Here is a 54623-nt window from a genome sequence, read left to right as displayed (position 1 = left end):
TCTTGTGCAGACTGATCTTCTTGGTGTGATGATGGCTCGCCTTGGCACTCGTGTGCAGCTTCTTGCCCTTGGCCGAGGTCACCTTGGCGGCCTTCGGCGCGGGGGTGCTCGTATCGGCGGTCGGCTTCGACTGGTTGGTCGTATTCGCCGTGCCCGTGGTGGTGCCGGAATTGGCGGCGAGCGCCGGCGCCGCGATCAATGAGGTCGCAATCAGGGCTGCGGAAATCGTCTTCAGCATGGTTGTCTCCTTGTGCTCGACGATCGAGGTACCGGACGCGCCGGACTCGTCGATCATGGCACTGAGCCTAAGCGTTCCACGCTGAACCCGTTCTGAAACGAACAGACGGACTTCGTTCATCTCGATGACAATTCGTTCATTCGATGACAATTCGTTTATTCTGGCCATTTCAGCTGCAACGTTTGAGCACTGGAACGGCAAGGCTCCGACAAATAAAAGCCGGTGTCGGGAATTTTTCTGAGCAAGGGAGGTTCCTGTCCGCAGGCCTTGGGGTAACATCCAAAGGTCCTGATTTCGGGCAGGTTCACCGAACTCACGATCTCAACAGGAGAAGATGCATGCGAAAATCTGCGGCCAGGCTTCTGACACTTGCAACATTGTCGATGGCACTGGCGACGGCGCCGATCATCACAAAGGTCTATGCCGCCAGCGACGAGAATCCGTCTCCGCCTGCTTCGAGCAAGAAGGACAAGAAGAGAGGCAGCTCGCTGCCCGATACAAGGCAATACGCCCAGTTCAAGGACGGTTATCGCGCGGCCTACACCACGATCTACGACCGTCACGATTATGCGAGCGCAATCGATCAGCTCAAGGCGCTCGGCCATGACGACAACGCCGCCGTCGCCAACCTGATCGGCTACTCCTACCGCAAGCTCGGCGACTACAAGCTGTCGCAGGTCTGGTACGAGCGCGCGCTGCAGGCGGATCCGAACCACGTCAAGACCTGGCAGTATTACGGCTTGTGGCAGGTCGAACAGGGTAACCGCGACCAGGCCGAATACCACCTGAGCAAGATCGCCCAATTGGCCGGCAAGGACAGCGAGGAGTATCGCTCGCTTGCAGCTGCGCTCGAGCAGCCGCCGGGCACGGGCCTGGTGTACTGATTTCCGGGGCGGCTCGTGAGAGCCGAACCCGGAATCTCCAGCTTATCTTTCCAGCTTATCTGAGGTCTGGTGCTTGCGCACCATTCTGGAATGACGGAACGGCAACGCCGTTTCGTCACTTCATCAATGCCTCGACCTCGCCGCGAAAGGCCTGGCGCGAGGCGTCGCGGGAATAGAACATGTGCCCGCCCGGATAGACCACGAGCTTGACGCGCGCGGCAAAGGGCGGCAGCTGGTCGAGTTCCACCTGTGAGCCGAAATAGGGCGTCGCCAGATCGAACAGCCCGTGCGCCACCAGGACCTTCAGCTTCGGATCGAGCGCCAGGATCTGCCTGAGTTCCGTCACCGACTGCAGCGGCTGCAGGCCGCGGCCGAAATCCCAGGCCCGCTCGACGGCAGGATTCAACACCTCATACGAACCGTCGGGCCGCCAATTCAGCTTACGGGTGATCAAATCGACGGCCGCGCTGGTCAGTGGCGCCTGCAGCGAGTCGCCGGAAGGATCGCCAAAGTGGAAGAAGCTCGAATCCGGATAGGGATCGGTGCCGAGCACGGAGGCGTCATAGCGCCCCGTCACCTTGCCGTTGCGACGGTCGAATTCGCGCCGGAACTCGGCAACGTCGAAACGGCCGCCGAGCCTGCGGCTCACCGCCTGGTCGATACCGGTGAGCGCAGCGACCTTGTCGGCGAGCCGGTTGGTCGCATCCACGTCCACCTGGCCCTTCACGAGGTCGACGAGGAAATCCGTGCGCGCATAAGCTTCGACATCCTTCATGTCGGCGCGGGTGACGCCCGGCTTTTCCTTTTCGCGCGCGACCGCCGCATAGCTCGGCAGGCTCCACACATATTGCAGAATGCTGGAGCCTGAGAATTCGCGGAAGTCGAGCACCGGCGAGAGCAGGATGAGCCCGCTGACGCCGACCCCCTGCTGCATCTGCAGGTTGCGCACGACCTTCGGACCGCGGATGCCGCCATAGCTTTCGCCCACGACATATTTGGGTGACAATAGACGATCGTTCTTCTCCAGCCAGCGGCGGATCGTCAGCGCGATCGAGGCGACATCGCCATCGACCGAATAGAATTTCTTCCGCACCTCGTCGCCGGGTGCGACGAAACGGCTGTAGCCGGTCCCGACCGGATCGACGAAGACGAGGTCGGTGAAGTCCAGCCACGTCTCGGCGTTGGGCTTGAGGTCCGGCGAGGTCGAGGGCGTCACCGCATCCCCATTGAGCGCGAGCCGCCAGGGCCCGTTATTGCCGAGCTGCAGCCAGGCCGAGGACGCGCCCGGGCCGCCATTGAAGACAAAGGTCACGGGGCGGCTCGCGCGATCGGTGCCGTCGAGTTGATAGGCGATGTAGGCGATATCGGCCTGAGCCTCGCCCTTGTCGTCGAACAGACGGATCGAGCCGGCCGTGGCGGTGAATGCAAGCTTGCGGCCGGGAAGATCGAGCGTCTGCTTGGTCACGGAATCCGGCGGCAGCTTGTGCTGCTCGGCCGTCGTCGCCGATGATGGTGCATTGGCGGCGCGTGCGCCGCCGCCCTTCTGCCCGGTCGGCGCGGCGGCGGCGGGGGTTTCGGGCGCAGCATCATCGGCGCGAACGCTGGCGACCGCCGCACTGAGCAGGATCAGGAGGCTGAGGACGATGGGTCGTACGATGCGCATGATTTGTTTTCTCCCAACGCCCGCCGATAGGCCAAAGGCCCACGTCCTTCGCGGGCGACAGCATTATTTGCGGAGTTTCTAGCCCGAAATTGCGACATGTCCACGGTATCGGCAAGCCAGGCGGGCGGCAGCCCCCCATCAAAATCGCGCAAGCTGCCGCTGGCGAACGGGGCCGTTTACTCTGTTTGACGCGAAAGCAAGGCCGGCGACCTCGACAAGGGCGGCACGGGTGTATAGACGACGCGGGCCCAGTCCCCTTGTCGCGCCTGCAACGAGCCTCGAGTTCATGAGTAAGCCCAAGCGATATGACAGGATCGCCTTTGTCGCGAGCACCGTGCCCGAAGCGCAGGCTGCGCTCGTGCAGCTGACCGAGATCTACGGCAATTGCGCGCCCGAGGAAGCCGACGTGGTGGTCGCGCTCGGCGGCGACGGATTGATGCTGCAGACGCTGCACAAGCACATGCGCTCCGGCAGGCCGATCTATGGCATGCATCGCGGCACCGTCGGCTTTCTGATGAACGAGTTCTCGAGCCACGACCTGCGCACGCGGCTTGCAGCCGCGCGGGAGTCGGTGATCCATCCGCTTCTGATGCGCGCCACCGACAACAAGGGCGAGATCCACGTCCACCACGCCTTCAACGAAGTCTATCTGTACCGCCAGACCTACCAGGCGGCGCGGCTGCGTATCCTGATCGACGAGCAGGAGCGCATGCCGGAATTGATTGCCGACGGCGTGCTGGTGGCGACGCCAGCCGGATCGACCGCCTACAACCTCTCGGTCCAGGGCCCGATCCTGCCGATCAACGCGGCGCTGCTTGCGCTCACCCCGATCAGCGCCTTCCGCCCCCGGCGCTGGCGCGGCGCGCTGTTGCCGAACACGGCCTATGTCACCATCGAGGTGCTCGAAGGCGAAAAGCGTCCGGTCGCCGCGGTCGCCGACCACGACGAGGTGCGCGATGTCCGCCGCGTCGAGGTGCTCTCCGACAAGACGATCTCGATGCGGATGCTGTTCGACCCCGGCCACAGCCTTGAGGAGCGCATTCTGCGGGAGCAGTTCGGCAACTGAAATTGCTGCGCAGTTAGTTCCGCGCCGCAACCGTTCGTTAACCACCGGCCCATATGGTTAACGGCAATATACCGACACACGACGTCGCGCGTTCAGCGTTTCAGGGCCGGGCCATGTTCCGCATCGATTTCAACAAGCTGCGCTTCCTCGTCTGCGACGACAATCCGCATATGAGAAGAATCCTGCGCACGCTGTTGCACTCCTTCGGTGCGCGCGAAGTCTATGAGGCCGAGGACGGCGCGACCGCGCTTGAAATGTACACGCACTATGTGCCCGACATTGTCATCACCGACTGGGCGATGCCGATCTTCGACGGGCTCGAGCTTGCGCAGATGATCCGGCAGCCGGAATCCAAGGGCAATCCCTACGCCCCCATCATCATGCTGACCGGACATTCCGACAAGCGGCGCGTGACCGTGGCGCGCGACGCCGGCGTCACCGAATTCCTGGCCAAGCCGATTTCGGCCAAGGGGCTCTATCAGCGCATCCTCAACGTGGTCGCCAATCCCCGCCCCTTCATCAAGACCAAGACCTATTTCGGCCCCGACCGGAGGCGCAATACGAGCACGGCCTATATCGGTCCCGAGCGCCGTGTCGGCGGCGAAGTGGAAGTGCTGCAGCAGCCCTCGCTGCTCGACAAGGCCAAATCCTCTATCTAGCGGCGAGAGAGTCCGAGAGCCATGGGCAAGAACAAGCCGTCCGATATCGAAGTCAAAGCCTTCGCGACGCATCACGTCATCACTCAACCGAACCCGCTGCGCACGGTCTTGCGGCGCGTGGAGGATGAAAAGGACTCCGACGATCCGGTGGCGCGTGCCGAGCAGGCGCTCGCGGGGCTCTCTGGCGAGTTCAAGGGCTGGATGCTCGCCGAAGCCGACCGGCTTTCGGCCGCATATGCGCATATTCGCCAGGACGGCTTCAACCAGAAAGCGAGCGAAGAGCTGTTCCGCGCCGCCCACGACATCAAAGGCGATGCCGCCACCTTCGGCTTCTTCCATGCCGGCACCGTCGCCGACAGCCTGTGCCGGGTCATCGAACACGCGCCCGACCTGAAAAAGGTGCCATCGGAGCTCATCGAGCACCACATCAACGCGATCCAGGCGATCGTGAACGATCACACCAAGTTCGACGCGACGATGGTGGCCACCGAACTCAGCCGGCGGCTGCGCCGCGTCGCCGACGAATATCTCGCCCACGCCAACCGCGACCGGCCCGAGCACCTCGAAGCCATCCTCGCCCCGAGCATCGTGCCGGGCGAGTGAGCTGGGGCGCGTACCCATAAATCACGGCGCACCTGATGTCTGCCATGCTCCCGATAGCGGCGGGGACGCGGACATTGCCGGACTTCGCATGTGGGTCCACTTTCGGACACATGCACCGCAACAAAGGAGCGTTTTCGTCGGCGCTCTTTGAAGCAGCGCCGACGCACGATCATCCGCTGATTTGTCTCAGCTGCGGCGGCCTTCTCCAAAACCATCAGACGCAATTCCATCCGACCGGTTAGGTCCGTCACGCGTCGACGGGGAACGTTCCGAACCGCCCCAATTGGGCTCCCACACTCACGGGCCGGTGAACCGATTGCGCGGCGCCGGCTCCGACGAAATAAGCACGAACCATTTTCCTAATTGGGCGAAGACGGGCTGAAACGATTCGGGATCAGGGTTCAGTGCGCCGGGGGTTGTTCTAATGGGGATTACGAATGCTCACGGTCAAAGTCATTGCTCTTTTTCTCGGCGCGGGGATGCCGGTCTCAGTGTTTGCAGGAGAGTTCGGCCCCCAATCTGCTTCTCGCCATCACCGCGTGTCTCTCATAGAAACGACGCTGTTAGCAAACTCATTGTCACTCGTAGGGAGAATCGAAATGTTTCGATGCGCTTTTCTCGCCTTTGCAATTTTCGCGTTCAGCAGCATTGCACTTACCCCAGCCTCAGCGGCTGTCGCCAAACCTACAATTCGGGCGGACGCGCGGAATCACGGAATTCGTTGGACGCCTGAACTGCGCACGCCGGCGCAATCCAATCGCCCGGTCAATGATCCCTTCGCATGCATGCTGTTGGGATGACGAAGAGGGCAGAGTTGGATCACGAGCCTCGATATCGGTCCGTTCGCCGGATGTCCGCTTACTCTTGACAGCGGCGGAATAGCAGACATCCCCCAACCGCCGCCTAGGGACCAAAAGGCGACATTACGCCCTCCTTTGATCAAAAAGGGGCCACGCGTCGCGTATCGACCAATCGGCACGTTGGTCGGCTTAAGGCTCATACACCTCGCGCGTCGCGCACCGCTTGAGCAACTCTTGTCGACTGCGACACTCGTCCGATTTTTGCGCCTGTAATGATCTTTCTTCGGCGTAGGCTCGCCTTCGGCACCATGCCTTCGTTCGCGGTAGCGCCGGCAGGTGGATAAGTCATGAAGTTCGCGGCTCGATGCAGCGCGAGAGTCTTTCGGGCCGCTTCGACATGTGCGGTCCGAGCTGCCAGATTGTGAAGTCGCCTGTGCTCCTTGTTCACTCGCTTCAGCGCCGCGGCGAAGAGTTGTTTGCGTTGTGATGCATGCTCGGCGGTCCCTGGAAAGCTTGCTCCGCGAGCCTCGGCTTTTCCGCGCTCCTCGCGCCGCCTTTGTCGGCCGAGCGTTCGCTCCTTATCGCGCATCTTGCGCAAGCGGGATCGCATGGCCTCAAGCTCAGCCGCCTCGACGTCATAGATGGCGGGATGGTGCGTGAGCCGGATCGTCTCATATTCTTCGTGGCTGAGAAGGCTCCGTTCGAACCTGCAAGGGACCGACATTGCCATTCCTCCATTTGACTTCTTGAAGTTCAGAAGAACCCGTCCAGGTCCAGTGTGACCATGTTACTCGCGCAGCCGTTGCTCCGCCATTGGCGAAATCGGAGGATGGGTAGAGAGGGCTATTCGTCCCTCGGCGCTTTGATTGCGGATCGGAAGGATGTCGAGTCCGCTGCCGAAATCCGTGCAACTCGCTCGCCGGGCAGACCGAAGCGGGTCAGAGGAGGCAGAATTGATGTCAGCTTTTCCCCCCATTAGCGGGGCAAAAGCGGACATCCCCGTGGGTCCGGGTTGGGCCAGGAGCCGACTCATGCATCGCACAAGAAATGCTGGGCCACCAGGTGCGGCCAAGCACCGAATCCGTTCAGTCCTGTGCTACGTATCTAGCCGCCTCCAGCTCCAATAGTCTTTGATACCTTCATGGGATCATGGGGCAGCGGATTTTCCGGATTCTGTGGGTTCGGGATCATGTCGTTTGAGGCTCCGCCCGGAAAACGTTTGATGTTCGGGTACTTGATGATCGACTGGTTGAACTCCGTGAGCGGGATGTCAATTAGCGAAAGGACCCAACGAGGTTGGAAGCATCTCCATTTCGCAGTTCGCGAATTGCTGGCGTCCCTCACGACAAAATCTGCGTGACATCGCACGCACTGGTTGACCGCGCGCTGAATTTGACGGATACGTAGTGAACGTGAGGCGCGCGTGTTACGTCAGTAATGGCTTGTCGCGGTTCATCGCGGTTGTGAAAGACAGCTGTTTTGGGAAGCCGCATGGAATTCGATCGCCTGCTGTTATGGATTGAATCGCAACCGGCGACCGTTATCGGTCTCATTGCCTTCGGAGCGTGTTATCTCTGCGCGGCTATAGTCTTCGTAATCGCCCAAGTATTGGTTTCAAAACGCATCGCGAACGAGTTGAAGGCGACAACACCTGTTATGTTGACGCCCTTGTCAGTTCTTACCGGGCTTGTGTTCGCGTTCGTCGCGTCCCGGATATGGATCAATTTGGATCACGCCAATGCCGTCGTCAGGGATGAGGCCCGCAACATCGAGGAAATTGTGACACTGGCCAAAAGGTTCCCGCATAATCCGCAGACCGAGATACGCAACGCCATCGGCCAGTACCTGCAATTCACCAAAGAAGACGCATGGCCCGCCATGCTGAGCGGCAGCGCTAAAATGCAAACCTCCGTACCGGGACTCACCGACGCGATGTCGGCGCTATTGTCCTTTGTGCCGGAAAATCCCGGCCAGCAGATCGCGCAGCAACGCACAATGGTTGCAATCGAGCAAGCTCTCGACGCAAGGCGGAATCGCATTTTGCTCAGCGAGGCTTCTGTGCTGCCCATGCAGTGGATTGTCATTCTCGTTCTTGCGACGCTCATGCTTGTGACCGTCGGCATCGTGCACATCGAGCGGCCGCACGCGATGGCCGTGAATTTGTTCATCCTATCGACGGCTCTCGGCGTTTGCCTTATGCTGTTGCTGGTTAGCGACCGGCCGTTTTCCGCTGGCGGGCTTGAGCTCCGGCCGGAGTCGCTGTTTGGGCAAATTGTGATTGATTGAGCTGGCGGCGCTCGCCATTTTCGGCGCCTCATTTCGCATTGCGCATTTACTGCGTCGCTTTGGGTCACAACCCGAAGAACTCTGTTTGAGCATATCGAGTCCGCTTCACGCCGCCCGCATGAGCGGACATGGAGCAGACATGCCGGGTCGGCAGCTTCGGGCCATTACCTGCCGTGGCGTCGAATGGCGTCGGTGGTTTTGCTGCGTATCACGTTTCACGGCGACACGTGGATGGCCGGCACAAGCCTGGCCATCACGTGCCCGGGGCTGCGACCCCTTACAACAATAAGGTCCTGTGATGATGGTCCCGGCTTTTCGCCGGGATGACGCGGAGTGCGGATGTCCGACTACGCCGCGATCAGGTCGTGGTGCAGCGGCGCGATCGCCTCCTCCGACAGCAATTCCTCGCAGAACAAGCGCGCCTCTTCGCGGGCGGATTCGGTGGCGAAGCGGCGCAAGAGGATGAGGAGCTGTTCGGTGGCGCTGCCGTCGGTCTCGCATTGGGTCAGTACGCGCTCCACCATTCGCCGCCGCAGCCGCGCCGCGGTGCCGGCGGAGTCCGCAAAACCGATCTCGTGACAGACATCGAGCGCGACGCGGAAGGCGGCAAAGGTCGATTCCGGCAGGCCGGCGCGGCGCAGCAGCGCCTCCAGGCTCGCGCCGCCGCGATCGTGCAACAGCGAGGCCACGCGCGCCTGTGGCAGCTCCGACAATTCAGCCAGCGCGGCCTCGAACAATTCGAGATTGCCCGAGAGCAGCGCGCGCAGCACGAGTCCCGCGGTCAGCTGGCCGGTTTGGCGCAGATGGCTGACGAGGCCGCGCATGTCCTCGCCGCCCGAGCACGCCGCGATGTTCAGCGTCGAGCGGTCGCGCGCTTCGCTGGTGAGGCGACCTGCCCGGTCGGCGCTCAGCCAATTCCTGGCGACCACGAACTGCGCCAGCGTCTCCGACAATTTTGCGACGAGGGCTGCACGCGTCGCCGCCGGCAACCCCTCCAGAACCAGCATGGATTCCCTGATGGCGGCGAGATGACCGTGCCGCTCGACGATGCGGTCCCAGGAGAACGGCGCAAGCGCCGCGTAGGGGTTTTCGATCAATTCAAGCGCAGCCGCCGCACTGCCGACCTCGGCGATCGCGGCACAGACCGATACCGGCAGCCTGACGCGTCGGGCCACGGCGCACTGGGTTTCGCAATCGCCGGTCGCGACGATATCGACAAGATCGGCGTCGATCAGAAGCGGCGAATGTTCGAGCACGGCAAGCGCGACCGAGGACTGGTCCTGCGACAGTGCCTGAACGATCGCCGCCGGCGCCTCCGCGCTGCGCGCAAACACGTCTGCCATGGCCTGGCGCACCAGGGGCGACGGATCGTCCAGCATCATGAGCAGCGCGCCTTCGGCCGCCGCGCGGTCGTCCTCGGAGAGATCGGAAATCAACCAGGCCCGCGCCAGGGAACGCGTCGCCTCCGCCCGCTCGCCCGCGGAAGCCGTCCTGATCCAATTGATGAACTGCCGAACGATCATTGTCTTTCCGGCCTACGCAACCAAACCCATACAGCCTCTCGACGCCACCTGTTCCGCGTGGGGCGCGGAGCAGGCGCGTTGGCCATGACAAGAGAAAGTAAACCACGACGCTTAACAAAGCGTTCACCATAACCGACTGGTTTTATTGACGTTTTGTTAAGGGCGCGGATCGGCCATTGGCCGAGCGGCTAAAGCATGATCCGGAAAAGTGCGTAGCGGTTTTCCGAAAAGATCATGCTCAATCAAAGACCTAAAGCGCGATGACGATTCAACCAAATCTCATCGCGCTTTAGCCGCTGAACGTACCGTTGCGGTCGCTGAAGAGGTCGAGCGGCGCCGCGCTGGTATTGCCGCTGGACGCCGCGCTGGCGGGCCCGCTCGCGGCGGCATTCGAAGTGAGCGAGGACGACTTGCCCCACAGTGCCTGAACCGTTGGAGATACGGTTTGCGCGCCGTCCTCGGCCTGGAACAGCGAGCGAAACATCGGGTCGTTCGGCTGCGGGTTGCCGGCGCTGCTGGCATTCGCCGACGATGCGGCCGCCGACGCATGGACGTCGGGGAATGTCGAGAGATAGACGGCGCTCGCGACCGCGGGCGTCACAGCCGAGCCCGATACCGACGCGCTCGCCGAGGCTCCGCTGCCAAACACTGCGAGGGCTGCTTGCGTGGCCGACGAATTGGCCGCGCCGGCATAGCGCGCGTTCAGGACCGAATAGACGTCCGAAACGCTGCGCGCATTGCCTGAGCGATCGTAGAAGATGGAGTGGTTGGCGGCGGCCGCGCTCGGGAACATCCGCGCCGCATTGGCCTGCGGATTGTCCTCGGCGCTGGTGATCAACTTGGCAGCGCCACCGACCCCCATGAAGTGCGCCATATAGAGCTCGCCGTCGGTCGGCCGGCGGCCGATCATGCCGGTCAGCTGAAAGCTGTTGGACTGGGTCAGCGCGCCCGCCATGGCGGAAGCCACGGCCGGATCGTCGCGCAGCTTCATGATCGCCTGTCGCGTCGACGAATCGCCGACCACATACTCGCCGGACGAGGTCTTGGTGATGGCGTCGGCATATTGGCCGTAGCCGAGTTCGCCGGCGGCTTCCTTGACGGTTGCAAGCCAGGTCTGGTCAATGAACTGGTAGAGGCCGCGTGCCGAGGATGTCGAGGCGCCCGCGCTCGGATTGAAATCCGACTCCATCTTGGCAGTCGCCAGCAGATATTCGAAGCTCGCGCCAGTCGAATTGGAAGCCTGCTTGATCGCGCCGCTTACCCGCGGGAGACCTGTCGCGGCCGTGGCGTTTGACGTGTCGACCGACATTCCCTGGTGCCCCGTTCTGGCGCCTCAATTGGCCCGCACACTGGGATGGTTATGGTTAATGCCGGGTTAAAGTCGGCCATTGGCTGCGTCACTCCAGGGCGCGCATCGGTGCGGGCCCGGACCCGACCCGTCACCCACTAGCATTTTCGGTTCTGATTGAATCAGAACCGAAGCTCTGGATTCTTGTTTTGACGCGTTTTCTTCACGCGAACCGGTGTCCACTTCGCTCGAAAACGCTCTACGCAAATCGCTTGGCGGCGTCCAGCGCAAGGCCCGTCGCGACGCTCCCGAAGGCATCGCCTGCAATGAGCCGCGCAGTCGGCACTGCAGCGGCGATGCAGTTCCGCACCGCAGGCATCCTGGTGGCACCGCCGGTGAGAAACACGGCCGATACCGAGTCCCGCGTGAGGCCGGCCATCCGCAGCACATCATCGATGCGGGATCGTATCCGCCGCAGGCTGTCGGCGACGGCCGCATCGAGCTCTCTTCGGGTGATCTGGAGCGAGATGTCGGCGACGCTATCGTCCAGATCGAGCTCGGCGAGATCCGCGCGCGACAGCTCGATCTTGGCAGATTCGACGTCCGCCAACAGCTCGTGCCCCTTCCGCTGCTCGAGCACGCGCAGCAGGCGTTCGATTTTCTCCGGCTCCGCGGAATCGCGCAAAACGCCGCGCACCTCGGTCAGCACCTTCTGATCGTACAGGAAATTGATTCTGTGCCAGGTCGCGAGGTCGGAAAAGTACCACGACGGCGCATCCAGCCCCTTGCGGCGAAGCGGACTGTGCAGGCCAAGTGCTGGCATCACGCTCTTTAGTCCCAACTGCCGGTCGAAATCCGTGCCGCCGATGTGGACGCCGGTGAATCCGAGAATGTCCTCGCGCCGGTCGCGCAATCGCGAACGCTCGGGAGAGACCCGCACGACTGAGAAATCCGACGTGCCGCCGCCGATGTCGGCCACCAGCGCGATCTCCTCGGCATCGACGCTCTGTTCATAATCGAGGGCCGCCGCGATCGGCTCGAACTGGAAGGCGATCCTCTCGAAGCCGGCCGCCCGCGCAGCCGCCTCGAGCTGGCGTTCCGCCGCAGCATCGGCTTCGGGGTCGTCGTCGACAAAGAACGCCGGACGGCCGAGCACGACGCTGGTCGGCGGCGCGCCGAGGCTTCGCGCAGCCGCCGTGCGCAGGAAACGCAGAAATGTCGCGATGATCTCGCCGAAGGCGTAGCGCTTCAGCTTGACCGGCGTTGTCTCCTCGAAAAGCTTGGCGCCGAGCACGCTCTTGATTGCACGCAGGTAGCGGCCCGGCTCGCGCGCGAAATAGCGCTCGAGCGCTTCATGACCGAAGGTTGTCGAATCGTCGTCGAAGCTGAAGAACAAGGCCGTTGGCACCGACGTTGCGGCACGCTGGATGGATAGCAGACGAGCCCCCTGCGCGTCGCAGACGCCGACTGAGGAGTTCGAGGTGCCAAAATCGATGCCGCACGCAGATGTCATGCGCCAGGTTGCTCCGGTCTGGAATGTGGTGGAATTTCGTCGCGTGCGGGGAGCGGGTGCTAGGTCTTGTACACTGCGCCCGGATCGAACAGCCGCTCGGCATCCGCGAAAGCAAGTCGCGGGCCGCCCTCGGCCGTCTCGATCTTTCGGTAGAAGCAGGAGCGGCGGCCCGTGTGGCAGGCCGCGCCCACCTGCTCGACCTTGATCCAGACCGCATCCTGGTCGCAATCGGTGCGAATCTCACGCACGCGCTGGACGTGACCTGAGGTCTCACCCTTTCGCCACAGCGCCTTGCGGGAGCGGCTGAAATACCAGGCCTCGCCGGTCTCGATGGTCTTGCGCAGCGCTTCCTCGTTCATGTGCGCGACCATCAGCAATTCGCCCGTGGCCACGTCCGTCGCGACGCAGGTCAGAAGTCCCGTTGCGTCGAATTTGGGCTGAAAGCTCAACCCCTCCTCGCGCTCATCGACGGCAGCGGATGTGGACGACACGACAAACCCTCACTCATTCAAAAGCGAGGGCCGGCGGATCAGCGGTGCGGCCCTCGCACCATGGACAGGAAACGCTGCTGCTCTGCCGGATTGTCGCGGAACATCCCGGTGAAGCGGCTGGTGAACGTCGTCGCGCCGTGCTTGGCGACGCCGCGCACCGACATGCACGTATGCTCCGCTTCGATCAAGACCGCAACGCCGCGAGGCTTGAGAACCTCGTCGATGGCAGCAGCGATCTGGGCGGTGAGATGCTCCTGGGTCTGCAGGCGACGTGCGAAAATATCGGTCAGCCGGGCCAGCTTGGACAGGCCCACCACCCGTTCGACCGGCGTATAGGCGATGTGCGCCTTACCGTAGAACGGCATCATGTGGTGCTCGCATTGCGAGGTGAACTCGATGTCACGGACCAGCACGAAATCGTCATAGCCGGCGGTTTCGCCGAAGGTGCGGTCCAGCACCTCGGCCGGGCACTGGTGGTAGCCCTGGTAAAGCTCGTCGAACGCCTCGACCACCCGGCGCGGCGTGTCCAGAAGGCCTTCGCGGCCGGTATTCTCGCCGATATAGGCCAGCAGGGTATGTACCGCTGTTTCGGCCTCCGCCCGCGATGGGCGCGGCTGGTCTGGCCGGACTGCGGCCGCCATGAAGTCGGCAGGATCGAGCTCGCCGGGCCGCGCTTCGGGCAGCTTACCGTCAGAGGGCTTGTTGGGGCGGATTGGCTTGATCAATGCGTCCATGTCAACTCCGTTCGACCGGTCGATTTATCCAAAGACCGGAGTGTCACCGGCAGACGGGGCGGGTTTCCGCCGGACGCCTGAGATACAGCTGAGGCTGTATTTGCACCGTACCCGCCCATATATAGGACCATGAACCCCGGCCGCCAAGGCCGTATCCCTGCGTTCGCGGAAGACCTACCCGCCATGCTAAACGATATCTACAACAAGAAAATCATCGAGTTGGCGGGAAATATTCCGCGGCTCGGACGCCTGCCCGCCCCCGACGCCAGTGCCACCGCCCATTCCAAGCTGTGCGGATCGACGGTCAAGGTCGACCTCAAGATGGATGGTCCTGTCGTCACCGACTTCGCCCATGACGTGAAGGCCTGCGCGCTCGGGCAAGCCTCCTCCTCCATCATGGCGCGCCATGTCGTGGGCTCGACCGCAAGCGAACTCCGCGAGTTGCGGGAAACCGTTCGCAAAATGCTCAAGGAGAACGGTGCCCCGCCGCAGGGCAAATGGGCCGACATTGGGCTGTTGGAGCCGGTGCGCGACTTCAAGGCGCGCCACGCCTCGACCATGCTGACCTTCGATGCCGTGGTGGACGCGATCGGTCAGATCGAGGCCAAGGGGCGCGCGCCAGCCACGGCCCAAGGTTAGCTTGGAAGGCTAAAACGCGGTGAGATTTGGTTGGATCCTCATCGCGCTTTAGGTCTTTGATTTGAGCATGACCTTTTCGGAAGACCGCTGCACACTCTTCCGGATCATGCTTTTAGGTCATTTGCCGGTCGGCGCCGGCGCGACGGCGGCGGTCGCCTCCGCGGTCTTGGTCGGTGCCGTGGCCTCGGTTTCCGCACTGGCGAAACGATCCTGCACCGGCTTGGATTTGAGGCTCACGACCTTGTCCGACAGATCGGACCGCGGCAGCACATCGGCGATCTGGTCTGTGGTGATCAGGTTGGTGACCCGCAGTTCCGCGGCCGTCAATTCATGCAGATCTTCCCACGGCGGAACGTTGAGCGAGAGCGCGAGCAGGTCGCCCGCACCGCCCATGTCGAAAGTGTATTTGGCGAGACGTCCAATGTCGCGCTCGACGATGGTAAGGTCCTGCGCCGTATAGCTGGCCGCCTTGGCGTCGTCGGCGCGGTCGCCCATCCAGATCTGATGCACGCGCACGTGGGCACTCGGGGGCACGTAGCGCGTCGTACCGGCGAGCAGGAGGTAGACGCACATGGATTCGCAGTAAGCGCCGGGCGTCACGCTGGTGCGGTCGCCCTGCTGCGAATGCGCGATCACGCTGACGCCGACCGTCGTGAGCAGCCCGAGGGTGCGGAACCGCCGTCCAAGCGTGATGGCGTCGTTGACCGAGCCGCCGCTGGAATCCAGCACCACGGTGGCACCACCCAGCTGCCGCCCGCGCGCGAAATCGTCAAAGTCCTTCGGTGTGTCTGCGGTGACGATGCCGACCGCGCTGACCCAGCCGTGGCAATTTGGTTGGCAATCGACCCAGCCGAACTTCATGGGCTGCTTGCGTTCCTCCATCGCGGTGCCCGCATAGGCGGTGCCGAGCTGATGGAACGAGGTGAACAGGGCAAGCGTGAAGAGCGCCGCGCCCAGGAGGGTCGAGGTGCGAAGTGTTGAGGATTTCAAGCGTGTCAAACCGGTTCCTTCCCCAAGCCCCAATCGACCAGCAGCAAGTCTCACACAACGTTCATAAAAATGGTATCCGGGGGACTACGCGTCGTCCAGAGCGACTTGCTGCGCTGCCCGCAAAAAGCATGTGAAAATTGCAAAAAATATGGTGATAAATCAGGAACTTCAGTTCCCTGCCGAGGAACCGCGCAGATGTGCGCTTATGATTGTAGCAGCCGGCCTATGAACAGCGCACCTCACAATCACCGCGATGCCTTGCAGGCGCTGGCGCGATTGCCTCGCAATGCGGGCCGCGCGCTGATCTGGCTTTACCGGCACATGCTCTCTCCCCTGGTCGGCTACAATTGCCGTCACCTGCCGACCTGCTCGGTCTATGCCGACGAGGCGATCGAGCGCTTCGGTCTGTGGGCCGGCGGCTGGATGACGCTGGCGCGGCTGTTGCGCTGCCAGCCGTGGGGCACCTCCGGCATCGACCTTGTGCCATCGACGCCGCCGCACAATGCATGCTGGTACCTGCCCTGGCGCTACGCGCGCTGGCGCGGCGTCAACGCGCCCTGATCTTGCTGCGCCGCTTTCAAGCACGCCATGCATTGCTGGATTGTCGGGGGAACGCGCGCGGGGCTGCTCGCATTGTTTTGAAAAACACTCCTTCGGGAGGTCAACAATGTGGTGGAAAATCAAGGGTCGTGGCCACGATCCTCGGCAGATCGATCTACTAGCGGTGGTAGCGCTTATTCTGGTCAGCCTCGGAGCATTTGTTTACGTAGCGAGCTCGGAATCCTCGAAAGCGCCAAACACCACGGCGTTCATCGTTCCGAGCCAAAATGTGCGATGGTGATTAGCGCCAGAAGAAAAAGCCAAATATCCCCTGCTGCTGGCCGACCGGCGCTGGCGGGCGCGACCTCTTCACTCGTACAGGTTTCGGCACCGACACAGGTTCGACTGCCGACGTCACCTCCGCTGTCGCCGGCTCGTCAGAGTCCGTCTTTACGGACAGCAGCAGATTCGATTCATGCGCGTGCCAGCGATAGCCAATACCGAAATCGATCGGCTGGGCGCGGGTGAACAACTCTGCATATTGATGCTGGTAGCGCCGGGGGAACTTGTCGATCGGACCGGCATAGCGGCCGAATGGGAAAAACTGCCATTTCCGCGCGTTATAATAGGCGAGCGGGATTCCGGAATCATCCTGGATAATGGTCGCGCTGTTGCCGAGCAGCCAGTTGCGCACCGCGGAGAAGTTGCCGGCATGCATCAGATAGGACGCGCTCTTGATCAGGCTGTTGCCGGGCGCGAGCGTATCGCAGAACTTGAGGAAGCCGCTGGCCTTGACGCCTGAATTGGAGAGATCGGTCGAGAAGTAATACAGCGTCTTTTCCACCCCATCCTGTCCCGCGAAGATGATGCGCGCGCCATGGGTGACCGCCCTGCCCGCGTCAGCGCCCGTAAGCAGCGTGCCCTTGTCGTCGAGCCCCACCGCGTCGACGCTCTTGAGCGTCTTTCCGGAGCGGGCCATGAACACATAGAGGATCGGCAGCGCGCCGTTGATCTGGCTGGCGTGGAAGTCGACCTTCATGTGGTTGGTGATGAAGAACGAGAAGTTCAGGACCGAACTCAAGGAGTGCTCGACATTGGCAAGCCCGGGCCCGATGCTGCCGCGCGGCAGCTTCGTCATATCCGGCACGACACCGGGCGGCTCGAGCGCCGCAAGCACGTAGGTCGTGGCCTTGGAATAGAAGGCGTTGGCGTAGAGGAAGTCGGGCCCGGAGAACATGTAGAACATGGTCGGGCGCGGTGCCGCGAGATTGGCGTCCGCCCAGGCGTGGACCTTGGAGAGCTGGCGCTGATCGAGCTGGGCGAAGGCCGTGTCGAAAAATCTGGCGTGGTGCTGCCAGGCGGGATCCCTGGTGAGCGGCATCAGGGGCGAGTCGGCCGAGGGCTGCATCCCTGCCAGAAACCGCGCGGTGTCGTCGACGGTGACATCCGCGGCACGCGCCGGAATGGCGAGTGCGAGGAGCAGGGTCGCGGCAGCCGCCGCAATTTTCAGCACTTGCTTCATCTCGCGTCACGGCCTCAAGCTGCGGTGCCCATCGCGGTCCGCCTGTGAAAAATGGCGTAAATCAAAAGGCCCGACATCATCATCAACATTCCAAGGAATGACTGCAGCGGCCGTTCGGTCACGAGATAGTACATCATGAAGCCGGTCACGAGCAGGAAAACCACTGGCGTAATCGGGTATCCCCAGGCGCGATAGGGCCGCGGCAGATCCGGTCGCGTGATGCGCAGCTTGATCACGCCAAGCACGGTGAAAAACGAGCAGAACAACAGCGCGAACTGGATGAAGTCGAGCACCGCCTCGAAACTGCGCGACAATAGCAGCAGATTTGCGACCGCAAGCTGAAACAGGATCGCCAACACCGGCGCGCCGCCTTTCGAGCGGCGGGCGAACAGCCTCAAGGCCGGGATGTCCTCCCCCATGGTCATCATCACACGGGGGCCGATCCACATCATCGCCGAGATCGAGGAGACCAGGCCGATACAGATCATGGCGGCGACGACGCGTCCGCCGATGTCGCCGAAGATGAAGCGGCCCGAGATGCTCGCGACATCGAGCTGCCCGGCGAGCCTGTCGATCGGCGCGGTGTGCAGGAAAACCGCGTTGAGCGCGATGTAGAGCGCCATCACGATCAGCGTCCCCGCAAGCATCGCGCGCGGGGCGTTCTGCGTCGCATCGCGCATTTCGCCTATGATGTAGGTCGCGGCGTTCCAGCCCGAGAACGAGTACATCACGAACACGAGGCTGATGGCGAAGGGCGCGCTCACGACATGGGCGAAATCGCCCGCCTGTGGCGCAAACGAGATCGGCTGCGGGGTCGCGACGAAAACGCCCGCGAGCAGGAAGGCAGCGATCAGCACCACCTTCAGGATGGTCGCAACCAGTTGAAAGGTGGAGGAGTGCTTCACCCCCGTCAATTGCACCAGCGAGACCAGCCACACCACGCCGATGGCGAGCGCCAGCGGCGTGCCAGCCGGAAACACCGACTTGCCATATTCCCCGAAAGCCATCGCGGCCAGCGCAACCGGCGCGGCAAAGCCGACGGTCGCGGAGACCCAGCCCGCCAGGAAGCCGAACGCCGGATGATAGGCGCGGCTCAGGAAATTGTACTCGCCGCTGGAGCGGGGAAACATGGCGCTGAGCTCGCCATAGGAAAACACCCCGCACAGCGCGACCAGGCCCCCCACTGTCCACAACAGGAGGATCGAGAAGCCGGAGGGGATGTCCTTGACCTGGAAGCCGAGGCTCGTGAAGACGCCGACCCCGACCATGTCGGCGACCACGATGGCCGTGGCGACAAGGATCGACACCGAGGGCCGGCTCTCAAGAAGCCGGTCCGGCCATGCCGCGCTTCCGGTCTCTGATGCCGTCATTTGAATTGCGCACCCCGCTATTGGCGTAATGGTGCAGGCTGACTGAGGTCAATTCAAGAATGGTTAACGCGGAATAAATATCATTATGATAAACGGTATTTTTGCACCGAACGACCTTCCCGGGTAATCCCGGGGTTACCGAAAGGGGAGCGCCGTCCCACAATCAGGACATGATTTGATGGTCTTCTTTTTCGATGTTCTTCTTGGGGTTTTCCGGATTGGGGAGTTTTTCCGGAAAACTATGTGTCGCCAGACCGGTGCAGGTGAACTTGCAGGCGTGCCGACAAGCAAGTGAGCTCGCACTATTCATTGGCGGACTTGGGGTAAGGGGTGGATGGTCGGGGACTATCTGCGTTTCCATGGAACTGATTGCGCGCGCCCGGCCAGGCAACCGGGCGCGCGCGCCCATGCGCGCTTGCGTCTTGCCGCCACGGCCTTGCTACTGATCCCTGCCTCGCTCCTGATCGCGCAATGCAGCCGCGCCCCCGATCCCGGCGCGCTCGCAGCGAACGTCCGCCCTGTCAGCGCCCAAGCGAGCACACAGGCCGCTCCCGACGCCACCTTTGACGAACGTTTCCCGGCCTCGCAATTCCGCGACCGCTTCCCGTCTGCTGGCGAGACGCTGGCCCAGCATCAGCTGTCGGACTTCGCCCCCAGGCCGGCCGTGGCCCGCGCCGAGCCCGCGCCCTACCGCGTCGCCTCGCTGGAGCCGCAGGTCCCCTACCACCGGCCGAGCGCGCAGCAGGACATGACCACACTGGTCAGCATGAAATATTCGGCGTTCCCCTATTACGGCGACAATCCCCAGTCCGACTCCGCCTTCCTCAACGTCGCCAGCGGCGGTCGCCGCGGCCATCGCAGCTATTCGGGCCGGGTCTACTGGGAGAACGAGACCTATAACGACAGCCGCGTGCTGGTGCACATCCCCGAGACATTCGACCTGCGCAAACCCGGCGTGATCGTGGTGTTCTTCCACGGCAATGGCGCGACGCTTGAGCGCGACGTGCGCGACCGTCAGCTGGTGCCGCAGCAGATCTCCGAGTCCGGCGCCAACGCCGTGCTGCTTGCGCCGCAGATGGCGGTCGATGCCGCCGATTCCAGCGCCGGCAAATTCTGGCAACCGGGCAACTTCCGCCGCTTCATCATGGAATCTGCCGACCAGCTCGCCCGCCTCTATGGCGATCCCGGTGCCGCCAAGGATTTCGCCAAGCTGCCGATCGTGATCGTCGGCTATAGCGGTGGCTTCCTGCCGACGGCCTTTAGCCTCGACGTCGGCGGCCTATCCGATCAGGTCCGCGGCGTCGTGCTGCTGGACGCGGTCTACGGCCAGCTCGACAAGTTCGCGAACTGGATCGAGGCCCACCGGTCCGGCTTCTTCGTCAGCTCCTACACCCACTACACCGCGCCGCACGACCACGAGCTGATGCACATGCTGCGCGCCAAGGGCATTACAGTCTCCGAGGACATGGACGCACCGCTGCGGCCCGGCAGCGTCGTCTTTGTCGAGACCGGCGACGGCATCACCCACCGCAGCTACGTGACGCAGGCCTGGACCAAGAACCCGATCGAGCAGGTGCTGATGAAGATGGCCGCGGCGCCGTCGATGAAGGTCGCCTCCGGCCTGCCCGCCTCCGCCAGCCGCTAGCGGCGGTGTCTCCCCCCAAAGGCCACGCGGCATTGTCGGCGACCGTCGCCTTCGATGCCTTTTGCGCAGGTCGGGACGTCGCCAATCAAGCATTTTCCCCGATCAGGACTTGGGCAGCTTCGGCATGCTCTCGACAAAGCCGTTGTAGCAGGCAAGCCGCTCGTCCTCTTCCTTGGTGAACTTGCAGTCCACGACACGCTTGGCAGCCGCCGCCTTCTCCTTCGGCTCCGGCTTGATCACCTCGTCGTAGCAGTTCAGCCTCTCCTTGGTGCCGTCGTCGATCTCAAGGCAGGCCTGCAGCCGTACCGCCATGGGCTGGTTCTTGCCTGCGGCCGATTTTGTCTCCGACTTCGCCGCGTGCGGCTTGACTTGCATCAGCGGCTTGTCGCCGACCATCGGAGGCGCCGGGTCGGGCGGCGCGGATTGGGCGAAGGCTGCGGCCGAACTAACAATCGCCGCGAACGCCAGGGCCGGTCTCAAGGCTCGTCTCATCTCTGATCACTCTTGTTAAGTATCTTAAGTATCGGAAAGGGCTCCCCCGGTGATCGACCGGCGCGCCCGGTGTGCGGCTTGGGCTTTAAGCCGGTCTGGTCCCGTTTGCCAAGTTCCAAAAGCCGCAACTCGCTATTTCGCAGCCCCCGGTGCTCGAGCCGGATGCCTGCGCCGCAACCGGCCGCTGGCACGCACGGACATGGGGATTGGAATTGGAACGGGAAAATGGCTAGTGAGGGGCTGGCGCGAACCTAACAAGCCCGCGGTGACGAGTCCATGCGCCGGCAACCAAAGGCTGCGCACGGCCTGCACGGGCATTCCGCCGTTTTTCCCCATTTCCGCCGATTGCAACGCCCGAATCCCCTGCTATATCGGCATCTTCCCGCTTACCTGCGCTCGTTCGCAGGAGTGAGCTTCAGGAGCCGCCCAATGTCTGAAAAGTCTTCTGACCACAAATCCGAATCCGGCTTCCAGTACAGCCTGAGCAATCTCAAGCCCTCGCAGCCCTTGGAAAGGATCGTCATCACCTTCCCTGACGGCGCCAAGCGGGAGTTTCCCAGAAACGCCACCGGCCTCGATATTGCCAAAAGCATCTCGCCTTCGCTGGCCAAGCGCACCGTGGCGATGACGCTGAACGGCGACCTCGCCGACCTCAACGACGTCATCGAAGACGATGCAAAGATCGAATTCGTTTCCCGCGAGGAACCGCGCGCGCTGGAACTGATCCGGCATGACTGCGCCCATGTGCTGGCGGAAGCCGTGCAGTCGCTGTGGCCGGGCACCCAGGTCACCATCGGCCCGGTGATCGAGAACGGCTTCTATTACGACTTCTTCCGCAACGAGCCGTTCACTCCGGAAGATTTTCCCGCGATCGAGAAGAAGATGCGCGAGATCATCGGGCGCGACAAACCGTTCACCAAGGAGGTCTGGGATCGCGAGCGGACCAAGGAGGTGTTCCGCGACAAGGGCGAGGCGTTCAAGGTCGAGCTGGTCGACGCCATTCCCGGCAACGAGCCGATCAAGATCTACTTCCAGGGCGACTGGTTCGACCTCTGCCGCGGCCCGCATATGACCTCGACCGGCAAGATCGGGAACGCCTTCAAGCTGATGAAGGTGGCGGGCGCCTATTGGCGCGGCGATTCCAACAACCCGATGCTGACCCGCATCTACGGCACCGCCTTTGCGAAGCAGGAGGAGCTCGACACCTACCTGAAGCAGATCGAGGAAGCCGAGAAGCGCGACCACCGCAGGCTCGGCCGCGAGCTCGACCTTTTCCACTTCCAGGAGGAAGGTCCGGGCGTCGTGTTCTGGCACCCCAAGGGCTGGACCATCTTCCAGCAGCTGATCGCCTATATGCGCCGGCGCCTTGCGGGCGACTACAACGAGGTCAATGCGCCGCAGATCCTCGACAAGTCGCTGTGGGAGACTTCGGGCCACTGGGACTGGTATCGCGAGAACATGTTCGCGGCCCAGTCCGCCGGCGACGAGGCCGAGGACAAGCGTTGGTTTGCGCTGAAGCCGATGAACTGCCCGGGCCATGTGCAGATCTTCAAGCACGGCCTGAAGAGCTACCGCGACCTGCCCTTGCGATTGGCCGAGTTCGGCGTGGTGCATCGCTACGAGCCGTCGGGCGCCATGCACGGGTTGATGCGCGTGCGCGGCTTCACCCAGGACGATGCGCATATCTTCTGCACCGAGAACCAGCTCGCGGAGGAGTGCCTGAAGATCAACGACCTGATCCTCTCAACCTACGCCGATTTCGGCTTCGAGGGCGAGCTGACCGTCAAGCTCTCGACCCGGCCGGAGAAGCGCGTCGGCACGGATGCGATGTGGGACCATGCGGAGCGCGTGATGGCGACCGTGCTGCAGGAGATCAAGGCCCAGCGCAACAACATCCGGACCGAGATCAATCCCGGCGAAGGCGCCTTCTACGGGCCGAAGTTCGAATATGTGCTGCGCGACGCTATCGGCCGCGACTGGCAGTGCGGCACCACGCAGGTCGACTTCAACCTGCCGGAGCGGTTCGGCGCATTCTACATCGACCATGACGGCGCCAAGAAGGCGCCGGTGATGGTGCATCGCGCGATCTGCGGCTCGATGGAGCGCTTCATCGGCATCCTGATCGAGCATTACGCCGGCAACTTCCCGCTTTGGCTCGCGCCGATCCAGGCGGTGGTCACCACCATCACCTCGGAGGGCGACGAATACGCCAGGCGCGTGGTGGAAGCTGCGCGCCGTGCCGGCCTGCGCGTCGACATCGACCTGCGCAACGAGAAGATCAACTACAAGGTCCGCGAGCATTCGCTGGCCAAGATCCCGGCGCTGCTCGTGGTCGGCAAGAAGGAGGCCGAGACCCATTCGGTCTCGGTGCGCCGGCTCGGCAAGGAAGGGCAGACAGTGATGCCGACGGACGAGGCGATCGCCGCGCTGGTGGAAGAAGCCGTACCGCCTGACGTATGGCGGGCGCGCTTGAGCGCCGCGGCCGAGTGAGCCGTCATAATCGCTCTAAACTGCGCTTCCGCAACCGGGAGCGCAGGCCTATCTGTCCGGCAGATATTAAACGACGAAAGAGACATCGTGCCCGACGCCATTGAACTGTTGAAAGTCCGCCGCTCGGTCAAGCCGCGCGAGATGACCGGCCCCGGCCCCTCCTCGGCTGAGCTCGACACCATCCTCACCATCGGCGCGCGGGTGCCCGATCACGGCAAGCTCGCGCCGTGGCGCTTCATCGTGTTCGAGGGCGATGCAAGGGAGCGCGCGGGCGAGGTCATCGCCAAGGTGTTTGCGCGGAAAAACCCGCAAGCGAGTGCGGCCGATGTCGAAATCGAAAAGAAGCGCCTGACCGACGCGCCGCTGGTGATTGCGATCGTCAGCTTCACCAAGCCACACCCGAAGGTTCCGGCTTTCGAGCAGGAGCTCTCCGCCGGCGCGAGCGCCATGAACATCGTCACCGCGGCGACCGCGCTCGGCTATGGCGCCTGCTGGCTCACCGGCTGGTTCGCCTTCGACCGCGACGTGCTCGATGGCCTCGGCGTGAGGGCGGACGAGAAGATTGCGGGCTTCATTCATATCGGCAAGACGACGAAGCCCAATGAAGACCGCCCGCGCCCGCTTCTGTCGGACATCGTAACGCGGTTTTGATCCCTGGTTGGCCCGGCGAAAGCCGGGACGACGCTGCGGATGGATTTGCTAAGCCGCCTTCGTCGCCCTTGCTCCGAACCGGAATAGCAACTGCTCGACTTCCGCGGCCGGCTTCGCGCCGCTGAACAGGAAGCCCTGCACCTCGTTGCAGCCTTCGGCGCGCAGCCAGTCGAGCTGGTCGGTGGTCTCGACGCCTTCGGCGGTCGTCGTTATGTTGAGGCTGCGGCCTAGCCCCGAGATCGCACGCACGATGGCGACGCTGTCGGAGCGCTCGGCGAGATCCTTGACGAAGGAGCGGTCGATCTTGATTTTGTCGAAGGGAAAGCTGCGCAGATAGCTCAGGCTGGAATAGCCGGTGCCGAAATCGTCCATGGAGATGGCGACACCAAGCTCGCGCAGCTGGTGCAGGATCGCAAGATTGGCCTCGGTCTCCGCCAGGAACACCGACTCGGTAATCTCGAGCTCGAGACGCTTCGGCGACAGGCCGGAATTGGCCAGCGCGGAAATCACCACCTGCACGAGGTTGCGGCTGCGAAATTGCACCGGCGACAGATTCACCGCGACCTTGATCTCGGCCGGCCATTTCACCGCCTCGTTGCAGGCCTCGCGCAGGACCCATTCACCGATCGCGTTGATCAGCCCGATGTCCTCGGCGACGGGAATGAACTCGGCGGGCGAGATCATGCCTTTCTCCGGATGCCGCCAGCGCAGGAGCGACTCGAAGCCGGAGATCTTGTCGGTCGCGATGTCGAGCAGCGGCTGGTAGTGCAGTTCGAACTCGCCATTGGCAAAGGCGCGGCGCAGATCGAGCTCCATCTCGCGGCGCTTCTGCGCCTGCAGGTCCATCACGCGTTCGAAGAAGCAGTGCACGCCGCGGCCGTCCTCCTTGGCGCGATAAAGCGCCATGTCAGCGTTGCGCATCAATTCCTCGCTGGTCGTGCCATCGCCGGGCGACAGCGCAATGCCGATGGACGCACCGATCACCGCTTCATTGCCATCGATGTCGTAAGGCGCGCTCAACACGCTTATCAGGCGCGCGGCAAAACCGCTGACCTCTTTCGGCGATACGTCGGCCAGAACCACCGCGAACTCGTCGCCGCCGAGGCGTGCGGCCAGATTGTTGCCGCGCACCTGCGCGCGCAGCCGGTCGGCGACCTGCCGCAACAGGCGGTCGCCCGTCGGGTGACCGAAGGAATCATTGACGTTCTTGAACAGGTCGAGATCGATGCAAAGCACCGCCACGCGTTGACCTGCGTCCAGCGCCTGCTTCAGCCGCTCCTGGTACAGCTCGCGGTTTGCCAGATTGGTAAGCCCGTCATGATGGGCCATGTAGGCGATGCGGGCCTCGGCCTTGCGTCGCTCGGTGATGTCGACGACCGCGACCAGATAGCCGTCCCGGCCTTCGAAGGCGACGCGGCGACCGAAGGTGAGCACCTGGATTTCGCTGCCGTCGGCCTTGAGGTGCCGCCAGTGCCGCTCGGACTGGTAGGTGTCGCCGATATGTGCCAGCGCCTGGCCATGGCTGACCCATTCGTCCTGCGGCCATATCTCGCGCAGCTTCATGCCGAGAAACGTCTCGCGGCTGTAGCCTTAGTGCCTGACGGCCGCGTCATTCACCTTGAGGAAACCCATGGTCTCGGCGTCGAACACCCACATCGGCATCGGGTTGTTGTCGAACAGGAGCCGGAACGAGGCTTCGCGCCGCTTCAACGGCGTGACGTCGGAAATGGTCAGCGACAGGATGTCGCCGAAGGCCGTGATGGAAAGCCTCAGCGCCCGGTCGTCGCTGTCGATCTCGAACAGCTCGCGTACCTCGGCGGCACTCGCCACCGTCTCGCGCAACCGTGCGCGCACGGCATCAGAGCACAGCGCATGGCTGCCCTCGCTCAGCCGCTGCCACTGCAGGCCGTCGGCGCGCACCTTGAGCAACTTCGCAGCCGCCCGGTTGTGATGCACGATCTGGAAGTCCGCCGGCTCGCCGCTCGCGTCGCGAATGGTCGAGACCGCGATCACGCCGTCGTCGGTGGTGGAGAAGATCGCGTCCAGAAGATTATATTGCGCGCCGCGCTCGTTGACATAGGTACCGATCAGCATGCCGCCCCAGCGTGAGAACGTCGGCAGCGCCAATACGTCATAGGTGCGCACCATGCCGTCGCGCACGCAATGGGCGGTGGCTAGATAGGGATGGTTGTTGTTCGCAGCGTTCGAGGCGGCTTCGCTGAGCACGGTCGCGCAGTCCGGCGGCAGCACCGCCATCGGAATGTCCCAGCGCTCGTCGCCCAGCCATTTCTGGGCATAGCGGCCGGTACGCGAGACCGCAAAGCCGTCGTTATCGGTCTTGAGCAGCACGATGTGATCGGCGAGCCGCCCGAGGCTGCCCAGCATTACGTCTTCATAGCGCGGCAGCTTTTCGCCGGGGCGCAGGCCTGCCTGCCATTTCCGGCGCAGCACCGGCACGTCCTCGAACATATCAGCCGTCGACTTTGCGGACTGCTTTCTGGCAGATCCCATGACACTTCCCCGAAATCGCTCGTCCCCGAAGCTTGCGCTTTCTGACCCGGCGGTATCCAATTCGGGGCGACTTAATGCGGTGTAAAAAATCAACAATCCGCCGCGCGAATGCGCGATTGTGACAGCCTTAAATGCGCTGATGGTTAGTGCGCTTTAGAGACTATGACAGCCACGGCACGCGGCATGGTTGCGCCGGAAGCGCCGGCGCCTATTTCTCCGCGAGAAGCTGTTGGCTAACTCGCCCGCGAAACAAGCGCCCGCGCGGGCCTCGCGCGGAGCCGCAACGGTCCTGCGCCAGTTCGTGTCGCCGACAAGTGCGCAAGCCAGACCCAGACCGGACCGAGCACGGTCTGCGTCGTCTTAAATCTTGGTCGGGGAATTGTGTGAAGCTCGTCGGCGCCTTAGCGCGCGATCACCTCGACCTCGCCGTCGACGCCGTTGACGACGTTGAACGGGCGCTCATAGACCTTGCCCTCGTTCTTGGCGATGGCGCGGTATTCGCCTTCGGAGAGCACCACCTTCGGGAAGGCCCCGATCGATTCCTTGATGACGTCGCCGCCCGGCGTGATCACGGACCAGGCCGTGTTGGCGAGCGCCTCGCCGCCCTTGTCGGTAACGAGTTTCAGCGTGATGACCGCGGCGCGATGCGTGACGGTGACATCGGTCAGCTTGCCCGCGGTGACGCGGATGTCCGAGCGCACCACGGAATTGGCATCGCCATAGTTGGAGACGATGTAATAAGTGCCCTCTGGCAACAGCACGACGTCGCCGACGGCGACCGTCGGCACCAGCGGCGCACGTTCGCCGATCTCGAATTGGCTGCCCTTGTAGATCGCAAAAGAAATCTGGTTGGTCGGGATCTTGCTGGCGCCCACCCGCCCCTCGATGCGTAAGCCGCCCGCCGGCAGTAAAAACAATTCGCGATCGGTCTCGGCCTTCAGCGACACCGTGCGAACGGCGCTGACGAGACCAAGGGCGACATGCACCACGTAGTTTCCCGGGGCCAGCACGATATTCGGGGTGGCACCGCGGTCCTCCCGAATCATCTTGAACGAGCCGGTCTCGTCGGGATGGTCGGCGAACACGCGCCACACCAGCCCGCCATTGACGACCGGCATGTCCTTGCCATAGCGCGCGCTCAGCGCCAGCACCGCCTGCCCCGGCGCCACGCCTGGCGGCGCGGCCGGCGGCACGGCGGCAGCCGGTGGCGGATTGAGCGAAGGCTGATTGAACGTTGGCTGGCCCAGCGAAGGCTGCGTCAGCACTGGCGGCAGGTTCGGCGTCGAGGTCGGGCCCGAGGACGGCGCCAAGCTGACGGCCGAACCGGGATCCGGGACCGCAGCCGGCGGTACCGGAGGCGGACGATCACCGAACAGCTGAGCGCTGGCGGGGGCGACCGATGCGCCCGCAAGCACGGCGGCAAGGACAGTGGCGCGCACCAGGCGCGGCTGCAGCCGACGGCTGCGCCGGAAGCCGAATGGTCCGTCGCCTGGAGATGTCATGAACCTGCTTTTCACCGAAAACACGGCAAATTCAAGCCTTAAGCGTTAACGCACACACCATGCAGGAACCGGTCGGAACCGGCAATGTTGATGTCGTGATCAAGTCACAAATCCCGCCTACCCGACCTTCGAAGGCGGCATAAACCATGCTTTCCTCGGGTTCTGGCAAGCTGCAACTGTCGCGCGTAGTCTGATGGCCTTCGGGAGACGAGTTTGGTGTTGGACATTCTGATCGGACGCGGGCGGGCAGATCCGGGCGAAGTCGAAAAGGTCGGGCTCGGCACCATCCGCCGCCCCGTGATCGGGCTTGCACTCGGCGGCGGCGCGGCGCGCGGCTTTGCCCATATCGGCGTGGTGCGGACCTTGCTCGCCCATGGCATCGTGCCGAACATCGTGGTCGGCACCTCGATCGGCGCTGTCGTCGGCGGCGCCTATGCAGCAGGCCATCTCGACACGCTGGAGGAATGGGCGCGCAGCCTGCAGGTGCGCAACATTCTCAGCTATCTCGACATCCGCCTTAACGGCTCGGGCCTGATCGGCGGCGAGAAGCTTGCAGCAAAGCTCGAGGCGTCCATCGGCCAGACGCTGATCGAGGACTTGCCGGTGAAGTTTGCCGGCGTCGGCACCGAGGTGCGGACCGGTCACGAGATCTGGCTCACCCACGGACGGCTGGTGGAGGCCATGCGCGCCTCCTATGCGCTGCCTGGGATCTTCTCGCCGGTCCTGATCGGCGATCGCTGGCTGGTCGACGGCGCGCTGGTCAATCCGGTGCCGGTGTCGGCGGCGCGCGCGCTGGGTGCGGAAATTGTCATCGCTGCCAACCTCTCCAGCGACATCTTCACCCATTCGACCACGATCTATTCCCACGGCGCGCCGGTCGAGGTGCCCGAGACCGTTGTTACGCCCGATCCGGCCAAGGAAGGGACGAAGGACACGCCCAAGCGGCGCTTCGGCAAGTTCTTCTCGCCCGAGCGCACCGTGAAGCGGGAGTTCTTCGGCGGCGGCGGCAGGCCCGGCATTTCATCCGTGATGGTCGATGCCTTCAACATCATGCAGGACCGCATCACCCGCGCGCGCCTTGCGGGCGATCCACCCGACCTTCTGATCACGCCGCGCGTCGGCCAGATCGGCTGGTTCGATTTCCACCGCGCCGCCGACCTGATCGAGTTCGGCGCCCGCGCCGCCGAGCGCGCGCTGGATTCGATCCACGAAGCGATTCCCGCGCTCGCACCGGAGACGGCTCCGAAGGCGGAGTGAGCGCGCGCTGACCCGGTCGCAGTTCTTAACTCAATCGATCTGCAGATTCGGTTCGCCTCCCCCCGTCGAGGAGCGGTGATCCGGGTGCGCGAATCAACCAGCGCGGGTTGCGCTAAGCGGTCTTGATATAAGTCCGCAGGGCTTCCTGCTCGTTCTCGTATTCCTGGACGCGCCATTTGACGACGTCGCCGATCGAGATCAGGCCGACCACGCGGTCGCCGTCGACCACCGGCAAGTGGCGGAACTTGCCCAGTGTCATCATTTCCATGATCGCGCTGACCGTGTCGTTCGGCCGGCAATTGACGACCCTGCGCGTCATCACGTTCGAGACCGGCTCCTCAAGCACTGCAGCGCCCCGCTCGCCCAGCACGCGCACGATGTCACGTTCCGACAGGATGCCGTCGATGGCGCCCTCGCTCATGACCAGCACGGCGCCGATCCTGCGCTCGCTCAGGAGCTTGATCGCCTCGGCCATTTTGGCATCCGGCGGGACGCTCATGATCTGATGTCCCTTGGTGTCGAGAATTGCACGTACCGTCATTGTCGTCTCCCTGAAGCGACCGCGCCTCCTCAAAAGACGGGGGCGGCCCTATTTTCGAGTTTCAAACAACGAAGTGGCGCCAGTTTTGGTTGCGCGCGACATACCGTTTGCTCGCCGTTTGCTCGGCTTTGCTCTTCACGGCCGCGCGGCTTCTCACGGGCGCAGAGGGCGCCCGTGGCGCCTCTTGAGACCCGCGATGATGAATCAAATCACGGCAGGCCGCAAGCAGTCACACCGCACCTGCAGCATGGCCATCTCGTCGCGGCACGGGATCGAACAGCGAGAACAGCACGAGCCCTGCGAAGAAGCCGCCGATATGCGCCTGCCAGGCGACGCTGGCGCCGTCGGCGCCGATCGCAATCGAGCCGATGCCGAAGATGAGGTTGACGCCGAACCACACCAGGAGAAACGCCAGCACCCGCGGATCGCGCAGCGCACGCGCGAGCGATAGCGCCGGCACTTTCGCCGCCTCATCCGCATCGCCACGGCTGAAAGAGAGGAAGCTGCCTCGCACGAAGGCAAAGCGGATGGCGGCGGCCATGGTGCCCGACACCGAGGCCGAAGCGCCGATCATCGGCGCCACCGCGTGCTCATGGGTCACAAGATGCGCCAGCGCTCCTGCCACAGCTGTGACCGCCATGAACAGAAAGAAGCGGAGCGCACCGAAGCGCCGCGCCAGCGCGCTGCCAAACGGCAACAGCCACAGCACGTTGAAGCCGAGATGGGTGAGATTGGCGTGCAGCAGTGAATAGGTAACGAAAGTCCAGACCTTCGCGCCTGCCCCGCCGGGAAAGGTCAGGTCGACAAGCGCCGAATCATAACGCTTGGGGATGAAACCGAACACGTCGATGGTCCAGTTTTCCCATTCGACGGGTAAAAGCACGCGCAGATGGATCACCGCAAGCAGGATGATGTAGGCGGTCAGCGCGGGCGGCAGCGTCAGGATCGGCTCGCGCGGCAGCTGCTCTGCCGGCAGTTCCGGCGAGGTATCCTGCGGGGGGTCAATGGGGGATTCCAAGGGCGGTCCGGACCTTCAAAAAGAACGCGCGACGGCGCAATGTGGCCCAGATAGGCGGCTTTGTCCCGGCAGCGCAAGGGGCGACCGACGGGGATGGCTGGACGCGGCAGCGGCGGGACCGAAAGATCAAAATCCCACGCAAAAAGCCCAGCGAAGAAGATTGCATACGCAAGCCACTCGGAAAACAGATTTCGCTACCATTGCTTTCAGGGCCCTGATTCACGACATTTGCTGCCTGAACAACCCGTGAAGACCATGGTTGAGCCCTCGAAATTCGATCCCTTTGGCGAGCCCGTCACGATGGCCGATACGGCCGAGTCGGCGCGTGCGTCGCGCTGGCTCACACGGACCGGCGCCAGCGTGTTCTGGGCGCTGGTGATCGCCATCGTCGCCGCGCGCGCGGTCTATTTCGAACCCGGCGTCTTCAACGGCCTCGACGGGGCGCTCGCCTTCGCCCAAAGCCTGTTTGCCGCGCTGTAACAGTTCCATCTGCGAGTGAGAACGTGCGCCATGCACGCCACATGCAGAGGGATGCAATTTCTTTCTATCGCTACGATCCTGAAATATATTACTTTGCAAACCCAATTCAGCGCATGATGTGTTCTGAAGAGAAGGTTTGTGCCGCCAGACGATCAAAAACCGCCGCAGCAGCCGGTTGCGCAAGGCCGCTTGGGTGCCGCATTCCGCGGCCTCACCGCCACCATCCCCGGGATCGCACTCTGCCTCGTGATCACGCTGGTGTCGCTCGGACTCCAGAATGTCGAGGAGCGCGCGCTCGCCCATCCTTACGTGGAAGCCCTGGTCATCGCCATCCTGCTCGGCATGGCTGTGCGCACGTTCTGGCGCCCGTCGGAGCGCTGGCTGGTCGGCATCGCCTTTTCCGCCAAGCAGCTGCTCGAGATCGCCGTCACCCTGCTCGGCGCCTCGATCAGCTTTGCGGCGATCGCTGCCTCCGGCCCATTGCTGCTCGTCGCGATCGCGGGCACCGTGATCGTCACGCTCTGCGTGAGTTTTGGCGTCAGCCGGGCACTCGGGCTGTCGAAGAAACTTTCGATCCTGATCGCCTGCGGCAACTCGATCTGCGGCAATTCGGCGATCGCGGCGGTGGCACCGGTGATCGGCGCCGACGGCGATGACATCGCCTCCTCCATCTCCTTCACCGCCGTGCTCGGCGTCTTGATGGTGCTCGGCCTGCCGCTCCTGATCCCGCTCCTGAAGCTGTCGGCGACCCAATATGGCATTCTCGCAGGCCTCACCGTCTATGCCGTGCCACAGGTGCTCGCCGCCACCGTGCCTGCAGGCGTCGTCAGCACCCAGATCGGCACGCTGGTGAAGCTCGTGCGGGTGTTGATGCTCGGCCCCGTCGTGGTCGGGCTGTCGCTGTTCGCATCAACGCAGCGCGCCGGTGCCGCATCGAAGACGGGTGCGAAGAAGATGAGCCCCTTCAAGCTGGTGCCGTGGTTCATCATCGGCTTCCTGCTGCTGGCCGGTCTGCGCTCGCTGCAACTGATACCGGATGCCGCCACCGCGCCCGTGACGCGGACGGCTGCGCTGCTCACGGTGGTGTCGATGGCAGCACTCGGCCTTGGCGTCGACGTGCGCGTCCTCGCCAATGTCGGCGGCAAGGTCACGGCGGCCGTGACACTGTCGTTGATGTTGCTGCTCGCCATGAGCATCGCGCTTGTGCACGCGTTCACGTGAGCCCGCCGGCGCTTGTGAAGACAGCCCCAACGCTGCATCGCGGAGATTTCAGCGCTGGGGACTGCCCTCCCTGGGGACGCTCCTCCTAGACTGGAGCAACGTGCTAATCCGCGGGGAGAGAGCATCGTTCCCGGAACACGCAGCAGGATTCGCAATTCGCGCGTGGTGCGCTGCGAAAACTGACAAAGGGAGACCAAAAGGGCCCGAACATGAAGTTGTTTGTGTTCGTTCAGAATAGGGACCTGGTCATAAAGTTGCTTGCTCTCGTGCTGCTGGCAATTGGTCTCGCTTGGTTTGTCAATCGGCGGCTCGGCACTGAAAGCGTGGAGGCCGTACATACCGCGTTCATGGATTGCGCGGGGAAAGATGCGGACATTTACCGGGTCAAAGAGTGTGTCTCGGCTCAACTAAGCCAGCGGGGCTCTTACCGGTATTCGGTGGACTCCAGCTCTCACACTCTGAGCATCCAAACCTTCTACGTGACGCAAAAATTCCCGGGCGTACCAGGCGACCTCCGGGTTACTTGCGGTCTCTCGCCTCGGCCTCATTGTGACCCCTGAGAAACTTGGACCGGCCACTGATCTCTTGTCTGCGTCAGGACTGGGCGGCCCGCTTTCGCGCGGGCAGCTGACGCAAAGAGAAAGGGCGGGCCCTGAGAAGACCCGCCCTTATTTGGTTGGCTGTTTCACGCGAGGCCCCCGGGTGACATCCCCACCCCTCCCGCGCGACGCCCAATCCGTTTGACGCCACCTGTGTATCAGTCCCCGCGCCAGCAACCTGGAGAAAAGCGGCCCAAGGACAAGAGCAAGGGAAGCTTAACCACTCCCGCTGTCCGCGCAAAGCAGATCGTTAACTTAACCTTACCTGTTAACCATTGAAATCATTGGGGCCAGTTCGCCAACATGGTGAACAGGAGAGAGTTGAAATGGAAAACGACGGAAGTGAGTTCGCTGCCACCTTGACCAAGCTTCGCGGCCTGGTCCGCAAGAAGCTATCCCCGGAAAAGAAGATGCAGGCTTCCCTCCTCCGGGAGATGGTCGAGAACCGCCGGCCCGCCGATGTCATCGAGCGCCAGATGGGCCTGATGGCTAACGATTGATCAACGGAGAGGAAAGACGATGACGCTAGACCAGAAGAAGCTCCTTGAACGGCACGGCGAGCACTTCGCGGCCATGTCGAGCTACGTGCGCGAATGCAGCCCTGATGAACTCCAGGAATTGCTTGATGCCGCACGCGCCGCCAGGTCCACCAACTGCTGGTGGGCATCATACTACGCGGCCCAATTCCTGATCCACGATATCGAGGCCGAGCAACGGCGGCGGGCCAGGCCGGCCGCCGTTCATCAGTGACCTACGGAGAGGAAAGGCCATGACGAGGCTAACTAGAGACGACGTCCTCAAGGAACTGATTTGCTTCTTTGAGGACGCGTTCAAGATCGATCCCTTGGGGACATCCGATTTTATCGTCCAAGGCGATCATGATGCTGATGAATTTTTTGCCGCCGTGCAACGGGTCAAAAAGGAGTTGACCCTGCGCGATGGTCCTCAGTGACCGGCTTACGGAGAGGAAAGATGATGAAGAAGCCGACGAAAATGGCGCCCCGAGCCGCCAAGACCCCCGAGGAAGTCTGCCAGTTGCAGACCGCTAACTTTGATGTGGATGGGTTCTGGATATTGCACGGCATCAACACGATTTCCTTCGCCGAGCAGAAGCTAGGCAAGCCATCCAAACAGACCATCACCATTTCGAAGAAGGCTTTCGACAAGATGGTGGATTGGTATCTGCGCGACCAGAAGCTTGATCATCAGTGAGGAAGAAAAATGAAGACCATGACGCTTGAAGAAATGTGGACTGCTCTCGGCGAGTGCTGGACTAGGGAATTCGGCGAACTTGAGCTGCGGGTTCACCATACCCTGACCGAGCCGACCTGCCCGACCGCCGTTATTTCGACTGAAGATGAGAGTGGCCCATCTTGGCGATCGGATCAGGACACAATCGAAGCGGCCATTTATCAGGTCACTGCCGCAGCCTACGTGACATTAATCGAGCGGGGGGCCAAACCGATGACATTTCCAGCTCCTGATATCGATGAAGATTCGCGAGTGCATAAGTTCCTCGCGGCGATAGACGCCAGGAAGCTCGCCGCAGATCATCAGTAGCGACCATGCGGCTAGATCGCGAGTTCAATTGCCCGTACTTCCACGACCACACGCCCTGCCCGGTCGAACGGCACGATTACTTGGGCTGGCACGCCTGGGCTCGGAAGATGGGAAAGACCCACAAACAGATCAGATGCACGGGCTGCGATCTGTACACCATATGGGTGCCGAAGAGGCCCCGAGTGACGAAAGGATCTCAACAATGAGCACCGAACGAAACACCAAGAAGCATGACGCCAAGCATAACGACGATCTGGAAAAGCGAGTGGCCAAACTTGAGAAGCAGGTGGCGTACCTGCTGAATGAGCCGGTCAAGATTGGCGAAAATCGGTAGGGCGATGGACCATGACTCGTGACCAATTGAAAATGGCCCGCGCCGCTCTCGGACTACCGAACGATCAACGCCGTTCATTTCGCAACAGGTACTTTGCGAGCATCGGAACCGATGCAGAGGAACGTTGGAATGATCTTGTCAGCAGAGGACTCGCCATGCGGGAGAAAGGCGGCGGGAAATTGGCTCATTTCTATCTGACCGACCGCGGCGCTCAGATGGCGCTTGACCCGGTTGAGAGCCTTGATCCGGAGGACTTCCCTCCGGTCGCGAATGGAGATGGGCACCATGATTCCTGACGAAATGATCGAAGCCGGCGCTCGGGCCCTCTGGCGATCGTCGATCTATCAAGGTTACAACGACGAGGTTAAGGAAATGGAGTGGCTGCGAATGGCGGGGATTTGGCGCAGGCAGGTTTCGTCGATTCTAGAAGCAATCAACCTTCCGGAGATTTTGAATGAGCATGAGGTCATGCGCCGCTCCTTAGAAATTATCACAGGGAGCGCTGCCGATGGGCTCCAACGCACCCAAGCGATCGGCGCGCTTTCAAATATTGGCCCGCGCGTCTCGAATGGCGATGGAGGCGCAAGGTGAAGGAACGACCACCCAAACCTCGCAAGAGTGATTTTGCCGATATGGGCTCCTTTATGCGCGCATCAGCGGAATGGGCGCAGCAATGGAACGTTTGGCCATGGGGTGGGCCCGACGACGAAGATGACCAATACGTCTATGACGCGACCGAAGACTGGCAATGAGCAATCCTAATTTTCGTCACATCCGATACCGGACCAGACATCCAAATTGGTGCTGCCAGCGATGCGGTCGAGAAGTCGGATATATTGGTCGAGCGCTAGACTGGCTTCTTGGCTGCCGCTGGCGCGGTTGCCGTTCGTGAATGGAGAGCGGACGTGAGACTGCCATGGCAAGCGCAACTTTTCATCGGCCTAGCGCTGGGCTTTCTGGTCGGCGAAGCCATAAAGCTATTTTCGTGACCGAGGATTTGCCATGGAACTGACGAACCCGAAGTTTTCTGAATTGTCGCCGGAAGAAAAAGACGAGGTGATCGAGCTTATTCTCGAACACCTTGGCCGCGACATTGAGGCATTTAAATTCGACGGCGAGAGCAAGCGCCAGATATCGCTAGCCGCACGCCGCCGGCTCTGACCGAGGAACGACGATGAAGCTGCGGAAATTAATATGCTGGTTGCTGGGGCACCAATGGCGCCGGGCGGTTGGCAGCGGTACCAAAGACGGAGGATGGATTGATGAGTGCGAACGATGTCTCGAATGGCGCGCTCGATGGCCTTCTGACGGTCTATCCTGAGCAGGGAGGGTAGCTGTGAGCTGGCAGAGAAACATAAACGAGCTTCGGGCCTATATTGCCTCGCTCGAATCGGACTTGTGCGACGTTGATGCGCTGTTGGTATCGTGCCGAGAACGGATGGCAAAGAGCACGATCATGGATCGCGCCATCGAACGGCAGGACAAGCGCGCGGCCGAGGCGGTCGAGCGCCATAAAAACCGTCTCGTTCAGTCTTAAACAGCAACCAACGGACAAGGGAGTAGAACATGGGCGATGAATCAGACGCCGATCGGCAAGACCTCATCGAGTGTGGCATAGAGGACGCTGGAATGTTCACCTCTGACGCGACGTATAGAGGCACAAGGAGTCGCAAGCTACGGCACGGAGAATTGGACCAGGTCAAAGCATCTATCGAGAAAATCAAAGCGCGCCGCGCTCGCAGACTTCAGCAATCATAAACAGGGGTGAACCGTGACAAATCCGAACTTAAGGCACTACCGATATCGACCGAAACAGCGAGGCTTCTTTCGACGATGGTTTGTCTTGCTGGCCGGTTTTCTTAAATAGGGATGGAACACATGGGACCGGAACAAAAGCGCCTTCAGGATAGGCTATTCGGCGATCCGAACCGGAAACTTGTGAATTTCAAGATCACGCGCGGCGATAAGCCTGCGACCGCAGAAGAGATTTGCGCTGAAATAAACAAGGCTATGGACGAGATAGAAAGTGGCCGCGCCACGGAAGGCCCTGTAATGAGCGAACGGCCGAAGGTAGACGTGCGAAAGCTTGTCGCCGATCTTGAGCGCCGTTCATAAGCCATGACAGGCTGGCAACCGATTTCAACCGCACCCAAAGCCCTGAAGGGGCCATTCGGCCCGTGGCTACTGCTATGCCACGCCGAGAAGAAATGGATACGCATGGGGCATTTCTACACAGCGGCCGGACGTTGGTATTACTCTGGCACGAGCGAGCGGTCTAAGTTTGGCGAGATGCCGGGCGATGAACCGACACACTGGATGGCGCTACCCCACCTTCCCCGCCCATCCCCCTGAGATAAGCCACAATGGGCGACCTGATCCTTTTAACCGTCTCCGTCTTCATGCTCGGCTTTGCGGCCGGGGCCTGCTTTGTGCAGGCCAAGCATGACTCTCGGCGGCGATCGCCCTGAGATAGGTAAGCCATGACAGACAGTCAGCCACAGCGCATCCAACGGAAACGAACGAAGGGATGGCGCATGCCGCCAAATACGGTCTATGTCGGCCGCGGAACAGATTGGGGGAATCCGTTCAAAGCGCCAACGAACGATGCGATCGGCCGGGCATATGCTGTTGTTCAATTTGCCGGCTATTGCCCGCCGGATTCGTCGCTCGCAGAGGCCGCTAGGCGCATCCTGAAGGGCAAAAATCTGGCCTGCTTCTGTCCACTTGACCAGCCGTGTCATGCAGACATTCTGCTACAGATCGCTAACCGTAAGTCGCCCTGAGGAAGCGCAAATGAAGACGGAACTTAGACCATTCGATAAAAATGAGCGCCTAAGTGGTTCTGATCTCCAGACCCTGCGTGATTGGCTGCATGAGCTTCCCGGAAATGTGAGTCTTACGGCTGAGTATAGCGTCTCTGACTTGGTTCAGGATCTGGACAGCATTTTGGATGGAATGTGGAGCGACGGCATAGACGATATGGGCGATGATGCCTAAACGACAAAAAAGCCCCGCCACTCCCTTCGGAGCAGCGGGGCCAGATGAGGCGGCGGTTCTTCTTGCTTATAGGTTAGGTTAAAATCAGAGGCATCCTATGATTGAATCTTTACTGACCAAACTTAACAACGGCGAACACGTCGTAACTTATGAGCTGCTGCCCGTTCGTCCCGACCGCAAGCCCGCAATGGGCGAGATACGGCAGCTTATGCCGCTTACGCCTTCGCCGTGGGAGCCGCTGGCGTCTATGGTGCCACTCGACCCCGTCCGCATCATTTGGAACGGTGCGCAGTGGCTAGAGATAGATTCGCTGTAATCCTAGATACCGTGCCAGCAGATACTCAATCCATGCGCCGCCGAGCCGCATCCACCAACCCGGCAGCATCGCGATGGCGTCACACTCACAGAGTTGCGGGAGAACGTGAGCCATGATGCGTGCCAGCGGCAGGCCTTCAAGGTTTGCGGCTGCCGGGTTGTAGACAGACCAGCCCTCGCGCCTGAGTCTTTCGGCCGCCTTGGCGAACCGCTCCCGGTAATCCCTCTGGCTTCTAATTCGTCCAGCCACGTAGCAACGTCGCATCAAATCCTCTTGCGGAAATACGTCGAACCAGGCTTGCCCCAAGGTTGTTCCGGTATGAACGTCTCGAATCCGAATGCCAAGAAATTTCGCTCGGAATGCGGATTTTCGAACGCCTCGGACACTAGGAGTCGGTAACCGACCTCCTTAGCCTTGGCCTCTCTGGCGGCCATAAAAAGGCGCTGGATGCCCCTGCCCCTTGCCCCCTCTACGACATAGGTGCGCTTGAAATAACCAATGCCGTCGTCGCGCTCGAAGAATGGCACCATACCCGCCATACCGACGATGTGGTTATGGGCCGATCGAGCAAGCCACCAGTAACCATTCAAATGCTTGTCAGACAGTGCCGGGAATGTGTCCGGCTCTTGCGCGTTGAGATAGCGGATGATCTCGGCTTTGGCGAGGCCGTCGACCTCTTGAATCAGGTATGCGGTCATCGGTTCGCCCCCAGCCAACGTTTCATCCATGTGAGCAGCTTGGGGTTATCGCGCAGCAGCGAGATTGTCCCGATCTCGAAACCGGCCACGATCGCCTCTTCACGCGAACCATTGAGCCGCTTCGTGCGCAAGCTCTCATTGTGGTAGATGACGTGGTAGCATTCGTGCAGCACGATGCCGACGGCGTGGCCGGGTGTCGTGATGTTGGCCGGCCAGAGACGTATTTGGTCTTCCGCAAAGACAGCCTGCCCGCACAGATCGTGCTCGCCGTCGATGACGACGACCGCCCAGTCATAGGCCCCTATCTTGAGCGTGCGCGGCAAGCCTTGGAGGCAAGTTGCGACGTTCACGACCAGACCTCACACTCGGATGACTTGCCCGCGAAAGTAGACCGAGGTGTCGGTCAGCTTCGTAATTAACTCGGGACACATCAGGCGTCCGTCGAGGTAGGTCAGCAGTGCGAAGCCCGACCGCCAGTCCAGAGGATTGTTCTCTGTGTATCCGAAGGCCTGATCTTCCTTGTCAGCGATGCATCCGGTGTCCACGCCATAGAGATCAAAGGGGCGATAATCGGAGACCGGGCTGATTTTCTGCGCGTGCAGATGATTGAATATAGTGTGCGTGCCAGTTGCCTTGACGGCGTTGTACGCAGAATGCTTGCCGTTGCCCATCGGCTTGTGCTTGATCATGGTACGACCAGCCTCAAGGCCGTAATTAACCATGCACGACATAGCCTTTTCCCAGTTCGGGAAATGATCGGCTAGATGGACTCCTTTGACCTTCTTCAACTGCGGAGTTGAGTTGGCGAGAAGGTTCTCGAACCTTTGGTCATGATTACCGATCGGCCAGACCTTCTTAGCCCCGCGCTTGCAGCGCTGCTCGATGTCGTGCAAGTGGTCCTGCGCGCATTCTAGCTCCTCCCAAACATCAGGCGCACTCTCCCAGTTCTGGGGGTGTCGGCTGATCTTGGGGAAGTCCAAAACGTCACCGTTGAGGATCACCACATCTGGCTTGATGTCGTCGACGAACTTTTTGAAAGCCCGCAAGCATACGGGGTTTCTGCCGGGCCAGAGGTGGAAATCTCCACCGACGAGAATGGTGCCGTTCTTCAGGGAGAGATTGACGCAACCGGGATAGTTGAAGCTCGGCGGTCCGCCGACCATCGGCGGCGGGATAGACGCCGATAAACGAGTCTCAATGGCGCGTCGTCGTGCGTAGACTTGCCTTTCAGACGTGATACCAAGGTGCCTTGCAAGCTTGGCGGCACCCATCTGGCTAAAGAGTTGCATGAACTCTTCATCAGAGCATCTAGGCGCGGGCATATAGGCCCCGTGGGTTGGACGAAGCAACGTCGGCGCGGTTCGAACACGCCGACGTGGTGGTCTTTACGGATGCGGGGGTATCTGCTTGAAGAAAGCGTACCAGATCCATCCGACAACCAGGGTGACGACCGCGCCGAGCGTGCTGGTGATCAGCACACGAACGCCGCGATGCGTCCCCTGCTGCATGGTACGGGCGAAGGCCCACACCTGCTGTTCCTCCGGGAGATTGTCGACCTTCACCCCGAGCGCCGTGAGAGTCTCCTTGACGGCCTCCTTTGCCGCTTCTGCGGCGACGATTCTTGCGACGTCTTCGGCGATCTCCCTGACTTGCTCGGGGGTCATGGACGCCCCCTTACGGAGTGGTGGCCGATAGCGCCGTAGAGTTCGGCTTGCCGGGCGTCAGATGGTTCATGATCTCGGTGAAGATGTCCTGAACCGCGGCGCCGTTGTTGCCCGCCGCAACCGCCTTGGCGGCGTTGTCGAGCGCCATGAGCGCCTCGCCGACCAGCGGCATGAACGGGACAGCGACCGCCGCGCCGGGAACGAAGCCGATGATGGCAGAGATGAACGGCAGCGCCTGCATCACGGTCTCGTCGACCGTGGCAACGGTACCGGCGACGCTCTTGATATCAACAGTCATTTACTCTCTCCTTTACGAAACTTTCGGGGATGATGGATCGTCGATGAAGCTCCACGAGACCAAGCCTTTCCCATCGACCCCTACTGCCTTCGCAGCGGCGGCGGTGAGGTCTATTCCGGCTTTGTTTGTCTGGCGGACCTTGCCTGTCTGGCCGAGGTCGGTGCCGCTCTCGGCCTGCGGACGCGCGCCGGTTTGCCAATAGGGATCGTTGATGTTCCACGGGCCGATATCGACGATGTCGCAGTCGACCGAAGCATTGGTGCTTGCGTTCATGACGCGCACCCGCGGCCTCGGGCTAGAGAACCGATACGGCAGCGCGACGCCGGGGCTGTTGTCGTTGATCGGCGGGCCATAGGCCGAGGTCTGGCCGCCGAACACAGTCGCGGTGATATTGGTCTGGACGCCGTTTGCCGGGGCAGACGTGGGCGCTGATGCGACGGCTGGCGTAGCCTGGATACTGACCGGAGAACCCGCCGGCATCATCACGGGGCCACCCTTGGGCAGCGGCACACCCTTCGGCCACCAATACCCGATCAGGCCAAACGAGGAGCTATCCTTCGGCAAGGCCTCGATCTGGACCATGTCGTTCTCGTTGCCGCCGAGGGTCCAGACATGGGCGGAATCCTCGCCCCAATAGAAGCCGACATGCCCCTGCCCGCTGGCCTTGGAGATGCGCCAATAGACGACGATCGCGCCACGCGCGGGCTGGCTGAGCGGGATGAAGTTCGGATCGGTGCGGAAGGATTGCGAGGATGGCGACTTCGTACCCGGCACACCCGCCTGCTCAAGCATGGCGTTGGCAAATATCGCGCACCACGGGTCACCCTCGGCCCCGCAATGGGCCATGGCGATGTAGCGGGAGATGCCTTGGTTGTTGCCGGTCTCGTGGAAGCCGATCTCGTGCAACGCCAGATTGACCCATGGCGCATTGGCATAGGGCGCGGCGGGCGCTGGCGGCGCAGTCTGCGGGGGCTGGGCTGGCGGCGCGGGTGCGGGCGTCTGTGCGGGGGCCGGAGTCGGGGGCGGTACAGGGGCGGGCACCGGGGCAGGCCCGTGGGCGGCCGTCTGTGCCCTTTCAAGAGCCTTATCGATCGAGTCGAGCAGCTTATCGTTGAGAGATCGTGTCTTCGATAGCTGGATCAGACCACCGACATAGACGATAATCAACGCCACCCAAGGCAGCGTTAACAATGCGACAATCACCGCCAACCACGGCAGGATATCCTGCCATGGCATTCCAAGCAGCGTACTCATGAGAACTCCGCGCGGGAAAGATTCAGTAAAGATTGCCGCTCACTTCAGGGCCTTGCTGGTCAGGCCGTAGAACTGGAGCACGGCGAGCAGTGCGGCGTTGGTCTGCTTGCCGGTTGCGTCAGTTGGCCATGGCGACGAATTGCCGGCCTCGAATGCCGGATCGGCATAGTAGACGAAGGCGTCGCGCCTACTGGAATAGATGCGGCCGTCTTTAGCCGCCCAGTACCAATCGCTCGGGATCAGATTTGGGATCATGGCAAATATTGGCCGCCGGTGTTCGACAACGAAGCCCCGGCTATTGTGCCGGGTAGGAAATTGACGCCCAACGTCTGGGCAGTGATGACCCCGTTCAGTTGGACAGAGTACTTGCCACCGCTGACGAAATTGGCGTTGACGAAATTTGGCGGCGTTTGGTTGTTGATATTGACGGTGCCGTTGAATGCCAGCGCCGATGCAATCGACACGGAGATGGGCGTCGAAAATGTGTACGTGCTGCTGGTGACGAAGACGGTGCCCTGAAAGAATCCCCCAAACAGCGCTTCGCAACCGCCGCTGAACGTGTGCGACCCGGGGTTCATCGTGCCGCCGGCGTTGGCGTAGAACACTGGGCCGCCGACCGTGTTACTCGCCGTAGTGCTGGTGGTCATCGTGGCACCCGACACTGCGGCAAAGCCTACGGCATTCGGGTTGCCATTGTTCTGGATGGTCAGGTTTTGCACGGTCATGGTGTTTGGCCCCTGCACCTCGATGCAGTTCGCGGCACCACTGCTGATGGTGACGCTGCCTGTGCTCGCGCCATTGATGATGACATTCGGACCAGCATAAGCAGGGGTCGCGACCGCTTCGCTGTAGGTACCAGCGGCAACCTGGATCGTGATTGAGAACTGACTCGGCGCATAGCCGAACGCAACCAGCATTGCCTTGCCGATCGTCTTCAACGGCCCGGCCGTGCCGACGCCCGTCACCGTGGCGCTGGTGCCGTCATAGAGCGTGTCGGAGCCCGTCGAGGTATTGACGTAGATATTGATATTGCCAGTCGGCCGGCGATAGAACATGCCGGCCGAGGTGTTGACGATCTGGTACTCGGTACCGTCGTATTCGATCATCAAGTCCATGCCGGCGACGAAGGCATTGAACGGCGGGTTGGTGCCGTCGCCGAGCGTGACATTCTTGACGCCGAGGCCGTTGACGTTGATCGTGCAGGCGCCGGTGATGTTGTTGGCAAGTTTGACCGTGACGACGAGACCTGCGACCTGCTGGCCGCTTGTGATAGCCGGGCTGAACGTCGCAATAAGCTGGTTCTGGGTGCCGGTGTCAGCGACATACGGGACACCGACCACCGTGCTGGAGTTCGTGTTGGTGCCGCTGCCCAGATAGTTCGCCATCTGGAAGTGGGCGCCGTCATAGGTCAGTTCGACGATCTGGCCGGAGCTGATGTCGCCGCTGGCGACCGCGACGCCGGATGCGCGGAAGATTGAGACCGCACCGAGACCGTTCACATTGATGGTGCTGGCGCCCGTGTTGGCATGCTGAGCCGTGAAACTCACCTTCATGCCGACCGTGTAGGAGGTCGGGACCGGATCGTTCGCCCCGAACGTGATGACGTAAGCGTTGGCGGCGCCGGTATCGGTGCCAGCATAAACCCAGGATTGCAGCTGAACGTTGTTTGGTACTGATGGAAGCGTCGGAAAGAATGGCGCAAGGGGAAGTTGAACGATATTGCCGGACAGGATCTGCGTCGCACCGTTGGCGACCGTGATGGTGTAGAGCCCGACGAAGCCGGGATCGACATTGGGGGCAAGCTGACTGCCGGTTGCGGCAGGAACGCCGGCCTTGAGCGTCACGGCCACGACCGAGGTGCGTGTCGTGGCGTTGGATGAACCGGAGTTCGATGGTCCGCTGAATGGCTGCGCCGGGTTCGCGGAGTTGAAATAACTCAGGACGGTAATGCCGGAGTCGGTATCCTGCAGCGCCGCCTCGACCAGATAGGTCATGGAGAAGCCAGTCGTTGCCGGCGGCGTGATCGTGAGCGACTGGGCCACCGGAAACAGGCCCTGCTTCATGATGACAGTGCTGTCGACTCCGAGATCGCCATACGACGTCGAATCTGTTGGATCGAGCTGGTAGATTGAGCCCGGCCCGATGACGACGTTGAGCGAGGCGGTGGGAGACGTCGGCTGACACGTTAATCCGGCAACGACGGTATTGGGGCCGAGCAGCGCCTGCGAGAGCCACGCGGTGCCGACCATCCCGAACTTGCCGACATTGAGCACGTCGGTCGTCTGCGGGAGGGCCGCGCTGTAAACTATGGGTCTGTCCATAAAGTTTCCCTTTGGCGCTCCACTTATGGTAGAGTGGGCGTCATGCAGAGATGTTCGGTGTGTAGAGAGTCGAAGCCGTTCACCGATTTTCACCGGAACGGCAGGAGCAAGTCTGGCTACAGCGCGACTTGTAAGGAGTGCGCCAAAGCACGAGCCAGGAAGTGGTTCAGGGACAACCAAGGGCGCGGCAAGGTCACGCGCGCTGCTTGGTACTCAGCCAATCGCGAATCTCAAATCCATTATATGAAGAAGTATTGGTACGAGAATCACGAAGCCTGCCTTGCTAGCGGTAAGCGATGGAGAGAAGAGAATAAGGAGCGTAAACGAGCCAAGGATCGCGCTTGGCAAGCTGCTAATCCTGAGAAATCTCGTCTATACCATCGGGTCAGTCGGGCTCGACGCCGAGCCGCAGAAGGATTCCACACCGCAGACGATATCACCAGGATCAGAAAATTACAGCGCAACCGATGCGCGATTTGTCGCCGTAAACTCGGCGACGAAGATCACACCGACCACATCACACCTCTGGCAAGAGGCGGCACAAATTGGCCCAAAACATCCAGTTGCTATGCGGGCCATGTAATCTCAAAAAACACGCCAGAGACCCTATGGAACACATGCGATCTCTCGGTCTCCTGCTCTAGCCGCTCTCCAATAAAAAACCCGCCTCAAGGGCGGGGTTTGGATGGGCGTATTTGAAAGTTGGCTTCACTGCGTCCCGAAGCAGATGACCTGTCCAACGGGATCGAAGCCTACGAGTGAGCCGCCACTAATCGTGACGAACGCAATGGAGACGCTGCCGGTCGCCGCACTGACCACCTGCCCCCAGCCGAACGATCCACCAGAAAATGCGGTGACAGAGCAGGCGTAGTTGGTTGCGGCAAATGGTGTTGTGAAGCTGATCGTGTACGAACCTGGACTGGTGCGGGTGACGCTGCTGACGTTGTAGCTCGCATTGATTGTCTCAGCACCATTCGAACCAGATCCAGTGAAGTTGACCCAGGCCTTGGCCGCGCTTGGATGGGATTGTTGTTGGGAGGGCGTGACGGCCCGCGTGGACGAAGAGGCTGCCTGCTGGTCCGACTTGGCCGCTGCGGTGACGGTGACGGTGCCGCTGGTAGTGAACGGGCCGCCCGTCGCCATGCCCCCGGTGTTGACCTGCATAACCGTACCAGAGCCCGGCGCGACCCAGCTTGCGTTACCGCTGGCATCTTCTTGGAGAATACCAATCGAGCCTGTGTTGCCGGGGATGGTCACCCACGCCGTACCATTCCAGCGAAGAATGTCACCCGCACGGGTCGGTGTCGGAGCAATGTTGTTGAGGCACGATGCGGCCGTTGTGCCGCCGCAGCCACCGTTACCAAGCGTGAGTTGGCCTACGACACCGCCATTTGTGCCGTTCGTCCCGAGGGCGACCGGCGACATCCTGGCGCTGGCAAGCGTGCCCTGATTGATGTTGCTTGCGTTCAGGGCGTTGGCAAACGCACTCGGCGCAAATGGAGCACCATTCGATCTGTCGCATATGATTGACGACGTGAAATGGCAGTCGCCGTTGATAGCGCCGAGGATCTGCTGCGCAGTTGCCGACCGTGGCTGGGTCGACTGGATGACCGCGAACTTCTCGTTACCAACGAGGAATGCCACCGGGGGCAGGCCGAGAACGTAGGACGAATAGTTCTGGAATGTCTGGGCGCGCAGCGGCTGCGTGGCGACGGCGATCAGGCCTAACGCCAAGAGTGCCTTCTTGATCATTTTGCCAGCAGCTCCGAACTATTTTCAGACGTCAGGATTGCGCCGGACTCACTGGTGAGGATCGACGGCGTCGGCGAACCGAGGAACGTCACCCAGCAGGTAACGCCGGTCGGTTTCGTGTTCTCGATGGCATCGAGGATCATCTGGTTCGTAATGCCGGTGAGCGTTGTGTACTTGCCGGCATATTCGATGGTGCCGACGCCATAACCGGCGGATGAGCCGCCCCAGCCGTCAACGTTCGGGATGCCGCTGAAGCCGGTACGGAAGAGGCCAATGAAGACCTGGCCCGGCAGGTTCATGTTGCCATAGCCGCCGTTGCCGACGCCGTAGCCGAACTGGCCGCACTTGAAGCCATTGGCCCTCGGGCTCGAATAAGCGCCCGTATCTCCGGTATTCCACGGCTCAAAGACCGCTGGAGCAGCACTTGTGAGCTGATTGATGACGTTCGACATGCCGGCGCGGGTGACCCGCTCCTGCAGGATCATGGTCTTGATCAGAACCCGGAACGCGTCGTCGATGGCACCGTTACGCGGCAGCACCATGCCAAGGAAGTCATAAGACCAGATGTCGAGCCAGACACCGTAAGCGGTTGCAAGGCGCGTCTGAGCCTTGGCGTATGGGATCAGGCTGTAGCACCACGATGCGAGATCGGAGAGACCGCCGACGATGGCGCTAACGATGCCGGTGTTCCACGCCGTCCAACTCCACCAGCGCCGAGGCACGACGCCTTGGACGCGGTTTTGGATATTGGCTGGCGTGCCGGTGACGGTGGGATCGCCGCTATCGATCACGAGATCACCATGACCCCGGCTTTTACCGAACCGTAAATGATCGTGTTCTTGCCATCCTGTGTGAGCTTGCTAGGCACGATGGTGGCGGCATCACCGATGGCACCATTGAGCGTGACACCGGCGACGCCATTACCGGGCACGACCCCCGGTACGGCATAGGCCCATGCCGAGATCTGTCCGATTGAAAGCGCCTTTCCCAAACCGAGCAGATTGATGTTGGTCGCAACCGCATTGGAGACCTGCGCCACGACCACATCATGGTTGTAGCCCTGCAGTGTCGTGATCTGCATTTGCACGTTCGCCGTGAACAGCACGGTCGGGAATACGGCACATTGAATGCCGAGCGGCCGTACCGCATTTGCGGCATCCGTAATCATCTGCATGAAGGCTGGTGACGGCGATCCAGATCCATCATCGGCGACGACGAAGAAATAGGCGGGATGATAGGAGCCGTCGTAATTGTAGAGTTCGGTCAGTGCATATTGCACCGTGACGTCGGTGCCCTCGATCGAGGCGTTGAGGCCGTAGTGGTCACCACGGGCAAGTCCAAGGATGTAGGCCGAGAAACGTCGCTTCAGCTGGCTGTCGGATTCCTGATCCGCGCCATTCGTGAAGGATGCAACGTTATTGACTGTATCGATGCCGGTGATCGGGCTGGAGATCAGACTAATGGTGCCGGCCTGAACATTGCCAGCGCTGCCTGCGATCAGGGCCTCGACCGGCACATTGAAGGAGGCTTGGTTTGCCGGCAGCGTATAACCGCCAAGCGTGGCCGAGTAATAAGGGTTCGCCGTGTCTACCGTGACGACAAAGGTCTGATTGGTGCCGTCGTTGGTTAATACCGTGGCCGCATTGTTGGGGCCGGCATTGGTGATTGCACCAGTGGTGGTCACGCCACCCGCAGCTGGGATAAAGCAGGAGCTGGGGGCCGCAGTGAAGCGCGCAAACGTCACCTGCCCGCTTGCAGCCTGCGCGCCGAGACGTGGTGACCCGCCCGGCAATGTTGCGGTCTGGCTGCCCGGCAACGGTTTCATGAAATCGACAGTGAAGGTGTCGACGTCGTCGCCCTCTGCCGTCGAAAGCCGCGAGGCCTGCAAGACCAGCAGCACGAGGCCCTGCATCCACAGGAACACACCGGCGAAGCCCTCGACGATCGCGCGCAGCGTCGAGCCGGTGGCAAAGTTGATCAGCTTGCTGGCACGCCCCTGAATCCCGGCGACCCCCTCCGAGACGATCGTCGGCTCGGATTTGGTTGGTAAGGACGCCATCAATTCCTCACGACGTTATCGCGAAACTCACAGACACGCCGGTCTGCGCGTCGAAATATTGAATGCCGATCCTGACCGCGCCCGAGTTGTTCAGATCGGTTGCGACGGTCAGTTGTGGCGGCGGGTTTGGTGCGACCGACGCCTCCTCCGCGAGTTGAGATGCAACGATTGAGCGGATTTGGGATGCGGACAGCACGCTGCCGATCTTCTGCGGTAGACCCGCCCCGTATGACGGGTGCCAAACATAACCTTGCACGGCTGTAAAAAGGCGACGCTCCAAGCGCTGCCTGACCTCATCGTCGCCATCGATGACCAACAGGTCTCCGGTCGCGTCGACCATGAAGTCGGCGTTCCATTCCAGCGAGACGTCAGCCACCTCACCACCCCGTTGTCACGTCGTAGGCGACCACCGCCGAGATTGTGGAGAGCGCGTTCACCGCCGCCTGAATAGTTGCGTTGGCGAGCGCCTCACGCGCGTTCTGTGTCGCAATGGCCTGCAAGATTGAGCCCAGGTCCGCCGGTGACAGGCTGACGTTTGACGTCGCCCCGACAGGAAGAAGGTTCATCGTCGGCGGCGTGATCGTAGACAGAGCAGAGAATGATGTGTTGCCCATGTTCGACGGCGAGCCGCTCGCCGGCACCGTCATGTTGCCGGGCTGCACCCAATTGGTGACGGCCGCCTCTGAGGTGTTGAGGTGCGCCACCCAAGTGTTGAGGTTGGTTTGCAGGTTGGTGACGAAGGAGCCGTAGGCTGTGACAAATCCGTTGTAGTCGCCGACGTTCGTGTTCAGCGCCGAGATCAGCGTTGCCATCTCGCTGTTGATGGTGCCGATCAGAGTGTTGACGGGGCCGATATAGATATACGGCGCAATCGCGCTCAGTCTCGACACGCCAAGGTCTGACGCGTCCCAGTTGTAGTTGCCTGCGGTCACGGTGACGTTGACCGGCTGCTGGCGCTTCACACCCCAGATGGCACTCGCCAGCGCGCATTTGACCGCCTTGGCTTGCGCAAGGGTCAGCGGCAGGGTCAGCAGCGCGGCCTCGGCGCTAATCCATGAGTTGATATAGGTCTGATACGGCGACGGGTCCGTGAACTGCTCTGCGATCGAAGGCCGATCGTTGTACATGATCTGGCCGACGCCCGTTGCGCCGTCGAACTGCACATAATTGATGTTGGTGGCGAGCGCACTTGTGGACACCGTCGCGCCGACAGCGTTGACGTGGACGGTGCCAAGCGCGTTGTTGATGACGAAGGAGAAGTCCGCCAGCGTCGTCACGGCGTCACCGTCGTCGGCGGCTGCATCGAGCCGCCCTGCGAAGGCGATACGGAGCCATCAGATACGGTGCCGCCACCCTGTAGGTTGACGAAGCTCGCGCCCTCGATGCCGGTGATATTGCCGGACGCGATCTGGGCGTTGTTGCCGGCCGACAATCCAAGATCGCTGCCGGCGACGGCGGTCATCACTTTCGCAATGTCCGATATCCAATTGCCGCCGATTTTGAATGACAAGTTATTGCAGGTCAGCGTGATATTGCCCTTGCCGTCCATGACGATGGTGGCACCGTTTCCGTCAGTGATCGTCGCGGAGCCGTCGTTCTTGAAATAGAACTGCTGGCCAGATCCACCCTGAGCGTCGGACGCCTGATCGTTGTCGCTGCCCGATGCGTCGTCGGTGCTGTCGTCTCCAATCGTGGACTTGCCAGTGGACTTCTTGAACTTGGCCCACATGACCATTTCGCCGGACTGCACAGTCGGCGGCTTGTCGTCATCGGAGTGGACGCGCTGGACGATCTTGCCGGATTCTAGGTCGCCCTCTTGGAAGCGAACGATGACCTGATCGCCGGACTTCTTCCCATCACCGGGCTGCAGGCCGACAGCAAAACCGTAGTCAGATCCGATGTGCCCGGTCTCGATCGGCAGCCAGCCGGACTCCTGCCCTTCCGGCATATACATGACCTTGGCGAGGTACCGCTCGGGGTCATAGCTCGTGACGATCGCGTGCCGCTCGTGATAGGACGAGCCGCCAAGAGCGGCGCGGTGATAGCGGTCGATGCAGCTGAAGACGAAGTTCTCCAGATTGCCCGACATTTACGAAGCAGACCTTCCTGACTTGGGCGAGCGAGCCGTGATGTGGGTACGATGCCCGCTCATACCGAAATCGTGGTGGACCTCGTCGATGTCGTAGACCTGATCGAAGTCGGTGCCGCTCAGCTGCAGCCCCATCCCAGCCTGTACTGATGGGTCGCCCACCACCGTGGCGGAAACGATGAACTCATGCCGCGCCTTCTCGGTCGCTTCCGACTTGGCGCGTTTGGTGGCGTGGTCCTGAGTCAGCGTCGGGACCTGATAGTTATATGTCCGCGTCGGCCCAGAGCCCTCGACGTTGGACTTATACTGGAATATCTGCCGTTTCTTCGAGTGCCAGCCCTTGACCGTGACTGCGATCGGACGGGCCGCCTGCAGGTTGTGGCTCACGTGCAGCTCAATGCAGTCCGCCGAGATTGGTTCGACCTCTTGATTGATAGAAATGGAGTAGGTGCCCTGCTGGCTTCCGTACGGCACATAGTGGAACGTGCCGTTTGGATCGACCCACCAGCGAACACCGTCAATCCGCGCCATCTCGTGGATGATCTGCGCGAAGGTGTTGTTCTCGCTGAGCTTGACGAAGTCCTGCTGTAATTGCTTCCCAGCCTTTACAGAACTCGATGAAATGTTGCCGGATAACCCGACCCTTCCAGTCAGTTCCCGCACCACATCCGATGGGAGTTTGTTGATCCATTTCTCGCTCGTGACGTTCTCGTGCAGCGCGCCCGACTTGTCGCGACCCCGGAAGTGGATTTCGCGCCGGATATAGTCGAAATTGACCTCGTCGATTTCCCCGGTCATCAGGGTCGCGGTTTGCCCGCGCGTCATGACGGTGATAGTGGCGTCCGTGCCGGCAGAGAGGCTTGCAAATGCCGCCCGCGCCCCCGGCAGGCCCATCGGGATTTCGCCGGAGAACGACGACGTCTTGCGGTCGGCGCTCTGCGCTACGTTGCCATGCTCGATCGGCCACGTTCCATTTACGTTGAGCCACGCGGCATGTGGCCCAACGCCCGACGTGATCGCCATCTCACAACCCTAGAATGCCAGTCTGCGTGCCTGTCGGGAAAACGGGAGGGATCAGGATATCCATCGGCCCATTGATCCACGGGTCGGTCAGGCCGTTGAGTTCGGCGATGGCAACCCATTGCAGCGGATCGCCGGTCTGCCGCATCGCTATGATGAAAAGGTTTGTGCCGCTGACGCCTCGGAGAACCTTTGCTGGAATTGTGGCTGCGATGAATTCTTGAGCCATCAGACAAGCTGGTCCAGATTTGAGGCGACGCGCCCGACCACGCCGCGCATCAGCGAAAGTTTGCTCTGATCTTCGGCCGCCGTCACGACATCCTGAAACCCAGCGACGATGCTCGGTGCATCAAGGGGAGCGGCGAAAGTATCCAGCACGCTCGGTGCCGTCAGTGCCGCCTGCACATCGTTGACCAGGTTGCCAGCGTTGAGCTGCATCGCCTTGATGGTCGCAAACGGCGCATTGGCAAGCGGGGATGCCGCAGCAACCTGCCCCTGCAAGTAGGCGAGTTCGGCCGTGATATTGGCGGGAATGCTCATAGGCCAATTGCCAAGGCTAGGTCACCCTGCACCAGCGTATCGATACTGGATGGAACGGCGCTAAGGGCACCGAGCAGCGGATTCTGGGTGACGGTGCAAATGACCTCATAGAACACCCACACCGGCATGCGCCTGACGCGGTAGATGAAGGTGTTGACGATCACCGAGCGGAACTGGCCGCCCCAAGAAAGCGGCACGACCTGCCCCGCCGCGCGCATCGCATCAAGCGCCAGTGCCGTGTTGTAGGCATTGTCGCCGAACAGGAACCCTCGCCATGCGATGTCGGCCTCATCGGGCCCCAACGTGTCGATCACACGAGCGCCGCCGGGCAACTTATGGACAACCATGGCCTGCTGACCGCCGCCCATCATGGTCTCGGGCGTGGAGAAATCGTCGAAGACGATCCCGCCGAGCGTCAATACATCCGTGGGCATGCGTCAGGCCTCGAAGCGTCCGCCGCCATTAAATGCCGGGCTACTGGTGCTGTAGCGATAGCGCGAGTCGATCTTGTCTATGATCGCCTGCGCGATCCTGTCTCCGTCAATGTTCAGCGAGAACGCGTATTGCTCGCGGTTCTTCCCGCCCACACCGGGTTCAAATCGTCCCGGAACATAGAGCTTGTTGCGCTCCTCCAGATCCTTCTGGAATTGGTCCTTGGAGCCGCCACCAGAGAACAGCGCGGTGATCTTGTCCCACACCGACTTCAATGCGTTGTAGATTGCGTCGCCCATGGAATAGATACTGGTCAGTACGCGCTGCTGAAGGTTCAGGAAGAAGTCCCGCACCTTGTCCATGGCGCCCTGGATCTGGGGTCCCCACGCAACCGCCGCCGCGCCCAGTGCAATCAATCCTGCAGCCAGCCAGCCGGCAGGACCAAGCGCCGCCGCAAGGACAACGAGGCCCCCACCAGTCAGAGCACCAGCGAGAATACCAAACCCGATTCCGATGTTCTTCAGCGTCTCCGGGTTCATGCCATTGACGTTAGCGGTCATCGAATTAATGACGCTGGTGAGCTTCTGCAGGACAGCGATGACGTTCTCGCTGTTGGGACCCGCGACCGCGGTGAGCAGATTGGTCCACGCGTTCTGTAGCGCCACCATATTGGCGGTGACGGACTCGTTGTTGAGCAGGCCGAACGCATCGCCAGCACCGAGGCCCTGCTTCATGCGATTGCGTTCTGCAATGATTTGGTGGAAGTTCGTCACTTCCTCTGCAGTGTAACGCTGCGTGGTCTGACGACCCAGCGCCCGCATTACGAGGCGCATCTGCTCCATTGGGTCGGTGACGCCCTGCTGCTTGAAATGCTCCACCAGATTGGCGGCAAGATCGAGCGGGTCATTGCCGATCAGCTTGGTCAGGCGCTGCGAGGCCCCCTTATCAAGAATGACGCGACCGTGGTCAGTGTGCCATTCACCGGGCTTGAGCAGGTTGACGTCCTGCATGCCCTCGGCCGTGCGCTTGAACATCGTGCCGGCAGCCATCTGCTGCCACAACGATAGATAGGCCGTGCCAGCGCGAGGACCGCCCATGGCCTGCGCCATGATGGCCTGCGTCATGAAGCCCTCGTCACTCAACCCACGCATCGTGAAGCCACCCTGCTTGGCCATGCCGAGCAGAGTCTGCGGGTTCACCATGTTATGCGTGGCGGCCATCACCTTGGCCGACAGGTCAAGGAAGCGCTGCAACTCGTCGACGGCGGCCTTATGAGTATTGGGGTCGGTCAATCGCCCGGTCAACTCACTGGCGCGCAGCAGATCCTGCAAATCCTTGCCAGAGTCGCCCTTGTAGCCCTTGTCGCTCTGCATGACCCACGAGAATCGGGCCAGAGATTCCCATACCTTCATCGAGTCATCTTGGCCGAGGATCGAATAGCTGGCACCCGGAATCTTGAGCAGATCCGTCACATTCATGGGTACGCGCTGGGCGATATCGAATGCCTGACGCGACATTGCCCCGCTGGTGACGGCGGGCAGCATGTCGCCGCCCAGCCGCTTCAGCTTCACCAATTCGTCGCTGTAATCCTTTGTTTTATCAACGATTTTTTCCATGACGCCGAACAGCGCCATGCCGGCGGTCACGCTCAATGCGCCGCCAATCGCCGATTTCAACTTATTGAAGCCGCCCTGGAGCTTGTTTACCTGTGCGTGTACCCCAAGTAAGCTTGAAGACAGCGCCGACAGAACGGCATTGTGGTTCGAGCTCATGGAGAGCGCGATTGCTACTTTCCATGTCTCCAAGGAGTCACTCCGTCATGAAGCAGGAATGGGACTGGCCTCCCGAGAGGCGCCCCCCGCCCATCCAAGGAACAGGATGGGCATCTACCGCCGCGAAGACGTACATCAATTGGTATCTTCGCGCCGTCGTTCTTGTATTTAAGATTATTATCGGCGCAGCCTGCGGCTTGGCCCTTTTTTTCCTGGCTGTCGCAATGACGGGGCTGCTATCTAATTAGCTTCGTCATCACTTCCTGACCGACCGCGTGGATAATCTCTTCCTTATGATGGA

At 61.5% G+C, this 54623-nt stretch carries 65 protein-coding genes and 1 pseudogene (2 of these 66 only partly in view); 29 read left to right on the top strand and 37 right to left on the bottom strand.

What is annotated here, in order from left to right:
- Nucleotides 1-295, bottom strand: the 5' portion of a protein-coding gene (locus A3AI_RS0117905; protein WP_036048680.1) for a hypothetical protein. It extends 23 nt beyond the left edge of the window; only the first 295 of its 318 coding nucleotides appear in the window; the start codon lies at nt 293-295; its stop codon lies off the left edge, out of view.
- Nucleotides 296-576: 281 nt separating this feature from the next.
- On the opposite strand from A3AI_RS0117905, the gene A3AI_RS0117900 reads away from it, so the two are divergent.
- A complete protein-coding gene (locus A3AI_RS0117900; RefSeq protein ID WP_024516910.1) occupies nt 577-1122 on the top strand; it encodes a tetratricopeptide repeat protein in 546 nt (181 codons plus the stop codon).
- A gap of 115 nt (nt 1123-1237) precedes the next feature.
- Here the strand turns inward: A3AI_RS0117900 and A3AI_RS0117895 are convergent, their stop codons facing one another.
- On the bottom strand, nt 1238-2785 hold the full coding sequence (locus tag A3AI_RS0117895; protein ID WP_024516909.1) for a S10 family peptidase: 1548 nt from the start codon (nt 2783-2785) through the stop codon (nt 1238-1240).
- A 286-nt stretch (nt 2786-3071) separates the two neighbouring features.
- Between A3AI_RS0117895 and A3AI_RS0117890 the strand changes: the two genes are divergently transcribed.
- The 4 genes from A3AI_RS0117890 (at nt 3072) to A3AI_RS47670 (ending at nt 5913) form a co-directional block, all read left to right on the top strand.
- A complete protein-coding gene (locus A3AI_RS0117890) occupies nt 3072-3851 on the top strand; it encodes an NAD kinase (RefSeq protein WP_024516908.1) in 780 nt (259 codons plus the stop codon).
- Nucleotides 3852-3964: 113 nt separating this feature from the next.
- A complete protein-coding gene (locus tag A3AI_RS0117885; protein ID WP_024516907.1) occupies nt 3965-4510 on the top strand; it encodes a response regulator in 546 nt (181 codons plus the stop codon).
- Nucleotides 4511-4531: 21 nt separating this feature from the next.
- Nucleotides 4532-5113, top strand: a complete 582-nt coding sequence (locus tag A3AI_RS0117880; protein WP_024516906.1) for an Hpt domain-containing protein — start codon at nt 4532-4534, stop codon at nt 5111-5113.
- Nucleotides 5114-5550: 437 nt separating this feature from the next.
- Nucleotides 5551-5913: a hypothetical protein gene (locus tag A3AI_RS47670; RefSeq protein WP_156927836.1), complete on the top strand. Its 363-nt coding sequence runs from the start codon at nt 5551-5553 to the stop codon at nt 5911-5913.
- A 196-nt stretch (nt 5914-6109) separates the two neighbouring features.
- On the opposite strand, the gene A3AI_RS42965 is transcribed toward A3AI_RS47670, so the two are convergent.
- Nucleotides 6110-6511: a hypothetical protein gene (locus A3AI_RS42965; protein ID WP_245286913.1), complete on the bottom strand. Its 402-nt coding sequence runs from the start codon at nt 6509-6511 to the stop codon at nt 6110-6112.
- A gap of 893 nt (nt 6512-7404) precedes the next feature.
- On the opposite strand from A3AI_RS42965, the gene A3AI_RS0117855 reads away from it, so the two are divergent.
- Nucleotides 7405-8199 (top strand): bestrophin-like domain, encoded by a 795-nt coding sequence (locus tag A3AI_RS0117855; RefSeq protein ID WP_024516904.1) that lies wholly within the window; start codon nt 7405-7407, stop codon nt 8197-8199.
- A gap of 347 nt (nt 8200-8546) precedes the next feature.
- Here the strand turns inward: A3AI_RS0117855 and A3AI_RS0117850 are convergent, their stop codons facing one another.
- The 5 genes from A3AI_RS0117850 to folE form a co-directional block, all read right to left on the bottom strand.
- Nucleotides 8547-9722, bottom strand: coding sequence for a DUF2336 domain-containing protein (locus A3AI_RS0117850; RefSeq protein ID WP_024516903.1), 1176 nt, complete (start codon nt 9720-9722; stop codon nt 8547-8549).
- Between the two features lie 289 nt (nt 9723-10011).
- Nucleotides 10012-11031 (bottom strand): transglycosylase SLT domain-containing protein, encoded by a 1020-nt coding sequence (locus tag A3AI_RS0117845; protein ID WP_024516902.1) that lies wholly within the window; start codon nt 11029-11031, stop codon nt 10012-10014.
- Between the two features lie 238 nt (nt 11032-11269).
- Nucleotides 11270-12523, bottom strand: coding sequence for an Hsp70 family protein (locus tag A3AI_RS0117840; RefSeq protein ID WP_024516901.1), 1254 nt, complete (start codon nt 12521-12523; stop codon nt 11270-11272).
- A 59-nt stretch (nt 12524-12582) separates the two neighbouring features.
- A complete protein-coding gene (gene hisI / locus A3AI_RS0117835; protein ID WP_024516900.1) occupies nt 12583-13014 on the bottom strand; it encodes a phosphoribosyl-AMP cyclohydrolase in 432 nt (143 codons plus the stop codon).
- A 38-nt stretch (nt 13015-13052) separates the two neighbouring features.
- The gene (gene folE, locus A3AI_RS0117830) at nt 13053-13748 is read right to left on the bottom strand and encodes a GTP cyclohydrolase I FolE (RefSeq protein WP_024516899.1); all 696 of its coding nucleotides are present in this window, start codon (nt 13746-13748) and stop codon (nt 13053-13055) included.
- Nucleotides 13749-13931: 183 nt separating this feature from the next.
- Here folE and A3AI_RS0117825 point away from each other — a divergent pair, with 183 nt between their 5' ends.
- Entirely contained in the window at nt 13932-14387 is a 456-nt protein-coding gene (locus tag A3AI_RS0117825) for an iron-sulfur cluster assembly scaffold protein (RefSeq protein WP_024516898.1), read from the top strand.
- Between the two features lie 117 nt (nt 14388-14504).
- Here A3AI_RS0117825 and A3AI_RS0117820 read toward each other — a convergent pair whose 3' ends face one another.
- Nucleotides 14505-15386: a COG3904 family protein gene (locus tag A3AI_RS0117820; protein ID WP_198030138.1), complete on the bottom strand. Its 882-nt coding sequence runs from the start codon at nt 15384-15386 to the stop codon at nt 14505-14507.
- Between the two features lie 216 nt (nt 15387-15602).
- On the opposite strand from A3AI_RS0117820, the gene yidD reads away from it, so the two are divergent.
- The gene (yidD, locus tag A3AI_RS0117815; protein ID WP_024516896.1) at nt 15603-15938 is read left to right on the top strand and encodes a membrane protein insertion efficiency factor YidD; all 336 of its coding nucleotides are present in this window, start codon (nt 15603-15605) and stop codon (nt 15936-15938) included.
- A 280-nt stretch (nt 15939-16218) separates the two neighbouring features.
- Here yidD and A3AI_RS0117810 read toward each other — a convergent pair whose 3' ends face one another.
- Nucleotides 16219-17439: a hypothetical protein gene (locus tag A3AI_RS0117810; RefSeq protein WP_024516895.1), complete on the bottom strand. Its 1221-nt coding sequence runs from the start codon at nt 17437-17439 to the stop codon at nt 16219-16221.
- Nucleotides 17440-17453: 14 nt separating this feature from the next.
- A complete protein-coding gene (locus tag A3AI_RS42960) occupies nt 17454-18809 on the bottom strand; it encodes an APC family permease (protein ID WP_036048675.1) in 1356 nt (451 codons plus the stop codon).
- Nucleotides 18810-19143: 334 nt separating this feature from the next.
- Here A3AI_RS42960 and A3AI_RS0117800 point away from each other — a divergent pair, with 334 nt between their 5' ends.
- Nucleotides 19144-20454, top strand: a complete 1311-nt coding sequence (locus A3AI_RS0117800) for an alpha/beta hydrolase (protein WP_051382435.1) — start codon at nt 19144-19146, stop codon at nt 20452-20454.
- A 102-nt stretch (nt 20455-20556) separates the two neighbouring features.
- On the opposite strand, the gene A3AI_RS0117795 is transcribed toward A3AI_RS0117800, so the two are convergent.
- Nucleotides 20557-20934, bottom strand: coding sequence for a hypothetical protein (locus tag A3AI_RS0117795; RefSeq protein ID WP_024516893.1), 378 nt, complete (start codon nt 20932-20934; stop codon nt 20557-20559).
- A gap of 441 nt (nt 20935-21375) precedes the next feature.
- Between A3AI_RS0117795 and thrS the strand changes: the two genes are divergently transcribed.
- A complete protein-coding gene (gene thrS, locus A3AI_RS0117790; RefSeq protein ID WP_024516892.1) occupies nt 21376-23436 on the top strand; it encodes a threonine--tRNA ligase in 2061 nt (686 codons plus the stop codon).
- A gap of 87 nt (nt 23437-23523) precedes the next feature.
- A complete protein-coding gene (locus A3AI_RS0117785; protein WP_024516891.1) occupies nt 23524-24087 on the top strand; it encodes a nitroreductase family protein in 564 nt (187 codons plus the stop codon).
- Between the two features lie 48 nt (nt 24088-24135).
- Here the strand turns inward: A3AI_RS0117785 and A3AI_RS42955 are convergent.
- Nucleotides 24136-26598: pseudogene (locus A3AI_RS42955) on the bottom strand (putative bifunctional diguanylate cyclase/phosphodiesterase).
- A 401-nt stretch (nt 26599-26999) separates the two neighbouring features.
- Nucleotides 27000-28100 carry an RgsD C-terminal domain-containing protein gene (locus A3AI_RS0117775; RefSeq protein ID WP_024516890.1) on the bottom strand — a complete coding sequence of 367 codons (1101 nt, stop codon included), beginning with the start codon at nt 28098-28100 and terminating at the stop codon, nt 27000-27002.
- 216 nt (nt 28101-28316) lie between these two features.
- Here A3AI_RS0117775 and A3AI_RS0117770 point away from each other — a divergent pair, with 216 nt between their 5' ends.
- Nucleotides 28317-29357, top strand: a complete 1041-nt coding sequence (locus A3AI_RS0117770; protein ID WP_024516889.1) for a patatin-like phospholipase family protein — start codon at nt 28317-28319, stop codon at nt 29355-29357.
- Nucleotides 29358-29469: 112 nt separating this feature from the next.
- On the opposite strand, the gene A3AI_RS0117765 is transcribed toward A3AI_RS0117770, so the two are convergent.
- The gene (locus A3AI_RS0117765) at nt 29470-29898 is read right to left on the bottom strand and encodes a CBS domain-containing protein (RefSeq protein WP_024516888.1); all 429 of its coding nucleotides are present in this window, start codon (nt 29896-29898) and stop codon (nt 29470-29472) included.
- Nucleotides 29899-30127: 229 nt separating this feature from the next.
- Entirely contained in the window at nt 30128-30916 is a 789-nt protein-coding gene (locus tag A3AI_RS0117760; RefSeq protein ID WP_024516887.1) for a rhomboid family intramembrane serine protease, read from the bottom strand.
- Nucleotides 30917-31171: 255 nt separating this feature from the next.
- On the opposite strand from A3AI_RS0117760, the gene A3AI_RS0117755 reads away from it, so the two are divergent.
- The 17 genes from A3AI_RS0117755 to A3AI_RS48775 all read left to right on the top strand — a co-directional run bounded on the left by A3AI_RS0117755 (nt 31172) and on the right by A3AI_RS48775 (nt 38423).
- Nucleotides 31172-31396 (top strand): hypothetical protein, encoded by a 225-nt coding sequence (locus A3AI_RS0117755; protein ID WP_036048821.1) that lies wholly within the window; start codon nt 31172-31174, stop codon nt 31394-31396.
- A gap of 138 nt (nt 31397-31534) precedes the next feature.
- Nucleotides 31535-32617, top strand: coding sequence for a putative sulfate exporter family transporter (locus tag A3AI_RS0117750; protein WP_024516885.1), 1083 nt, complete (start codon nt 31535-31537; stop codon nt 32615-32617).
- A 925-nt stretch (nt 32618-33542) separates the two neighbouring features.
- The gene (locus A3AI_RS47665) at nt 33543-33716 is read left to right on the top strand and encodes a hypothetical protein (RefSeq protein WP_156927834.1); all 174 of its coding nucleotides are present in this window, start codon (nt 33543-33545) and stop codon (nt 33714-33716) included.
- Nucleotides 33717-33735: 19 nt separating this feature from the next.
- Nucleotides 33736-33966 carry a BTB/POZ domain-containing protein gene (locus tag A3AI_RS0117735; RefSeq protein ID WP_024516883.1) on the top strand — a complete coding sequence of 77 codons (231 nt, stop codon included), beginning with the start codon at nt 33736-33738 and terminating at the stop codon, nt 33964-33966.
- Between the two features lie 19 nt (nt 33967-33985).
- The gene (locus tag A3AI_RS0117730; RefSeq protein WP_024516882.1) at nt 33986-34168 is read left to right on the top strand and encodes a hypothetical protein; all 183 of its coding nucleotides are present in this window, start codon (nt 33986-33988) and stop codon (nt 34166-34168) included.
- 20 nt (nt 34169-34188) lie between these two features.
- A complete protein-coding gene (locus A3AI_RS0117725; RefSeq protein WP_024516881.1) occupies nt 34189-34428 on the top strand; it encodes a hypothetical protein in 240 nt (79 codons plus the stop codon).
- A gap of 9 nt (nt 34429-34437) precedes the next feature.
- Nucleotides 34438-34776 carry a hypothetical protein gene (locus A3AI_RS0117720; RefSeq protein ID WP_024516880.1) on the top strand — a complete coding sequence of 113 codons (339 nt, stop codon included), beginning with the start codon at nt 34438-34440 and terminating at the stop codon, nt 34774-34776.
- A 202-nt stretch (nt 34777-34978) separates the two neighbouring features.
- Nucleotides 34979-35110 (top strand): hypothetical protein, encoded by a 132-nt coding sequence (locus A3AI_RS49955; RefSeq protein WP_283807246.1) that lies wholly within the window; start codon nt 34979-34981, stop codon nt 35108-35110.
- Nucleotides 35111-35121: 11 nt separating this feature from the next.
- Nucleotides 35122-35406: a hypothetical protein gene (locus A3AI_RS47660; protein ID WP_024516879.1), complete on the top strand. Its 285-nt coding sequence runs from the start codon at nt 35122-35124 to the stop codon at nt 35404-35406.
- Complete coding sequence (locus tag A3AI_RS0117705) at nt 35396-35701, top strand: hypothetical protein (RefSeq protein ID WP_036048670.1); 306 nt, start codon at nt 35396-35398, stop codon at nt 35699-35701. The genes A3AI_RS47660 and A3AI_RS0117705 overlap by 11 nt, the downstream gene beginning before the upstream one ends.
- On the top strand, nt 35698-35862 hold the full coding sequence (locus A3AI_RS47655; RefSeq protein WP_156927833.1) for a hypothetical protein: 165 nt from the start codon (nt 35698-35700) through the stop codon (nt 35860-35862). Before A3AI_RS0117705 ends, A3AI_RS47655 begins: the two co-directional genes overlap by 4 nt.
- A gap of 250 nt (nt 35863-36112) precedes the next feature.
- Nucleotides 36113-36271, top strand: a complete 159-nt coding sequence (locus tag A3AI_RS47650; RefSeq protein ID WP_156927832.1) for a hypothetical protein — start codon at nt 36113-36115, stop codon at nt 36269-36271.
- 175 nt (nt 36272-36446) lie between these two features.
- Nucleotides 36447-36647: a hypothetical protein gene (locus A3AI_RS47645; RefSeq protein ID WP_156927831.1), complete on the top strand. Its 201-nt coding sequence runs from the start codon at nt 36447-36449 to the stop codon at nt 36645-36647.
- A gap of 341 nt (nt 36648-36988) precedes the next feature.
- Nucleotides 36989-37225 (top strand): hypothetical protein, encoded by a 237-nt coding sequence (locus tag A3AI_RS0117690; RefSeq protein WP_036048665.1) that lies wholly within the window; start codon nt 36989-36991, stop codon nt 37223-37225.
- 365 nt (nt 37226-37590) lie between these two features.
- Nucleotides 37591-37893 carry a DUF4326 domain-containing protein gene (locus A3AI_RS0117685; protein ID WP_036048663.1) on the top strand — a complete coding sequence of 101 codons (303 nt, stop codon included), beginning with the start codon at nt 37591-37593 and terminating at the stop codon, nt 37891-37893.
- A gap of 10 nt (nt 37894-37903) precedes the next feature.
- The gene (locus A3AI_RS0117680) at nt 37904-38107 is read left to right on the top strand and encodes a hypothetical protein (protein ID WP_024516875.1); all 204 of its coding nucleotides are present in this window, start codon (nt 37904-37906) and stop codon (nt 38105-38107) included.
- Nucleotides 38108-38204: 97 nt separating this feature from the next.
- A complete protein-coding gene (locus tag A3AI_RS48775; RefSeq protein WP_036048661.1) occupies nt 38205-38423 on the top strand; it encodes a hypothetical protein in 219 nt (72 codons plus the stop codon).
- Here the strand turns inward: A3AI_RS48775 and A3AI_RS50260 are convergent.
- From A3AI_RS50260 to A3AI_RS0117570, 21 genes are all read right to left on the bottom strand, one after another.
- Nucleotides 38403-38687: a DUF4406 domain-containing protein gene (locus tag A3AI_RS50260; protein ID WP_024516874.1), complete on the bottom strand. Its 285-nt coding sequence runs from the start codon at nt 38685-38687 to the stop codon at nt 38403-38405. The genes A3AI_RS48775 and A3AI_RS50260 overlap by 21 nt on opposite strands.
- Nucleotides 38687-39121 (bottom strand): GNAT family N-acetyltransferase, encoded by a 435-nt coding sequence (locus tag A3AI_RS42940; protein ID WP_024516873.1) that lies wholly within the window; start codon nt 39119-39121, stop codon nt 38687-38689. Before A3AI_RS42940 ends, A3AI_RS50260 begins: the two co-directional genes overlap by 1 nt.
- The gene (locus A3AI_RS47640; protein WP_036048659.1) at nt 39118-39471 is read right to left on the bottom strand and encodes a hypothetical protein; all 354 of its coding nucleotides are present in this window, start codon (nt 39469-39471) and stop codon (nt 39118-39120) included. Before A3AI_RS47640 ends, A3AI_RS42940 begins: the two co-directional genes overlap by 4 nt.
- 9 nt (nt 39472-39480) lie before the next feature.
- Nucleotides 39481-40410: a metallophosphoesterase gene (locus A3AI_RS0117660; RefSeq protein WP_036048657.1), complete on the bottom strand. Its 930-nt coding sequence runs from the start codon at nt 40408-40410 to the stop codon at nt 39481-39483.
- Between the two features lie 96 nt (nt 40411-40506).
- Nucleotides 40507-40785 (bottom strand): hypothetical protein, encoded by a 279-nt coding sequence (locus A3AI_RS0117655; protein WP_024516870.1) that lies wholly within the window; start codon nt 40783-40785, stop codon nt 40507-40509.
- 10 nt (nt 40786-40795) lie between these two features.
- Complete coding sequence (locus A3AI_RS0117650) at nt 40796-41083, bottom strand: hypothetical protein (RefSeq protein WP_024516869.1); 288 nt, start codon at nt 41081-41083, stop codon at nt 40796-40798.
- A 12-nt stretch (nt 41084-41095) separates the two neighbouring features.
- A complete protein-coding gene (locus tag A3AI_RS49340; RefSeq protein WP_063615482.1) occupies nt 41096-42337 on the bottom strand; it encodes a DUF8814 domain-containing protein in 1242 nt (413 codons plus the stop codon).
- Between the two features lie 39 nt (nt 42338-42376).
- The gene (locus A3AI_RS0117640) at nt 42377-42592 is read right to left on the bottom strand and encodes a hypothetical protein (protein ID WP_024516867.1); all 216 of its coding nucleotides are present in this window, start codon (nt 42590-42592) and stop codon (nt 42377-42379) included.
- Nucleotides 42589-44658: a hypothetical protein gene (locus A3AI_RS45320; RefSeq protein WP_051382433.1), complete on the bottom strand. Its 2070-nt coding sequence runs from the start codon at nt 44656-44658 to the stop codon at nt 42589-42591. The genes A3AI_RS0117640 and A3AI_RS45320 overlap by 4 nt, the downstream gene beginning before the upstream one ends.
- A gap of 708 nt (nt 44659-45366) precedes the next feature.
- Nucleotides 45367-46410: a hypothetical protein gene (locus A3AI_RS0117630; protein ID WP_024516865.1), complete on the bottom strand. Its 1044-nt coding sequence runs from the start codon at nt 46408-46410 to the stop codon at nt 45367-45369.
- Nucleotides 46407-47201, bottom strand: coding sequence for a UCP028438 family phage-derived protein (locus A3AI_RS42920; RefSeq protein WP_024516864.1), 795 nt, complete (start codon nt 47199-47201; stop codon nt 46407-46409). The genes A3AI_RS0117630 and A3AI_RS42920 overlap by 4 nt, the downstream gene beginning before the upstream one ends.
- Complete coding sequence (locus A3AI_RS0117620; protein WP_024516863.1) at nt 47198-48469, bottom strand: baseplate J/gp47 family protein; 1272 nt, start codon at nt 48467-48469, stop codon at nt 47198-47200. Before A3AI_RS0117620 ends, A3AI_RS42920 begins: the two co-directional genes overlap by 4 nt.
- Before the next feature lie 7 nt (nt 48470-48476).
- Nucleotides 48477-48809 (bottom strand): hypothetical protein, encoded by a 333-nt coding sequence (locus A3AI_RS0117615; protein WP_063615486.1) that lies wholly within the window; start codon nt 48807-48809, stop codon nt 48477-48479.
- 37 nt (nt 48810-48846) lie between these two features.
- Nucleotides 48847-49746, bottom strand: coding sequence for a hypothetical protein (locus A3AI_RS0117610; RefSeq protein WP_024516861.1), 900 nt, complete (start codon nt 49744-49746; stop codon nt 48847-48849).
- The gene (locus A3AI_RS45315; protein ID WP_051382432.1) at nt 49743-50558 is read right to left on the bottom strand and encodes a hypothetical protein; all 816 of its coding nucleotides are present in this window, start codon (nt 50556-50558) and stop codon (nt 49743-49745) included. Before A3AI_RS45315 ends, A3AI_RS0117610 begins: the two co-directional genes overlap by 4 nt.
- Nucleotides 50559-51581: a phage late control D family protein gene (locus A3AI_RS0117600; RefSeq protein WP_024516859.1), complete on the bottom strand. Its 1023-nt coding sequence runs from the start codon at nt 51579-51581 to the stop codon at nt 50559-50561.
- 1 nt (nt 51582) lies between these two features.
- Entirely contained in the window at nt 51583-51807 is a 225-nt protein-coding gene (locus tag A3AI_RS0117595; RefSeq protein ID WP_024516858.1) for a hypothetical protein, read from the bottom strand.
- A complete protein-coding gene (locus A3AI_RS0117590; RefSeq protein ID WP_024516857.1) occupies nt 51807-52118 on the bottom strand; it encodes a hypothetical protein in 312 nt (103 codons plus the stop codon). Before A3AI_RS0117590 ends, A3AI_RS0117595 begins: the two co-directional genes overlap by 1 nt.
- Nucleotides 52115-52552, bottom strand: coding sequence for a hypothetical protein (locus A3AI_RS42910; protein ID WP_024516856.1), 438 nt, complete (start codon nt 52550-52552; stop codon nt 52115-52117). Before A3AI_RS42910 ends, A3AI_RS0117590 begins: the two co-directional genes overlap by 4 nt.
- A gap of 3 nt (nt 52553-52555) precedes the next feature.
- Nucleotides 52556-54355 carry a phage tail tape measure protein gene (locus tag A3AI_RS0117580; RefSeq protein WP_156927830.1) on the bottom strand — a complete coding sequence of 600 codons (1800 nt, stop codon included), beginning with the start codon at nt 54353-54355 and terminating at the stop codon, nt 52556-52558.
- 203 nt (nt 54356-54558) lie between these two features.
- On the bottom strand, nt 54559-54623 hold the final stretch of the coding sequence (locus tag A3AI_RS0117570; RefSeq protein ID WP_024516853.1) for a phage virion morphogenesis protein. 346 nt of this gene lie beyond the right edge of the window; the window shows 65 of its 411 coding nt (coding positions 347-411); the start codon falls outside the window, past its right edge; it ends in the stop codon at nt 54559-54561.

Source organism: Bradyrhizobium sp. Tv2a-2 (genome assembly GCF_000472425.1).
GTDB lineage: Bacteria > Pseudomonadota > Alphaproteobacteria > Rhizobiales > Xanthobacteraceae > Bradyrhizobium.
Note: the sequence above shows the minus strand (reverse complement) of the source record. Positions and strands in the feature narration are given on the sequence as shown.

Bases quoted from the DNA above. Each gene is read 5' to 3' on its own strand.
- A3AI_RS47665 (WP_156927834.1), top strand. From the start codon at position 33,543: ATGGAAAACGACGGAAGTGAGTTCGCTGCCACCTTGACCAAGCTTCGC.
- thrS (WP_024516892.1), top strand. From the start codon at position 21,376: ATGTCTGAAAAGTCTTCTGACCACAAATCCGAATCCGGCTTCCAGTAC.
- A3AI_RS42960 (WP_036048675.1), bottom strand. From the start codon at position 18,809: ATGACGGCATCAGAGACCGGAAGCGCGGCATGGCCGGACCGGCTTCTT.
- A3AI_RS47670 (WP_156927836.1), top strand. From the start codon at position 5,551: ATGCTCACGGTCAAAGTCATTGCTCTTTTTCTCGGCGCGGGGATGCCG.
- A3AI_RS0117595 (WP_024516858.1), bottom strand. From the start codon at position 51,807: ATGGCTCAAGAATTCATCGCAGCCACAATTCCAGCAAAGGTTCTCCGA.
- A3AI_RS0117755 (WP_036048821.1), top strand. From the start codon at position 31,172: ATGGTTGAGCCCTCGAAATTCGATCCCTTTGGCGAGCCCGTCACGATG.
- A3AI_RS42940 (WP_024516873.1), bottom strand. From the start codon at position 39,121: ATGACCGCATACCTGATTCAAGAGGTCGACGGCCTCGCCAAAGCCGAG.
- A3AI_RS49955 (WP_283807246.1), top strand. From the start codon at position 34,979: ATGAGCACCGAACGAAACACCAAGAAGCATGACGCCAAGCATAACGAC.
- A3AI_RS0117600 (WP_024516859.1), bottom strand. From the start codon at position 51,581: ATGGCGATCACGTCGGGCGTTGGGCCACATGCCGCGTGGCTCAACGTA.
- A3AI_RS0117725 (WP_024516881.1), top strand. From the start codon at position 34,189: ATGATGAAGAAGCCGACGAAAATGGCGCCCCGAGCCGCCAAGACCCCC.
- A3AI_RS0117890 (WP_024516908.1), top strand. From the start codon at position 3,072: ATGAGTAAGCCCAAGCGATATGACAGGATCGCCTTTGTCGCGAGCACC.
- A3AI_RS0117895 (WP_024516909.1), bottom strand. From the start codon at position 2,785: ATGCGCATCGTACGACCCATCGTCCTCAGCCTCCTGATCCTGCTCAGT.
- A3AI_RS47660 (WP_024516879.1), top strand. From the start codon at position 35,122: ATGACTCGTGACCAATTGAAAATGGCCCGCGCCGCTCTCGGACTACCG.
- A3AI_RS0117680 (WP_024516875.1), top strand. From the start codon at position 37,904: ATGAAGACGGAACTTAGACCATTCGATAAAAATGAGCGCCTAAGTGGT.
- A3AI_RS0117765 (WP_024516888.1), bottom strand. From the start codon at position 29,898: ATGACGGTACGTGCAATTCTCGACACCAAGGGACATCAGATCATGAGC.
- A3AI_RS0117690 (WP_036048665.1), top strand. From the start codon at position 36,989: ATGGGACCGGAACAAAAGCGCCTTCAGGATAGGCTATTCGGCGATCCG.
- A3AI_RS0117640 (WP_024516867.1), bottom strand. From the start codon at position 42,592: ATGATCCCAAATCTGATCCCGAGCGATTGGTACTGGGCGGCTAAAGAC.
- A3AI_RS0117630 (WP_024516865.1), bottom strand. From the start codon at position 46,410: ATGATCAAGAAGGCACTCTTGGCGTTAGGCCTGATCGCCGTCGCCACG.
- A3AI_RS0117705 (WP_036048670.1), top strand. From the start codon at position 35,396: ATGATTCCTGACGAAATGATCGAAGCCGGCGCTCGGGCCCTCTGGCGA.
- A3AI_RS0117735 (WP_024516883.1), top strand. From the start codon at position 33,736: ATGACGCTAGACCAGAAGAAGCTCCTTGAACGGCACGGCGAGCACTTC.
- A3AI_RS0117660 (WP_036048657.1), bottom strand. From the start codon at position 40,410: ATGCAACTCTTTAGCCAGATGGGTGCCGCCAAGCTTGCAAGGCACCTT.
- A3AI_RS45315 (WP_051382432.1), bottom strand. From the start codon at position 50,558: ATGTCGGGCAATCTGGAGAACTTCGTCTTCAGCTGCATCGACCGCTAT.
- A3AI_RS49340 (WP_063615482.1), bottom strand. From the start codon at position 42,337: ATGAGTACGCTGCTTGGAATGCCATGGCAGGATATCCTGCCGTGGTTG.
- A3AI_RS42910 (WP_024516856.1), bottom strand. From the start codon at position 52,552: ATGCCCACGGATGTATTGACGCTCGGCGGGATCGTCTTCGACGATTTC.
- A3AI_RS0117840 (WP_024516901.1), bottom strand. From the start codon at position 12,523: ATGACATCTGCGTGCGGCATCGATTTTGGCACCTCGAACTCCTCAGTC.
- A3AI_RS0117825 (WP_024516898.1), top strand. From the start codon at position 13,932: ATGCTAAACGATATCTACAACAAGAAAATCATCGAGTTGGCGGGAAAT.
- A3AI_RS0117590 (WP_024516857.1), bottom strand. From the start codon at position 52,118: ATGAGCATTCCCGCCAATATCACGGCCGAACTCGCCTACTTGCAGGGG.
- A3AI_RS0117615 (WP_063615486.1), bottom strand. From the start codon at position 48,809: ATGGTCGACGCGACCGGAGACCTGTTGGTCATCGATGGCGACGATGAG.
- A3AI_RS0117845 (WP_024516902.1), bottom strand. From the start codon at position 11,031: ATGTCGGTCGACACGTCAAACGCCACGGCCGCGACAGGTCTCCCGCGG.
- A3AI_RS0117850 (WP_024516903.1), bottom strand. From the start codon at position 9,722: ATGATCGTTCGGCAGTTCATCAATTGGATCAGGACGGCTTCCGCGGGC.
- A3AI_RS0117775 (WP_024516890.1), bottom strand. From the start codon at position 28,100: ATGACATCTCCAGGCGACGGACCATTCGGCTTCCGGCGCAGCCGTCGG.
- A3AI_RS0117650 (WP_024516869.1), bottom strand. From the start codon at position 41,083: ATGACTGTTGATATCAAGAGCGTCGCCGGTACCGTTGCCACGGTCGAC.
- A3AI_RS0117685 (WP_036048663.1), top strand. From the start codon at position 37,591: ATGACAGACAGTCAGCCACAGCGCATCCAACGGAAACGAACGAAGGGA.
- yidD (WP_024516896.1), top strand. From the start codon at position 15,603: ATGAACAGCGCACCTCACAATCACCGCGATGCCTTGCAGGCGCTGGCG.
- A3AI_RS0117800 (WP_051382435.1), top strand. From the start codon at position 19,144: ATGGTCGGGGACTATCTGCGTTTCCATGGAACTGATTGCGCGCGCCCG.
- folE (WP_024516899.1), bottom strand. From the start codon at position 13,748: ATGGACGCATTGATCAAGCCAATCCGCCCCAACAAGCCCTCTGACGGT.
- A3AI_RS45320 (WP_051382433.1), bottom strand. From the start codon at position 44,658: ATGGACAGACCCATAGTTTACAGCGCGGCCCTCCCGCAGACGACCGAC.
- A3AI_RS0117620 (WP_024516863.1), bottom strand. From the start codon at position 48,469: ATGGCGTCCTTACCAACCAAATCCGAGCCGACGATCGTCTCGGAGGGG.
- A3AI_RS48775 (WP_036048661.1), top strand. From the start codon at position 38,205: ATGATTGAATCTTTACTGACCAAACTTAACAACGGCGAACACGTCGTA.
- A3AI_RS47650 (WP_156927832.1), top strand. From the start codon at position 36,113: ATGGAACTGACGAACCCGAAGTTTTCTGAATTGTCGCCGGAAGAAAAA.
- A3AI_RS0117730 (WP_024516882.1), top strand. From the start codon at position 33,986: ATGACGAGGCTAACTAGAGACGACGTCCTCAAGGAACTGATTTGCTTC.
- A3AI_RS0117885 (WP_024516907.1), top strand. From the start codon at position 3,965: ATGTTCCGCATCGATTTCAACAAGCTGCGCTTCCTCGTCTGCGACGAC.
- A3AI_RS0117720 (WP_024516880.1), top strand. From the start codon at position 34,438: ATGAAGACCATGACGCTTGAAGAAATGTGGACTGCTCTCGGCGAGTGC.
- A3AI_RS0117810 (WP_024516895.1), bottom strand. From the start codon at position 17,439: ATGAAGCAAGTGCTGAAAATTGCGGCGGCTGCCGCGACCCTGCTCCTC.
- A3AI_RS0117880 (WP_024516906.1), top strand. From the start codon at position 4,532: ATGGGCAAGAACAAGCCGTCCGATATCGAAGTCAAAGCCTTCGCGACG.
- A3AI_RS0117855 (WP_024516904.1), top strand. From the start codon at position 7,405: ATGGAATTCGATCGCCTGCTGTTATGGATTGAATCGCAACCGGCGACC.
- A3AI_RS0117655 (WP_024516870.1), bottom strand. From the start codon at position 40,785: ATGACCCCCGAGCAAGTCAGGGAGATCGCCGAAGACGTCGCAAGAATC.
- A3AI_RS0117900 (WP_024516910.1), top strand. From the start codon at position 577: ATGCGAAAATCTGCGGCCAGGCTTCTGACACTTGCAACATTGTCGATG.
- A3AI_RS50260 (WP_024516874.1), bottom strand. From the start codon at position 38,687: ATGCGACGTTGCTACGTGGCTGGACGAATTAGAAGCCAGAGGGATTAC.